The organism is Antricoccus suffuscus, assembly GCF_003003235.1.
GTDB lineage: Bacteria > Actinomycetota > Actinomycetes > Mycobacteriales > Antricoccaceae > Antricoccus > Antricoccus suffuscus.
Genome location: NZ_PVUE01000017.1, coordinates 57,672 through 111,646 on the forward strand (window position 1 = coordinate 57,672; position 53,975 = coordinate 111,646).

Consider the following 53,975-nt stretch of genomic DNA (forward strand, 5'->3'; position numbering starts at 1 on the left):
CACACGCGATCGACAGGAGGCTGACGTGGCTCAGACGACAGCGGCCGGGACGACGGTCGGCGAAGTGATGGCCGAGCTGGCCGAGCTCGAAGACCCGAGGGTCCGCGAGGTCAACGCCAGACACGGTGACGACCACGGGGTAAACCTCACCAAGCTGCGCACGGTCGGCAAACGGCTGAAAATCCAACACGACCTTGCCCGCGAGCTGTGGGAGACCGGTGATACTTCGGCACGACTGTTAGCAATTCTGATCTGTCGTCCGAAGGCGTTCGCACGTGATGAGTTAGATGCGATGCTGCGCCAAGCGCGCACTCCTAAAGTGCATGACTGGCTCGTGAACTACGTGGTGAAGAAGAGTCCGCATGCCGAGCAGTTGCGCCTGGCCTGGTCCACGGACGTCGATCCGGTCGTCGCGAGCGCCGGCTGGGCGCTGACCACCGAACGTGTCGCGAAAAGTCCCGAGGGTCTCGACCTCTCAGCTCTGCTCGACATCATCGAGGCGCAGATGAAGGACGCCCCGAGTCGCCTGCAGTGGGCGATGAACCATTGCCTGGCGCAGATCGGGATCGACCATCCAGAGCACCGCGCTCGCGCCATCGACATCGGTGAGCGCCTGGAGGTGCTCAAGGATTACCCGACGCCACCCAACTGCACCTCGCCGTTCGCTCCCATCTGGATCACAGAGATAGTGAACCGAAAGAGCGGTAAGTAGACGAGTCGACGCATTCGCTGATTGTGTGGAAGATCGACGTACGCATGCGTACGCCGATCTTCCACACAGTCGTGGTCGGGGTGACAGGATTCGAACCTGCGACCCTTCGGTCCCAAACCGAATGCGCTACCAAGCTGCGCTACACCCCGATGACCGACGCATTAGTGTAACCGGGCGTCAGACCCGCTAACGCGCAGACCCATCGCCGCGCTGCGCATCGCCTTCATAGTGGGCGAACCCGAATTACAACGCTCAAATTTGCACAAGGTAGAGTCTTGGATGCCCGACGGCCGAGACGGCTCACGCGGGCGCTGCGGATGTAGCTCAATGGTAGAGCCTCAGTTTTCCAAACTGATGACGCGGGTTCGATTCCCGTCATCCGCTCCAGTCCCGAAACCCCGCGCCGATTTGGCGCCGAAAATCCCGTCGTATTCGCGCTCAGTAGCGTTTGTAGATCGCGCCGAAAACGCCGACGATGGCGAGGCTCGAGGCGATCAGAAACACGTAGGCACCGATGCTTGTGCCCTCCACTCCACCGCGGACGAGGTTGACCACGAGACCGATCGACCGCAGACCGAGCACGGCCACTCCCAGGATCGCGAACGTATTCGCAAGTTCCGTGGACTTCGCAGATACGACGAGATACGGGTCGTTGCGCGTGACTCGTCCGCACACGACGCCGATCGCGATCGCGGCGGCCAGCAGCGGAGCCGATACGAAGAACAGCGGTGAGAACAGCAGAACCATCGGTATGTTCCAGCCGATTTCGCTGTCCCCCGGCGTCCACGGCAGGCACATCGCGACGATGGCGAGAATCGCGCCGGACATCCCCAACCAGGCCCCGAGTCGCGGGGGCCGAGGCGGCCGGGGCGCCTCACCGGCTGGATCGCTCAGGTCGTACGACGCGGCATTCGAGTCCGGCACAATGGCGCGTCTGCGGCGGGGTCTGTTCACGGCCCATCCCTTCGATATCTGGATTCCTTATCCTGATATCGATCGCGCTATACCGCGAGGGGCAACCGCCTACCTGTGGATAAGCCGCAATTCGCAGTTACCGAGGCGCGCTCACAGGCTCAGGCTTGGCCGTCGCGGCGGACTGCGGCGTACCCGGGAGAAGCCGTCGGTGATCGAACGGGTTGAAGTCGGCACCCACGGCGTTGATCGCATGCCGCGCGACGACCTGCTGTTCGGTCACGGTCCGTTCCGAACGTCCACGCCCGATGAAGCTGACAAACCAATGCAGCAACGTCGTCACTCGGTTCTTAAACCCAATGATGTAGACGAGGTGCAGCACCAGCCACATCATCCAGCCGATGAACCCAGAGAACCGAAGCTTGCCAACGCTGACGACCGCACTGAACCGAGAGATCGTCGCCATACTCCCCTTGTCGAAGTACTTGAACGGCCGGTGCGGAGTGTCGCTGAACCGGCCAGTCGCGAGCCGCGCCATGATCGTCTTCGCGGCGTGCCGACCACCCTGGATGGCAACTTGCGCGACACCAGGCAGGTTGTCGAGCGAGATCATGTCGCCGACTACAAACACCTCGGGGTGGCCGGGAAGCGTCAGGTCGTCGTTGACCGCGATCCGTCCGGCGCGGTCGAGCTTCGCGCCGGTCTGACCAGCGAGCGTCTTGGTGAGCGCGTTTGCCTGTACGCCGGCCGCCCAAATCATGCACGACGACTCGATGCGGTAGCGACTGCCGTCGGCGCGTTCCACCTCGAGACCGGAGCCGTCGACGTTTACCACCTTCGAGTTGAGCTGGACGATGACGCCCATCTTGGCCAGCCGCTTCATCGCCTTGTCACCGAGGTGATCGCCAAAAGCACCGAGTACGCCGGGTGCTCCGTCGAGCAGGACGATGTTTGCCCGGCTCGGGTCGATAGCGCGAAATTCCTTTGTCAGAGTGCGATGTGCGAGCTCCGCAATCTGCCCCGCCATCTCGACGCCGGTAGGCCCGGCACCGACGACAACAAACGTCAGGTACCGGTCGATCTCGACGGGATCGGTTGACAGCTCGGCCATCTCGAACGCACCGAAGATCTTGCCGCGAATCTCGAGTGCGTCGTCGATGCTCTTCATGCCTGGCGCGTTGTTCGCGAAATGGTCGTTACCGAAATACGACTGCCCCGAACCGGCCGCCACAATCAGCGAGTCGTACGGCGTTGTGGTCGCCCGGCCCAGCTCGAACGAGGTCACCGTCCGCCCGGTCAGGTCGACGTCGCGTACGTCGCCGAGCAAAACCCGCACGTTGCGCTGCTTACGCAGTACCTCACGTGTCGCCGGTGCTATTTCGCCCTGCGACAAGATGCCGGTCGTCACTTGGTAGAGCAGCGGCTGGAACAAGTGGTGCCCGGTGCGGCTGATGAGTGTCACGTCGACATCGGCCTTCGCGAGCTTGCGGGCCGAGAACAGCCCGCCAAAACCCGATCCGATAATCACGACGCGGTGCCGAGCGGTGGTAGTCATGACTCCAATTGTCCCCTCCTGTGCAGGCCATTCGAGGAATTCACGGTGGATGACGCGCACCTCACATGAGTACACAACGGTATTCCGCGAGTTGCGCCAAATCGCCCTCCGGCGAGTCGCGTCTCACGCGACTGCTCGACAAATGGTTTGGCAATTCGGCGTACGGACAGCACGATGGTGTTCATGCCATCTACCTATCTGCCGCCGCACCTGGCCACGCCCCAGTTCACGGAATGCACCGCGCAAGATCAGGAGACCTTCAGCGCGGCCATGTTCAAAGGGTTTCATGAAGAGCCTTCTCAGGAAGAGAAGGACGTTTTGGGCGCGGTGTGGGACGCGGACCGCCATTTCGGCTTTACGGTGGACGATCGCTGGATAGCCACCGCAGGGTCGTTCGCGCGCACAATGACGGTGCCCGGTGGGAGCGTGCCAGTGTCGGCGTTCACTGCCGTAACCGTTGCCGCGCCGTACCGCCGTCGGGGGCTGCTGACCCGAATGATGCAGCACGAACTCGACACGGCGTACGCCGACCGCGGCGAGCCCATCTCAATCCTCTGGGCGTCCGAAGCGCCGATATACGGACGATTTGGCTTTGCTCCGGCCGTCATGCGCGCCCGGCTTCTCGCCGAGACGCCCGCCATGGGATTCCTTCCACAGGTCGACTTCGGCGACGGCTCGGTCGATGAAGTCAGCCACGAGACTTTTAGTACTGCTGCCAAGGCGATCCGCACGAGACTGCTCGCTGACGAACCGGGTGCGCTCAACCGCGACGACGACTGGTGGGCATGGACGCTGTTCGACCCGCCGGCTTGGCGCAAGGGCGCGACACAGTACAAGTGGATCCTGCACTACAACCGGTCCGGTACACCGGACGGCTACGCCTACTTCCGCGTCAGAGGCAAGAACGACGTAACCGGACCGCAGAGCGAAGTGCAGATCCACGAGGTCGAAGCTGCGACCCCGCAGGGATATGCCAGCCTGATGCGCTACCTCATGCAGATCGACCTCACCCGTTCGTTCAAGATGCGCAATGCGCGGCCCGATGAGCCGCTGCGACATCTGCTCAGCAACCCGCGGGCCCTGCGCACCGAGATCTCTGACGGCATTTATGTGCGCATCGTCGACGTTGCCGCGGCGCTCGTCGCGCGGAAATACCTGAGTGATGTCGACGTCGTACTGGAGATTGAGGACGTGCAAGTTCCCAGCAATAACGGGAGATTCCGGCTCGAGGCTGGCACGGATGGCGCGAAGGTCACTAAGGCGCGTCGTAAACCAGACCTATCGTTGAGCGATCTCGAGCTTGGCGCCATCTATCTTGGCGGCGTACCGCTGAGTGACCTGCACCGAGCCGGCCGAGTGATCGAGCACAAGAAGGGCGCGGCCGCTACGGTGTCGGCGGCATTCGGCTGGCCGCGGGCCCCGTGGTGTGTGGACAACTTCTAGCGGCCTATCGCGGCCCTGACTACACGCACCTGTATCCGAGTCTGACTCCACTCGGCCGTTGAAGCAGTGCTAGTCGTGTTGCGGTGGTGGGTCGGTGTCGGCGGGATACGTGAGGTATTTACGGCCGGCGGGGCTGGTCCATTCACACGACGCGTCGTCGTGGAGTGTCACTCGCCAGTTGGTTTGGTGTTTCAGCCGGTGGTGGCGACGACAGAGAGCGATCAGGTTGCAGTCGCCGGTCGTGCCGCCGGTCCCGTCGGGTCGGTGCGGGTCGATGTGGTCGACGTCGCAACGTTCGGCTGGGCGGGTGCAGCCGGGGAACCGGCAGGTCTGGTCGCGGGCGATGATCCGGCGGCGCATCTGTGCCGGTGGCCGGTAGATTTTTGTGCCGACATCGAGAACCGCGCCGGTGTAAGGATCGGTGATGACCCGTTGCCAGCGTGCATCCTGTGCGAGGTAGCGGGCCAGGTCGGCATCGATCGGCCCAAGCCCCTCGATCGCGGCGACCGCCCAGCGGTGCGGGTCCTCCGGGCGCGTTTCAGCACCGAGCGTGTCGGTGGCTTCAGAATCGTTCGTGCCCGCATCGTTCGTGTTGGCACTGTCGGTGTCGCCGCTGTTGGTGTTGCCGCCGGGTCGACTCTGCGTTTGGCCGGCACCGCCCGCATCGCCCGCATCGTCCGAGGCGTCGGCACCATTCACGTCTCCGGTACCGCGCGTGCCGGTTTCGGTGCCTGCGAGGTCGGACCCGGCTAACAGGTGGGCGGGGATCGTGACTTTGATCGTGACCTCGGGTATGCGCGGGACGGTGAAGTTGATGGTCGCTGCCAGTCCCCGGATCGTCTCCATCACGGCGGCGGCTTCGGTGGACTCGCTCGGGTCGGTGATCAGGTACTGCCCGTCGGCGTCCCACGCCGCCGCGCCGGGTATCGCCCCGCCGTAGGCGGGGTGCCCGGCGGGGCGGATCATCGCCGCCGGCCCCAGCACACACGCCGCCAGCGCATCGAGACGCCGCTGCTCATGCGTGCGGTCGTCACCCGGCAACGCGCCGCTGCGCGCGAGGTCATCTAACGCTGTGTCCAGGGCGCGGGCGCACGCGATCGGTAGCCGCCCGAAGATCCGCGCGGTGATCGAGTCACTATCGAACGCGACGTACCGGTCCCTGTTGGCGCGGGCGCGGCGTTGTTTCTGTTTACTGGTGCCGGTGACCGCGATGACCGCTTTCTCGATACGCCGCGCGAACTGGCCGGGAGTGTCGGTGTGCGCGTGCGGCAGGACCCGTGCCGTGACTTTCTCCAGTTCGGTGTCGGTGAGGTCGGTGGTGTGCTCGGTGAACAGGTCCAGCTTGTGCGCGGTCATTCCGCGGTACGGGTCTCCGTCGGGGTCGAGACTGGCGACCGCTACGGCGTAGTGGCGGGTGTAGTAGCTGGCGGTGGCGAGCTGGTTTTTCGCCGTACCGGTACTCAGCACGTCGCGGCGGCGAGTTCGGCGGCGGCGAGGTCAATGTTCTGCAGCCATGTGTCGGACCCGATGTCGGGGCAGTCGGCCCCCGCATGGCGGCGGGGACCACCCGGCACGGCGGAGGGGTCGATGAGTTGATAGTCGGCGGTACTGAGCAGCACACTGCGCAGGGCGAGCTTCTCCCGGTGCAGGAGTGCTTCGGCGTGTTCGATGTCGACCAGTTGGGTGAGGGTCGCCGCGAACGTCTCGGCCTTCGTGACCGGGACGGGCGACTCGGGCAGGTCGAGGCGCGGTTGCTCCCGTTCCACCTGGACCTTGTTCCTCGTACGCATGTGCTATATCGTATCGCGCCGGGGTGCGTTACCGCAAGACCTGAGCGGGTCTTCTTTCCTTGTATATCAGAGTATTTTGCCGCGTACGGCCGAGACAATTGCCGCGGATCGCCGGGTTATTTGCCGCGGATGACGGGGACGTGTGGGTGTGCTGCCGCGAGCGGACCGTGGGTACGACGTCACAGACGGTCAGGCAGGCTGGCAGACCGCGCAGTAGTACAGCCGCCGGCCCGCGGCGAGCTCCACGCTCACCGGCGTACCGCAGACGCGGCACGGCAGGCCGTGACGACGGTAAACGTAGTACTGGTCCGCGGGATGCACGGTACGACTGCGCGAGTCGCGGTCCGCGGCGGCGGTCGTGATGATTCGGCCAAGCCGCACCCCCGAGCGCATCAGTGTCTCCAAGTCCATCCAGAGCGCGGTCCACTCCTCCGCGGCTATCCGGTTGCCTGGACGATGCGGCGCGATACCGTGCCGGAAGAGCACCTCGGCGCGGTAGACGTTTCCCACCCCGGACACGACGGCCTGATCCATCAGCAACTCGCCGATCGGCCGGCCACTGTTCGCGATCTTCGCGTACGCCGCCGCCCCAGACAGTTTTGTGTGTAAGGGATCTTCGCCTAGTCGTTCCGTGAGGCGCTTCAGTCCCGCACCGTTGAGCACTTCGCAGGTCGTCGGACCACGCAGTTCCGCCCAGTGCTGTTCGCCGAGCAGCCGGACCCGCACCATTCCGCGGAGCGCAGGTGCCGGAAGGTCACCGCTTGCCCACTTGCCGTAGAGCCCAAGGTGCACATGCATCCACAAGTCCCGCGCGGCCGGCGCGTTTTCATCGCGGCGGAACCGATGCAGCGTGTGCTTGCCGATCGCGGTGACGTTAACCAGACAAGCGCCGTCGAGCAGGCCGGCGCCATGCTCGAACTTTCCCTGCGGGCTGTCGATTCGCAGCCGCTGCCGGCCAAAGTACCTCTTGTGCTCGCGCGCCACCCGCTCGGCGATGTGTCCTTCCGGCATAGTGCCGCCTTCCTCGTCATATGCGTGTGCGACGTACGCCGCTATCCTCGGACTGTGAGCGACCAAGCGAACTCCGCGGCAAAACCTGGTCCGGGCGCCAACCGGCGGGTACGGCGCCGGGCCTCCACCTCGAGGCCCGCAGCGCCGTCGGACACACCTGCGCGCTCGGAGCCGCGCGATCCGGTCCGCGAGCGTCCGGAGCCACGCGACTCATATGACCACGCAGAGGGGCACAAGGACAACGAACGAGGAGTCCGCGCGTTGATCGCCAGCGGGCCCTCACAGATCCCACGGATCACCACGATGCGCACCCGCGACATCAACCGGCCCACCGACGAGGAGATCGCCGCGGCCGAGTCGGAGGTCGAGATTGTGCGGCGCAACTGGAAACCGCCGGCGCGCTAAGGCCTCTAACTACTAAGCGATCTACGCGTGTTTGGCCTCGTAGTCGGTGAGCAGGTCGATACGACGCTGGTGGCGCTCTGCCCCACTCCACGCGGTAGCCAAGAAGGTATCGATGATCTCTGCGGCTTCCTCCAACGAGTGCATCCGTGCACCAATCCCCGCCACCTGAGCGTTGTTGTGCTCGCGGGCGAGCGCGGCGGTCTCGCGGTTGTAGACGAGCGCCGCGCGGATGCCTGCGACCTTGTTGGCGGCCATCTGCTCGCCGTTGCCGGAGCCGCCGATCACGACACCGAGACTGCCCTCGTCATCACGCACCGCCTCGGCAGCCGCGATACAGAACGGCGGGTAGTCGTCCTCCGCGTCGTACTCTTGCGGACCCAGGTCGGTCACGTCGTGGCCACCGCCGCGAAGATGCTCGAGGAGGTAGTTCTTCAGTTCAAAGCCGGCGTGGTCACAGCCAAGATAAACGCGCATGCGCCAAGGGTACTGGCCGGTCGCGAGTGGTCCTAGAGGCAAGCAACCGAACAAGCGCTCGGGCAGTTACGTTAGATTGTCTGGAGTCTCACCTAAGGAGCTCCGCGAACAATGACTGATACTCCAGGCCTCGACCTCGACGTACTGACGGCCTACCTCAAAAAGCACGCCCCCGCCATGGCGGAGTCGCCGATCACGGCAGAGCTCATCGTCGGCGGCAAGTCCAACTTGACTTACATGATGCAGACCTCGGCCGGGCGGATGGTGCTACGCCGCCCACCGATGGGTCACGTGCTCGCCACCGCGCACGACATGGGCCGCGAATACAAGGTGCTCACCGCGTTCGCCGGCACGAAGGTCCCGGTGCCGCACTGCGAGTTGATCTGCGAGGACACCGACGTACTGGGCGCGCCGTTCTACATCATGCAAGCGGTCGAAGGCGATGCAATCAAACGTGCCGACGAGCTGGAAAAGCGCGGTGTCGAACGCACGAAGGCGATTGTCGAGCGGCTTATCGACACGATGGCCGACATCCACACCACGGATCCGGCCTCCATCGGCCTCGATCAGTTCGGCAAGGCAGACGGGTTCGTGCTGCGCCAGATCAAGCGCTGGACGAAGCAGCTCGAGTCGTCCAAGAGCCGCGAGCTACCCGGCCTTGAGCAGCACATCGAAAATCTGCTGGCCGCCTGCCCCGCCGATACCGGACACGGAATCGTGCACGGTGACTATCGCCTGGACAACGTGCTCGTCGACGGCAACGACCAGATCACCGCCGTGCTCGACTGGGAGATGGCGGCACTAGGCGCACCAACCTGCGACCTCGCGATGATGATTGCGTACGGCGACCGCACCAAGGCGATGACCGGCGACGCTGCCGACGCCGTCACCAATGTCAGCACCGCGGCGGGCTACCCCTCCAGCGACGAGATCGTGGCCCGCTACGAAGAGCGCACCGGCGAGAAGACGCGGCACTTCGACTTCTATCTCGCGTTCTCGTTCTTCAAGCAGGTCGGCATTCTCGAAGGCATTTACTACCGCTACCAAGCCGGTCAAACCGTCGGACCCGGTTACGACAGCATCGGCGACATGGTGCCGATCCTTCTGGAGAAGTCCAAGGAAGCGCTGGCCCGCAACTAAGCGGAGCGGCTCGGGCCAGCGCCGGGACCTAGTCGAACGACGGGTCTTCGGTGCGGGTCCGCTTCAGTTCGAAGAAGTGCGGGTACGACGCGAGCGCTACCGCACCGTCGAAGACCCGCCCGGCGTCCTCGCCGCGCGGGATGCGTGACAATACCGGGCCGAAGAAGGCCACGCCGTTGATGTGGATCGTCGGCGTACCGACGTCCTTACCAACCTTGTCCATGCCTTCGTGATGGCTCTTGCGCAGCGCCTCGTCAAAATCGGACGAAGACGACGCCTTGGCGAGTTCGGCAGGTAGATCGGCTTCTTTGAGCGCGAGTGTCACGACCTCATCGAGGTCTTTGTTGCCGTTGTTGTGGATCTGTGTGCCCATCGAGGTGTAGAGCGGCGCGAGCACCTTGTCGCCGTATTCCTGCTCGGCCGCGGTCAGCACGCGCACCGGGCCCCAGGCGCGATCCATGAGGGCTTGATAGTTCTCGGGCAGATCCTTGCCCTCGTTGAGCACCGACAGGCTCATCACGTGGAAGTTGACCTCGACGTCGCGGACCTTCTCGACCTCGAGAATCCAGCGGGAGGTAATCCAGCACCAGGGGCATACCGGATCGAACCAGAAATCCACTCGATCCTTGCCAGCGGTTTTGCCATTTGAAGTAGCGGTGTCTGTCGCCATTTAGTCTGTTCCGTCCGTATCGGGGGATGTACGGCCGGGATCGTGGCTCGTACATTCAGCCCGACCGGCCGTGGAATCAACGAACGGCGGGCTACAAGTATTCCCGTCGGCGCACCTGAACCGGAACTGGACTTCGCGGGCGACTAGACGTTAAGGCCGACGACGAGTTTGGGCGCGTACGGCGGGGCGAAGGTCGCCCGGTGGCGTGCCACCCGCCCGACCAACGCCTCCTGGTATGCGAGCTTGCGGATCAGGTAGGAGTGCGTCTCCTTGGGATCTAGGTAGAGGTTGAACATTTTGCCGTACGGAAACTTCTGCATCGTCCCACTGAATCCACCGCTGCCGTGCACGTCGCCCTGACTCACGATGTCGTCGCCCACCGCGTTGAGCACCAGTTTGTACTCACCGCAGCGCAGCGCCGAAAACGCCTGGCCAAGCCAGTAGTAGTGATACTTGCGATTCGACTGGCCATCGGGCGCGAGCAGGAACGAGGACTGGTCGATGCCGTCGATGAAGCGGTCTGACGGTACGGCGTCGGATCGGCCGGCTAGCGCCAGCACGGTGGGCAGGATGTCGTTGAAGTCGAAGATCCCGTCGGTCACTCGCCCGGCCTCGATCATCCCCGGCCACGCGATGACCATCGGGACCCGCACGCCGCCTTCCCACGTGGATCCCTTGGCGCAGCGGAACGGAGTGAACGCCGCATCCGGCCAGGTCTCCATCTCGGGCCCGTTATCCGAGGTGACGACGATGATCGTGTCCTCAAGCTGGCCGGTCTCCTCAAGCACTTTCACGAGACGGCCGACGATATCGTCGAGTTCCACAATCGTGTCCTTGTATGGGTGCTTCGCGGGTGAGACGCCGAGATACGACTCGTGCGGATAGTTGTCGAAGTGCGCGCCGCGGGTGTTGTGGTAGAGGAACCACGGCTGGTCACCGCCGGCCATCCGGCGGAGGAAATCCTCCGAGTAGGCGCACCATTTCTGGTCGAGCTCGGACAGGACCGGGATGGTCACCTCCTCGACCTCTTCGAGCTCGCCACCCCGAGTGGCGTGCACGAACGACTTGTTAAAGGGCTGGTTTTCGATCCAGTCGGTCCGGGCGCGGGAGTAGACGATCTCCGGGAAGAAGTAGGGGTCACGCCACTCGGTGTACATGTCGGACACCGACAGGAATCCGTAGAAGTCGTCGAAGCCGCAGTTCTGCGGTTGCGAGTCCCGGTTTTCCCCGAGATGCCACTTGCCGACGCCCTGGGTGACGTAACCCGCGTCCGAAAGTAGGTCTGCCAGGGTGATCTCACCTTCGAGACCGCCCGGCTCGCCGTACATCGGCGGCCGCTGAAGTCCGTGCCGCATCGGCAGCCGGCCGGTGAGCAGGGTGGCCCGCGACGGCGTACACGACGGCTCGGAGTAGGCAGAGGTGAGCTGCATGCCGCGGCGCGCGAGCGCGTCGATGTTGGGGGTGGGAGCACCGACGGCGACACCACCGCCGTAACAGCCGAAGTCTCCCCAGCCGACGTCATCCATCAACACCACCAGGACATTGGGTGCCGTGCCGCCGTGACGGTTAGCAAAGCCGCCGAGCTTGGCGCGCGCCGCGTCCAGATCAGGCTGGTGGACAAACGCCGGTTCACGGTTGTCGGCCACCGGCGTGGTCGGGCTTGCGATCGGGTCGAATTCGGTCATTAGGTCCCCCCGTGGCGTGATGTGCGGTCGGCTCTCTCCCCACCGACCACTGTAGACACTCGACTACAGTAAAGGAATGGGTTCCACCGAAAATATCCCGATTGGCCGAGAAGCCGTGGTCACAGCTCTGCTGCGGGCCGCCGCCGACGAGTTCGCCGAACGGGGTTTCGAGTCCGCCAGCATTCGCGCCATCGCCACCCGTGCCGGAGTGAACCACGGGCTGGTCCATCGTCACTTCGGATCAAAGTCTCAACTCCTGACCGCGGTCCTTGCCGACCTCTCCGACAAGGTGGCCAGCGATGTGGCGACCGGCTCGCGGCTGGACACCAGGTCGTCCGACGCCACTCAGCTTTTTCTCCGGGTGCTGGCACGGTCGCTTCTCGACGGCGCCGACGTTGCCGGCCAGGCACGCCACCCCGTCATGGACTGGGCGGTGAACCAGGCGGTCGACCGAACCGGCGCCGACCCGGCCGCCGTGCGCGTAGGGGTGGCCCAGTCAATAGCGCTCGAGCTCGGATGGCTGCTGTTCGAACCTTTTCTGATCGCGGCGGCCGACCTCGACGCGGCCGAACTGGCCTCGGCTCGCGACGGAATCCAGGAGGTCCAGCGGGCCCTGGTCGATCGCAGCCGATCGGCCTCGACTCCACCGAAGTAGTAACGGTTTTGCCGGTCGGATGGCGGCCGATACGCTGAAGCCTGATTCCGAACAATTCTGGTACGGCGTACGTACTTGCACGCATGCGACTCGAGAGAGATAAAGGACACCGACTGTGGCTCATCCCAATCTGACCCGCGACGACGCCAAGAAGCGTTCCGCAACGATTCGGACCACGACGTACGACGTCACCATTGACCTGACCGATGGCGCCGGCAATCCCGGGGACCGCACGTTTCGGTCGACAACCGTCCTCACTTTCGACGCAGAGCCAGGATCATCGACGTTTGTCGACGTCGTTGCGGATTCGTTCCATACAGTCACGCTCAATGGCGAGCCGGTCAGCACCGCCGGGTACGCGCCGGAGACCGGCATCGTGCTCGACGGGCTCACCGCACACAACGAACTTGTCGTGGACGCAGAACTGCTCTACACGAATACCGGCGAAGGGCTGCACCGGTTCGTCGACCCAACCGACGATGCGGCGTACGTCTACTCGCAGTTCGAGACGGCGTTCGCCAAGCTAATGTATGCCTGCTTCGACCAGCCGGACCTGAAGGCGGCGTTCACGTTTCATGTCACGGCGCCGGCGCACTGGGAAGTCGTCTCCAACGGCGCCGTGGACAACACGTCGGACGGCCCTGGCGGCGCCAAGGTGATCGACTTCGCCACCACTAAACCGATCTCGCCATACATCACGGCTCTGATCGCGGGCCCGCTGCACGTCGTACGTGACCACCACAAGGGCATCGATCTGGGCATCTACTGCCGCGCCTCCCTTGCCAAGCACCTCGACGCTGACGAGATCTTCGAGGTCACAAAGCAAGGCTTCGACTTCTTCCAAGAGCTGTTCGACTTCCCTTACGCGTTTGGGAAGTACGACCAGCTGTTCGTCCCGGAGTTCAACTTCGGGGCGATGGAAAACGCCGGCGCCGTCACCTTCCGCGACGACTACGTCTTCCAGTCCAAGGTGACCGAATACCGCTATGAGCGGCGCGCGGAGACAATCCTGCACGAGATGGCCCACATGTGGTTCGGCGACCTGGTCACGATGCGCTGGTGGGATGACCTGTGGCTCAACGAGTCCTTTGCGACGTACGCCAGCGTGCACTGTCAGGCGGAGGCGACGAAATACAAGAGCGCGTGGACGACATTCGCCAACGTCGAGAAAACCTGGGCCTACGACCAAGACACAAAATCTTCGACCCACCCCGTCGCCGCCGACATGGTCGACATCCAGGCGGTCGAGGTCAACTTCGACGGGATCACCTACGCCAAGGGTGCTTCGGTCCTCAAACAACTCGTGGCCTACGTCGGTCAGGATGAGTTCTTCGCCGGGATCCGCGCCTACTTCAAGGAGCACCAGTACGGCAACACCGAGCTGGCAGACCTCTTCGGCGCGCTGGAGAAGTCCAGCGGACGGGACCTGTCGTGGTGGTCGGCGCAATGGCTGGAGACCTCGCAGGTCAACACGCTGCGCCCGATCATCGAGGTCGACGAACACGAGATCGTCACGAAATTCGAGATCGAGCAGACCGCCGTACCGGAGCACCCGACACTGCGCACCCACCGGCTGGCCGTCGGCGGCTACTCGCTGATCGAGGAACGTCTGGTGCGCACCGAACGAATCGAGCTGGACATCTCCGAAGAGCGGACCGCTGTGCCAGGGTTCGTCGGACAGAAGCGCCCGTCCGTGGTGTTACTCAACGACGACGACTTGACGTATGCAAAGGTCCGTTTCGACGAGCAGTCATTGGCGTTCCTGCTGGAGCACATCGACAAGTTCACCGAGTCGCTCCCCCGCACACTCTGCTGGAGCGCCGCCTGGGACATGACCCGCGACGGCGAGATGCGGGCACGGGACTTCGTTGCGTTAGTACGCCGCGGCATCACCAGCGAGACCACGATGAGTGTTGTCCAGTCGCTCATCGGGCAAGCGCAAGGAGCCCTCGCGTCGTACGCCGACCCGACGTGGGCACCGACGGGCTGGGCGGAGTTCGCGGACACCGCACTCTACGAACTGCACAACAGTGAGCCCGGCAGCGACCTGCAAGTCACTTGGTCGCGCGCCTTCGCGAGCGCAGCGACCACCGACGAGCAGCTCGCCCGTCTCGAGGACATCGTGCGCGGCGAGGTCGTGCTTGACGGGCTGGCCATGGACCTCGACACCCGGTGGGCGCTACTGACGCCACTGATCGCGGTCGGCCGCGCCGGGGAAACCGAGATCGCCGCCGAGCTCACCACGGACAGCAGCGACGTAGCAGCGCGCCGTGCGGCCACCGCACGCGCGCTGATCCCCTCGGCTGACAACAAGGAACGGGTTTGGCGCGAGACTGTCACCGAGGACGCGCTGACGAACTACATGCACGAGGCGACCGCTCTCGGGTTCTACTCACGTCACCAGCGCGAGCTCACCAAGCCATTCGTGCCGCGCTACTTCGAGGCACTCGATACCGTCTGGCAGAAGCGGCCGGCGACCATCGCCCAGCAGGTGACCGAGCTGATGTATCCGCGGATCATCGAGCAGGCGACCGTCGATGCCACGGACGCGTGGCTGGCCGGCGATGGTCATGCCAGCTCACAAGCACGACTGGTGGGCGAGGAGCGTGACGGGATTGTCCGCGCGTTGAACTGCCGCAAGAAAGACGCGGAACCCGCCTAACACCACGGCATTCCGGTACAAATGTGCCGATGTGCGGCAGTATTTCGACGTCGCGCTGTAAAGCGGCACATTTGTGACTTTCGTGGGTTGCCCAGGATCGTGCGGAGCCTACTCGGCGGCTTGCTGACCCGCCTGGTCGCTGAGCATGCGCAGTCCGCCGACGATCCCGCCGACCAGATCGCCGCCGGTGAAGGCAGTCGTCATGGCCAGGATGGCGAGGTTGCACGAACGGTCCGACAGTCGCTTCGCCACGTCCGCGCCCACTGCGATCTCGACCGCGCGCTGGTTGGGCGACACCGCGACGAGGCAGGTTTCGGGAGCGTCGGCACCGAACGAGCCGTGCAACTGAGAAACTGAGTCCCGGCGGTCCTCACCTAGATCGCCGATATACGCCGAAAACTTGATCCCGGTCTCCCACGAGGACATCGTGAGTGCCTCGGACAGGCGGTCTAGGTCGGAGTTGGAGAATGGCCCCTTGACGCCGGTCGGGCCCTGCTGGACGTGGACCTTCTGGCCTGCGCGCTCGATATCCCCGGATGCCATGTGCGAATCTCTCTCTGCTACTTCGGTTGCCATGATGGTCACCAGCTTCCGCTTGCGCCGCCGTGGACGGTATCCACTGAGCCGGCCACGCGGGCGGCCTCGTGCGCTTCGCGGGCCCGGGAATCGGATTCAATCAGATGCGGGTGCGCAACGCTGCCCTGCTTCGGGCTCCCGACGAACCACAGCGGCGCACTCGTCCATCGCTCACCGAGGTGATAGCGACCGCCGCCAGCGCCGGACCCACCCAGCGAGAGCAGACCCCATACGATTGCCGCGATCAACAGCGGAATCCCCACAAAGACTAGTAACACTTCAACTGCGCTCATGACGCTTACGCTAACCAATCAACTCTGGACTACCGAAGTCGGGACGGACCTTGTCATTTCCGTGTCAGAGATCCCAGATGTCTGGGTGACGATCCCGCCACGGTGCTGCTGATTCTATCTGGGCGCTCAGTGAGACCAGCGTCGCTTCGTCGGCGGGCCGCCCCACGAACATCATCCCGATCGGCAGACCCTCGCTCGAGTAGTGCAACGGGAGACTGATCGCCGGCTGGCCGGTGACGTTGTACGGCGAGGTGTACGCCGAATACTGCTTCTGCAGCTCGAAGTCCGCTTCCGGAGATGGGGCGTCGGCGTACCAGTTGATCGGCCGCGGCACCTGGGTGCACACCGGCGCAACGATCACGTCGTACGGCGCGTACTGCTCGATAGCCCGACGCGCGGCCAGCCCGATCTGGGTCAGCGCGTCCATCGCTTCACGACCGGACAGCGCCAGTCCGCATTCGCGTAGCCACTGGGTCAGCGGCTGCATCTGCTTTGCCTGCTCATCGGTGACCGGGATTGTCGCGGCGCCAAGCGTCCACACCTTAACGAAGTGGGCGACCACATCCTCGTCGATCGGCGGCGGTACGTCTTCGACCGAATGCCCGAGTGTCTCCAGAAACGTGCAGGTCTTCTCCCACGCGTCGATGACCTCTGGTTCGGGCTGCGCGCCGGGCATGACCGGATCGATGTAACGGCCGATTCGCAGCTTGCCCGGCGGGCGGTCGCAGTGACCCAGAAATGTCTCCCCCGCCGGCAGCGGCGGCGCCCAATGAGGGTCGCCGATCCCCGGCCCGCTGGCGATATCGAGAAATGCCGCGGCATCACGCACTGTGCGCGCCAGCGGTCCGGCAACGCCGAGGCCCGCGGGGTCGACCCGCAGGGGGCCGCCGCTGATCCGGCCGCGACTGGTCTTGATCCCCACCAGCCCGCAGGCCGACGCCGGGCTGCGAACCGATCCACCGCCATCGGAGCCCTGCGCAAGCGGCAGCAGGCCGGAGGCAACCGCCGACGCCGCGCCGCCACTTGACCCGGAGGACAGTCGGTCGAGATCCCACGGCGTACGTGCCACCGGGGCCACCTCATTGATCGTGTAGCACGGAAACCCGAACTCGGGAGTATTAGTCTTTCCGAGGCTGATCAGACCACCAGCCCGCATCCGCTCGACCAGGAAGTCGTCGTACGGCGCGACAAAATCCTTCATAAGCACCGAGCCGAACGTCGTACGCTCGCCCTTGACGTTATTGAGGTCCTTGATCCCGGTCGGTACGCCGTGCAACAGCGGCAGGTCGGCACCGTCGAGCACTGCTTGTTCGGCCGCCCGCGCCTCATCGAGCGCGCGCGCGGCGTTGACGGTGACGAATGCGCCGACGGTCTCGTTATGCGTTTCGATCCGTTGCAGATAGTGCTCGGCCAGCTCCACGGGGGAGATCTGCTTCGCCTTGATTGCAGCGGCTTGTTCGAGTGCGGAAAGATCATGATGACGCGCCATAACAGGACGCTATCGTGCCGCCGCGCCGTACGGGCGCATTGGTGGCAGAAACGGAGTGCAGGAATGAGCGAACATGCGGCGCCACCCGAGGGCGCTGACTTCGGGCACGATTTCGCCCGGGCCCTCGATGCCGCCGATCCGCTGCGGCCGTACCGAGACTGGTTCGTGTACGCCGACGACACGATCTATCTCGATGGCAACTCGCTCGGGCGGCTCCCGAAAGGCACGCCCGCCCGGCTGCAGGAGGTCGTCGGTGACCAGTGGGGCCGCAGTCTCATCCGGTCCTGGCCGCGGTGGACGGAGTTCGCGACGGCGGTCGGTGACCGACTCGGCCGCGAGGTTCTTGGGGTGGACGACGGTCAAGTCGCAATCAGCGACTCGACCACGGTCAACCTTTACAAGCTGATCAACGCCGCCCTCGACCTGCGGCCCGATCGCCGCACGATCCTCATCGAGAAGGACAACTTCCCCACCGACTTGTACGTCGTACAAGGAATCGCGCAGGCTCGCGGCATCACCTGCGTCTATCTCGACTCGGACATCGACCGCGGCGTGGACGTTTCACTCGTCGCCGATGCGCTGAGTGACGACGTAGCGCTCGTCGTCCTTTCGCACGTCGCCTACCGTTCCGGCGCGCTCGCGGACATGGTGTCGATCACGGCCGCGGCGCACGAGGCGGGCGCATTGACGCTCTGGGACCTGTGCCATTCGGCCGGCTCGGTGCGCATCCCGCTGCGGGAGGCAACAGCCGATTTCGCCGTCGGGTGCACCTATAAATATCTCAACGCGGGACCCGGCGCACCGGCGTACCTCTATGTACGCCGCGACCTGCAATCCCAAGCACGCCAACCGATCTGGGGCTGGTTCTCCCAGCGCGACCAGTTCGGGATGGACCAGCAGTACGCCGCCGCGGACGGCATGGCGCGTTTCCTCACCGGTACGCCGAACATGCTCGGCATCGCCTCGGTCGATGAGGGCCTTAACGCGATCGCTGATGCCGGGATCGGCCAAATCCAGGAAGGCGGCCGGCTACTCACCGGCTATGCACAACTCCTCGCGGACGAATGGCTACGCCCGCTCGACTTCGCCGTCGCCAGCCCGCGCCAGCCGAGCCGACGCGGCGCGCACCTCACGTTGCATCACGAGCAGGCGTGGCAGGTTTGTCAGGCGATGATCGCGCGCGACGTCGTACCGGACTTCCGTACGCCGGACCGGCTCCGGCTCGGGTTCTCGCCGTTGACCACGTCGTACGACGAGGTGTGGCGCGGTCTGGACCAGATTCGCCAGATTGTGCAGGTCGGCGAGCATCTGGCCTTCCCCACCGAACGCGCCGCCGTCACCTAGATCCCTAATAGCGCGCCCGATACACCTTGCGCGGCCGGCCGGAGCGTCCGTCATGCACGTGATCGGTCTCGACGGCCGCGGCGCGCTCCAGCTCGGCGAACACCTGCACCAGCCGGGCGCGGGTCCATCCCACGCGTTCTTGCAGCTGACGGTCCGAGGCACTCGAAGGACCAAGCGAGCGCAGCTCGGACAGCAGCATCATCGCCGACCCCGACAACGACCGCTCCACCCGGTCCCGGTCGAGTGAGGCCTGCGTGATCGAGGCAGGGTCGCCGCCGTCGAGGACAATGGCGCGGGCGGCATTGATCAGCGCGCGCGGGTTACCGGCTCCAGCAGCGACCGCGGCGCGTAAGGCCGCGGCCGGCAGTTCGTCCTTCGACGCGCGGCGGCGCAGCAGACTGGCCGAGTCGACGTCATTGAGCGGCGGCAGGTCGACCACAACGTCGAAAAACGAGTCGGCAGGCGGCCGCAGGAAACCCGATCGATTGGTGTCGCTACACGTCACAACCCAGGTGATCGGCACCGCCCACAGCTCGTCGCGGTAGGTCCCGAACAGTTCTGCGGCCAGTCGCACCGGCAGATTGTCGACAAGTGCGACCACGCCCTGGGGCAGGTCGGCATACCGCGCAAACATCGAGTAAGCACTGCCCCCACCGACGACCGATACTGTCGGCGTGAGGTCCCCCGCCAGCTGCTGCAACAGGTCGTTGGGTGTCTCGACGCCGCCGGCATTGACAAACCGCGGGTGCCGGCCGAGCTCGCGGACGGCGGTACGGGCGAATCGATGCAACGTGGTCGTGGTCCCGCCGCCCGGTGCCGCGCTGAGCAGCACATTGAGGTCACGACCGACCGCATCGGTGATCCGGTCGAGCTCCGCTACCGCGCCGACGGCCAAGGAGCGATCGCGGCTGGTGCCTAACAGCGGCCGCCCGGAGAGTCTTGCCATATCACTAACATTACTTTCAGTAAGTTTTGTTAGCAATGCAGGTCGCATTCGGGGATCGCGCCGCGGCGTCGAGTGCGTACCGACACAACACTTCACCGGCCCGGGAACCTATCCTGGTCTGCGTGACCTACGCAGCCGCATTCGTGAACGCCGAAGATGCTCTCCACACCGGCATCAGAATCGCGATCATCATCGTGGTCGCGATCGCAACCCGGTTCCTGATGCACCGCGCCGTACGCCGACTCACCAAACGCACCGGGGACGGCAAGGTCCCAGTGATGCTGCGGCCGCTGAAGGGTAAGGCCAAGGAGGCCGCAGTTCGCGCCACCGGGCTACTTGCCGAACGTCGGCGGCAGCGCGCGGAGACGATCCGCTCGGTGCTGCAGAGCGTGATCTCGATTGTCATCGGCAGTATCGCCGTCATCCTGGTGCTCGGTGAGCTCGGGATCAACCTCGCGCCGATCATCGCGAGTGCTGGTATTGCCGGCGTGGCCCTCGGTTTCGGCGCGCAAAGTCTCGTCAAGGACTACCTCAACGGCATCTCGATGATCCTTGAGGACCAATACGGCGTCGGCGACATCGTTGACCTCGGCGCGGCGTCCGGCACCATCGAGGCGGTCGGGCTGCGCACGACGCGGGTGCGCGATGCGGAGGGTGTGATCTGGTATGTCCGCAATGGCGAGATCATCAGGGTCGGCAACAGCAGCCAGGGCACCGCGACCGTCATCGTCGACATGCCCGTCGCTCACGGCATAGACATCGAGCACGCGCAGAGCCTGATGGCGTCGGTGCTCGCCAACATGGCCAACGACCCCGAACTCGCAGACACTTATGTACAGGCACCGGAGGTACTCGGCGTACAGACCGTGACCGCCTTGGGGATGACGCTGCGTGCCGTCCTCACCACCATTCCGCGGGCCCGATACAGTGCGGCCCGGATCGCCAAACAGCGCCTTGCGAGCGCGTTTGCCGGCGCCGGCATCAAGTCGCCGGCGACGATGTTGCCGACTAGCGTGGTGAGCGATCCAACATCGCCAACAGAGGAAACCCGTAAATGACCGACCCCGCGTCACGAAGTGACGGTTCGTTCTACGCCGAGATCGGCGGCTCCCCCACGTTCGAGAAAATTGTCGCGACTTTTTATGAGGGCGTCGCAAATGATCCGATCCTGCGACCGCTGTACCCCGAGGAGGATCTCGGACCGGCGGCGATCCGCTTTCAGTTGTTCTTGGAGCAGTACTGGGGCGGACCTGGCACTTACTCCGAGGTGCGCGGGCACCCTCGACTGCGGATGCGGCACCAGCCATTCGTGATCGGCGAGGTCGAGCGTGATCGCTGGCTGCATCACATCGGGGTCGGCCTCGACTCGGTGTCCTTGACCGCCGAACAGCGCCAGACGTTCTGGGCCTATCTCGTGATGGCCGCGCACGCCATGGTCAACGCGCCGGAGAACGCGAGCCAGTAATCGCGTCGTTTCGGACCATCGCGCCGAGCCGTAGCGCCAAGTCTTAGCGTTTCTTGTCGACTGAGACTTCACCTTGTCGCGCCTAATGTGGCCTCACAAGGAACAGTCTGCTGCGACAAGGGAACGCCCACCCGGACTGCCGTCGTGAAGTAGGTCACTGGCCTGCATCACGACCCCGTTACGGTTCCGCGCCGTAGTGGTCACACCCGCCACACCGGCACTGATATTCGATAAGACTAAAGGCACCATGCCTCTCTCCTCCCCCGGGCACGATCCGCGGACCACCGCCGCGGGCGCGCAAAACGCTCACGCACCGGCTCACCAATCGGTCAGCTGGTGGGCTCTGGCGTCGTTGTTCGTGGTGTTGGTGATCGCAATGTTCATCCCGTGGAATGGCGATCATTCCGGCCCGACGGTTGACGTTCGGCCAGAGCTCGTATGGTCGACGATCCTGACTGTCGTGGTCGGCGCAATCGGCTTGGCCGCGCACAACAGGTGGGTTTCGTACGTCGCCATGCTGCCCACGCTTGGCGCGATCACCGACCTCGGCCCGGTGTTTCTGCCGGAGTCGGGGCGCTACCCGCTGTTGGTGAAGATCGTCGTCGTACTCGTCAGCGTCGTCGGCGTCATCTGGCTCGTCCGCGCGTTTGATCATCCACCGCGCGGCCAGTCCACCCGCTGGGTGATCGCGCCGGTCGCCGCCGTCCTCACCGTCGCCACCTTATGGTTGCCGTGGGTGATCGTGTCCGGCATCGGCGAGGAGTCCGGCCAGATGACCGCGTTCTCGCTTCTGTTCAGCACCAACTGGGCGTCGGCTACCGGACTGATGATCAGCAATATCGTCATCGTGATCGTCATGGTCGTCGGTGTGGGCGCGGCGCTGCTGCCGCTGGCCACCCGGCGCCCGTCGATCAACCGGATCGCCACGATCGGCACGCTGGCCGCCGCAGTTATCGTGGTGCTGTTCGTACTAGGTCTGGCAATCCGCGGCGACGAAGTGCAGGCGGCCGTGAGCGTGCCCGGACCACGGGTGGCGCTCGCTGGACTGTTGCTGCTCGCGCTCACGTGGCACGCCCACCGCGACGTCGACGGCGACTCGGAGCGTCCCCCCATGGACAAACAAATCACCACTGGATCGCATCCGGTCGTGCCGGCCACCACACTGCCGATCGACCCTAATGCCCCGGGAGACCTGGCACTATCGACGGGACCGCTGCCAGACTGAGCAACTTCAGAGCGGCACCACCCGGAACCGATCGATGAGGTACGACGTGACTGACAAGCAGTGGTGGGACGACGCGGTCTTCTACCAGATTTATATCCGCTCGTTCGCCGACGCGAGCGGCGACGGGTCCGGCGATTTAATGGGCATCAAGAGCCGTCTGCCGTACCTCAAGGGCCTCGGCATCGACGCGCTGTGGATCACGCCGTTCTATGCCTCGCCGCAGGCCGACGGCGGGTACGACGTGGCGGACCCACGCACAGTTGACCCGCTGTACGGCGATCTCGCTGCATTCGACGCGATGCTCGCCGAGGCGAAACGGCTCGGCTTGCGGGTCACTGTCGACGTCGTACCGAACCACTCGTCGGATCAGCACGAGTGGTTTCAGGCGGCCCTCAAGGCGGCACCGGGCAGCCCCGAGCGGGACCGTTACATATTCCGAGACGCGCACGATGGCGTGCTGCCCAATAACTGGCCGGCTGTATTCGGCGGTCCGGCGTGGGAGCGGACAGCCGACGGTCAGGTCTACCTGCACCTGTTTGCCCCAGAGCAGCCGGATATCAACTGGGACAACCCCGAGGCCGCCACGGACCTCGACAGGACGCTTCGGTTCTGGCTGGATCGAGGGGTCGACGGCTTCCGCATCGACGTGGCGCACGGGATGGCGAAACCGGCCGGGCTACCGGATCTGCCCACACTCGACGCGGCCGGGAATGTTCCGGATGGCGCGATCGACTTCCGCTGGGACAACGACGCCGTACACAGCATTCACCGCGGGATCCGCCGCACAATGGACGACTACCCCGACACGGTCACCGTTGGCGAGGTCTGGGTCACCGACCGCACCCGTCTTGCCCTCTACCTGCGGCCGGACGAGTTGCATATGTCCTTCAACTTCAGGCTGGCCGAGGCCGCGTGGGCGCCGGACGAGCTGCGAGTCGCGATTGACGAATCGATCAAGACTGTCGACGGCACCGGTACGCCGACCTGTTGGGTGTTGTCCAACCACGACATCTCTCGGCACGCCACGCGATACGGCGGTGGCAAGACGGGCCGGGCGCGGGCCCGCGCCGCCGCTCTTCTGCAGCTGGCGTTGCCAGGTACGCCGTTCATCTACCAGGGCGACGAGCTCGGTCTTGAGGACGTGCACGTGCCCGATGACGCGCTGCGCGACCCGACCTGGGAACGTTCGGGGCACACCGAGCGCGGCCGCGACGGTTGCCGGGTGCCGATTCCGTGGGCCGGCAGCGCGGCGCCGTACGGCTTCAGTACCACCTCGCGCACCTGGTTGCCGATGCCGGAGGGATGGGGGCAGCGGTCCGTCGAGCAGCAGGAAGCCGACCCGGCCAGCCATCTTCGGCTCTACCGTACGGCGCTGGCGATCCGACGCTCCCGCAACGCGTTTGGCGACCGGAGCCTGCGTTGGCTAGACGGCCCTGACGGGCTGATCGCGTTTGCCCGCAGCGATGGGATGGTGTGTGCGCTCAACCTGACCGGTGGGCCGGTCGACATACCGGCCGGAACAGTCTTGCTGAGCAGTACGCCGCCGCAGAACGGCAAGTTACCGAACGACGCGGCGATCTGGGTTGATCCCGGGGCCTAAGCTTCGGTCGGCTCTGCGACCGGCCAGGACGCATCGCGCTTCTGCGCAAACGACGCCAGCCCTTCCTCGGCTTCGGCGGTGCGCCGTGCCTCCGCGTGGCTGCGCACGATGCGTTCGAAACCGGCCGGTGAAAACGCGCCGTGCGAGTAGTCGAGGATGTGTTCCTTGGTGGTCGCGATAGCGCCCGGTGCGTTGCCGAGCAGCTGGACGATAACTTTCTCGCCGTACTCCTCGAGCTGGTCGGGCGGCACAATCTGGTGAACCAGGCCGATCCGCATTGCCTCGGCGGCGCTGAACCGCTCGGCGGTCAGTGCGTAGCGCCGCAGCTGCCGCACCGACATCGCGTCGGCTAGCTGCGGGATGATGATGCTCGCGTGCAGGCCCCAACGCACTTCGGTGATGGAGAAGATCGCGTCGGCCGCGGCGATTGCGACGTCGCTGGCTGCCACAATCCCGGTGCCGCCGCCAAAGCAGCCGCCCTGGATCAGGCTCACGACCGGCAGCGGAACGCGGTTGAGCCGGTCCACTACAGCGGCGGTCATCCGCGAGACGTCGAGGTTTTCATCTATGTCCTCGCCGCGCACGGCATTGATCCACTTTAGATCGGCGCCGGCCTGGAAGAACCGGCCGTTGCCCTTGACGACCACGACCCGCACATCCTCGGCCGCCTCCAGCTGGTCGAGCGCGGCGGCGAGGCCTTCGATCAGCTCGCGGTTATAGGCGTTGTTGGCTTCTGGTCGATTGAGAGTGACCGTGGCAACGCCCCTGTCATCGACCTCGGTGATTACCGGTTCGGTGTGCACGGATCCAGCTCCTCTATGTCATTTTGCGTATGTCATTTTGCGCGGGGCCGTTGCGCCAGCTGTAGTCCTACGACAGGCCCAGCAGGTCGATCGTGCCGGTACGGCGGTACACCGCACCTTGCATGGTCGCGATGATGACCCATGGACCGTTTACGGCGACTCGAGCCACGTTACCTGGGTCGGCCCGCTCACCTGCGAGGAAGCCCATGCGGGTCAAGCACAGCAGTATGCGTAGCGACAACTCGATCGGCGTCTCCCCCGGCGCGTCGACAGTAAGCACCGGCTGGGACAGCATTGAGTCGGCGGCCGCGTTAAGGGCATGATCCTCGAGGTCGGTCAGCGATGCGCCGGCCGCCTCGACAGCATCGATGAGCGCGCGCGCCGGGATGTCCTCGATAAGTCGCCAGCCGGCGGCAGGCGGGATCGTGCCACGCCACTTGGTGTCCGCGGACGCGGGCAGCTCGACGTACGCCGAGGTCGATACCGACACGTCCAGATTCGTGGCGAGGTCCGTCGCGCTGACGGCGATGTCGGCTGCTCCGTCGAGTCGTCCGTGAAACTCGCGCCGTACGAGGGTGCCCAGGACGATCGCCCAGATCACCGAACGCTCGCCGGCGGTCTGGATCCGCACGGTCGCGTCCGAAGACAATCGTCGTACGCGACCAAGGAAGGTCGCGAGGTCCTGACGGTCGTTCGCGCTGTCGGGGTACCACGCAGTGCTAATGGGAGGACTCCTCAGGACCGAACCTGCCGAGGAATGTCCGTTCCTCGGGGGTGAGCCGCCGTGGCCGGCCCGTGGCGAAGTCGACCGGCGCCAGCAACGTCTTGGCCGTCGCGACGAGCTCCGGCTCCTCACCCGCGTCATTCCAGAGCTTGTACGCCGTGGTGTAGGTCGCGCTCTTGATCTCGTCGGTCCAGCACACGATGCGCAGCGGCACGCTGGAATACGGAAGCTGGCGCCTATAGCGGATCGTGTGCTCGACGACCACGACGCCCTCTTTGAGCAGGGCCGCGCCGCTGCGGTCGTCCGGCGTCGAGTGAAAGGCGTTGACGCGGGCCTGTTCGAGATAGCTGAGGAACACGACGTTGTTGACGTGTCCGTAGGCATCCATGTCACCCCACCGCAACGGGATAAGCGTCGAGAAAGCCATCTCTCAGGCCTTTCCGGCGCTCACGGTGTCGCCGACGGCCGGAGTCGCGTGGGCGAACTTCGTCAGCCAGGCGCGCTGGGTGTCACTCCAGGGCAACGACGAGTTGTTGTCGTAGTCGAAGTTGACCTGGGTCGCGATCACCCGATTGACGACCTCGCCGTTCATCCGCTGAATCTCCTGCTGCAGGCGTACCGACGAGCGACCGATACCGACAACGGTGTTGACGACCTTCAGCCAGTCGTTGTCTGCGGTGCGAACCTGCCGAATGTAGTCGACCTCCATCCGGGCCACGATCGAGCTCGCGTGAGTCTTGCCGTCATACGCCGGGACCATCGCGAACCACCGGGTCCGGGCGTCCTCGGCAAATGTCAGGTAGCGCGTGTTGTTGAGGTGCCCCATCCGGTCCTCGTCCGACCACCGCAACTGCACCTCGTATACGTATGACTCGCCCACAGGTAGTTCCCTCTCCTGGATTGCTATCTAAACCGCTGCCGCGTCGCCGACGCCCTCTACATATTTACCTAGCCATGCCCGTTGCTCGTCGCCCCACGGCGCCGCGCGACCGGCGTCGTAGTCAAAGCTGACCAGCACCGTGATGAGGTCGGCGACGACCTCGGCTCCGGGCACCTGGACCGTCTGGTGCAGCTCCACCGACGACGACCCGATCCGGCGCACCGTATTTAGGACCTCAAGCTCCTTCGTGTGCGCGAAGTGGACCTGCGCCTTGTATTCGCAATGCAGGCTGGCGAGGATGACTCCTTCACTGCCCGGGCCGGCACCGGTCTGCGCGCGCATCACCCCGAGCCAGGCGATGCGGGCGTCCTCGGTGTATGTCATGAACTTGCTGTTGTTGACGTGCCCATTGCGATCCTCGTCGGACCACCGAAGGTGTACCGGATGGATGTAGGTCTCGCGCACGGACGACTCCTCCACGACTGCCTCACCCACCACTAACCGCGCGTCAGCTTGCGGTACGTCGCACGGCTTGGCCGCGCGGCCTCGGCGCCAAGCCGGTCGATCTTGTTCTTCTCGTAGGACTCGAAGTTGCCCTCAAACCAGAACCACTGCGAGTCGCCTTCATAGGCAAGGATGTGGGTCGCGATGCGATCTAGGAACCACCGGTCGTGGGACGTGACCACGACGCAGCCCGGGAACTCCAGCAGCGCGTTTTCCAGGCTCGAAAGCGTCTCCACGTCAAGATCGTTCGTCGGCTCGTCGAGCAGGATCATGTTGCCGCCCTGCTTGAGCGTCAGAGCGAGGTTGAGCCGGTTGCGCTCGCCGCCGGACAGAACGCCGGCCGGCTTCTGCTGGTCTGGACCCTTGAAACCGAAGGCACCGATGTAGGCGCGGGACGGCATCTCGACCTGCCCGACCTTCATGTAGTCCAGCCCGTCGGACACAACCTCCCAGACACTCTTCTTGTCATCGATACCCGAGCGGCTCTGGTCGACGAAGGAGATCTTGACCGTCTCGCCGATCTTGAGCTTGCCGGAGTCCGGCTGCTCTTCGCCGACAATCATCTTAAATAGCGTCGTCTTGCCTGCGCCGTTCGGACCAATGACACCGACGATGCCGTTCGGCGGCAAGGTGAAGGACAGGTTGTCCATGAGCAGACGGTCGTCGAAACCCTTGGTCAGGCCGTCGGACTCGACCACGATCGAGCCGAGTCGCGGACCTGGCGGGATCTGAATCTCCTCGAAGTCGAGCTTGCGGGTCTTCTCGGCCTCGGTCGCCATCTCCTCGTAACGGGCCAGTCGCGCCTTGCTCTTGGCTTGCCGACCCTTGGCGTTGGAGCGGACCCACTCGAGCTCTTCGTCGAGGCGCTTTTTACGCTTGGCGTCCTTCTTGCCCTCGACAGCCAGTCGCGCCGACTTCTTCTCCAGGTACGTCGAGTAGTTGCCTTCGTAGGCGATCGCCCGCCCGCGGTCCAGCTCCAGGATCCACTGCGCGACGTTATCGAGGAAGTACCGGTCGTGAGTGACCGCGACAACGGTGCCGGCGTACTTCTCGAGATGCTGCTCGAGCCACTGCACGGACTCGGCGTCGAGGTGGTTGGTCGGTTCATCGAGCAGCAGCAGGTCGGGAGCTTCCAGCAGCAACTTGCACAGCGCGACCCGGCGCTTCTCGCCACCGGACAGCAGCCTCACGTCGGCATCCGGCGGCGGGCAGCGCAACGCATCCATCGCCTGCTCGATGTGCGAGTCGAGCTCCCACGCGTCGGCGTGCTCGATCTTCTCCATCAGGTCGCCCTGCTCGGCCATCAGCGCGTCGAAGTCCGCGTCCGGCTCGCCCATCTTCGCGCTGACCTCTTCGAACTTCTGCAGTAGTTCGCGGGTGGCCTTGACCGCCTCTTCAACATTGCCGCGTACGTCGAGGTCCTCGTTGAGCCTGGGCTCCTGCATCAGTATCCCGACGGTGTAGCCGGGGCTCAGGTCCGCGTCGCCATTTGACGGCGTATCGAGGCCGGCCATGATTTTCAGAACGCTGGACTTGCCGGCGCCATTAGGCCCGACAACGCCGATCTTCGCGCCCGGCAAAAACGCCAGCGTCACATCATCGAGAATGACCTTGTCGCCGTGCGCCTTGCGCGCCTTACGCATGGTGTATATGTACTGAGCCACTGGGGCTGACCTTTCGTGTGCCTTGTCCGTCGTACGCCGATACCCGGCCCGGTTGCCAAGATGAGTTCGACTGCGCCGCGCTCTGCGCGGCAAAACACTGTCTATTCTCTCAGCACGCGGTCCGCAAGTTCGAGCAGCCCGTTACCCGGCTGCGAGCGCCGCGATCCAACCGTATGATCGCGGAGAAGTCCTGCGGCAGGTGCGGACGATCGAGAAGGTGTGGGTTTGTGGCGACGAGCTTTCGGACACGATCGCGCTCGCCAGAAAACATCTACGTTCCGGCCGTCACGATCTTCTCCAATGTCCTGAGCTACCTGCTGTTTCTGGTCGCGGCACGGCTGCTGGACCGCTCGACGTACGGCGAGACGCTCGCGCTGCTGAATCTGGTGCTGATCGCGACGATCCCGTCGTTCGCCATCCAGACCGCGATCGCCCGGCGTACCGCCACCGGCACGGTCCCGGCCGGTGCCGTGCGCGCGAGCCTTGCGGTCGCGACCGGGTGCGGAGTCGTGATGGCCCTGTGCGCGCCACTGATTGCCGGGTTCCTGCATATCGACTCGTACGTCGGGGTGTACGGCGCGGCGCTCGCGGTGCCTGCGCTCGGCGTACTCGGGTTAGCCCAGGGCGCGGCACAGGGACGTCAGCGGTGGTTCTGGTTGTGTCTCGCGCTCGGGCTCATGGGAGTCGGCCGGGTCGGCGGCGGCATCGCCGGGCTGATGCTCACCCACAACTCCAGCGGAGCACTGGTTGGTACCGGAATCGGGCTGTGTCTCGCGGCGGCGGTCTGCCTACGGCCCGCGGTCCGCACGTCGTACGACAGACCGATCGACCCGCGAGCGCGGATCGGTCGATACCTTCACGAGATCGCGCACGCGTCCCATGCCCACGGGGCGTTTCTACTGCTGAGCAGTCTCGACCTGGTCCTGGCACGTAACGTCCTGTCCCCCAACGACGCCGGCCTGTACGCCGCCGGCGCGGTGATCTTCAAGGCCGCGCTGTGGCTTCCGCAGCCGGTCAGCCTGATGCTCTTTGCCGACCTGTCGATCATCGACAAGCACCGCGCGACGGTCCGGCGAGGCCTGATGCTGGTCGGTGGGCTCGCCGCACTGACCATCCTTGCCTGCGCCGTTCTTGGTGGCGTGGCCGCCTTTATCGTCGGCGGCGAGCACTATCCCGACCTCGGATCCGAGGCATGGCTATTCGCGGTGGCCGGCTCAGGGTTGGCGTTGGCTCAGTTCGGCCTGTACGGCGGGCTGTCGATGCTGCGTCGCCGACGACTCATCTTCATTTGGGCGTGTGTCGTTGGCGAGGTCGTCATCTCACAGGCACTCGGTGCCGGCACTACACCGCGCGCGTTCATCACCGCCATCGCCGCGCTCTGCGCACTGACGGCGACCGCGATGATGATCGCTGCGCTACGTTATGACCCGGTACGAAATCCGCCGAAGCTCGGCGAGCTCGCTCAGGCCGGGACGGGCGTGAAGATTACCGATCCGTTGTGACCACCGAAGGCGAAGCTGTTGCTGATCGCCGGACCGGGCTCCCAGTCGCGCCACTCACGCACGATGTCGACTTCTATCTTCGGGTCCACGTTTTCGGTGTGCATCGTCGGCGGGATCTTCTTGTTATGGAAGCTGAGCGCCAACGCGACGCCCTCGACCGCGCCGGCCGCGCCAAGTGAGTGCCCGGTGACGCCCTTGATCGACGTCATCGCCGGTCCCGGATCGGTGCCAAACAGCTTGGCGACAGCCCCGCTCTCGGCCGCGTCGTTGAGCGGCGTCGACGTACCGTGCGCATTGATGTGGGTGATCTGGCCCGCCTCGAGCCCGGCATCCTCGAGCGCGGCGCGCATGCACATTACGGCGCCGGCACCTTCTGGATCGGGCGCGGTGATGTGGTGAGCGTCTGCGGTCGACCCGGAGCCGGCAACTTCGGCGTAGATCCGGGCGCCGCGCTTGCGTGCGTGCGCCAACTCTTCGAGCACGAGTACGCCGCCGGCCTCGGCCGAGCAGAACCCGTCACGCTCGGTGTCGAACGGCCGTGAGATCCCGCTGCTCGACAACGCCTTCATGTTCGTGAACCCACCATTCATGACGCCCGTCTGGCAGGCGTCACTGCCGCCGACAAGCATGACGTCGCAGCGTCCGGACGCGATCAGCTTCGCGCCGTTGGCGATCGCATGGGTACCCGACGCGCATGCCGTGGTCACCGTCTCGACCGGTCCGCGGAATCCGAGCCGCATCGACAGGGCCGCCGATCCGGCGTTGGGCATCACCATCGGCACGGTCAACGGCGACACCGCCCGCTCACCCTTGGTCATGAGCGCCTCGGCATTGGCCTCCCACGAAAAGGCTCCGCCAATGCCGGTGCCCATGATGATTCCGCGTTTCCATTCGCTGTATTCGGACACGTCGCCGTCTTCGAACGCATCCTCCAGCGCCATTTTGCCCGCGGCGTACGCAATCTGTGCGAATCTGTCCAGGCGCCGGGCATCAACGTGCTTAAGACCGTAGGCCTTGGGGTCGAAGTCCTGGACCGTGCGCATAACGCTGGGCGCCACCGGCGCGCCGAGACCATTCCAGAATGCGTCAAGGCCAGTCCCGCAGGGGGCTACGACCCCGAGGCCGGTGATGACGACTCGGCGGCCGTCGCGTGTTTCATGCACTGTTACTTCTCTCCAGTCTTGCTCAGAACGAGTTTTTCGAGGTCGCCGTACGTCGATACGTCGGCGAGCTCCTCGTCGGAAATGTCGATGTCATAGCGGCCCTCGAGCTGGATGGACATCTCGATTGCGGTCAACGAGTCGACGCCGAGATCTTCGGTCAGCAGCGCATACTGGGACAGTCGCGACGGGTCAAGCTGCAGGTATTCGGCTACGTCGGACTTGACCTGATCAGCAGTAATTGCAGACATTGACTGCCCTTCCTCGGCGTGGTGGCAATGCGGTACCGCGGATGCGGTGCATGCCTATCTTGGCGTATCGCGCGCCGCGGCGCACAACGACGGGCGCAATCGGACACCGATCGTTGTGATTATGCGCGCGTTGCCGGCCGGGCGCGACCTAGACTAGCCGGTCGGTCTCGGTGGTCTGCGAGCGCTAGTTACCGGCGTGACCATGAGCTTTCGCTGCGGCCTTGCGGGCCGCGATGCGGGCATCGCGGTCACGTTTGCGCTCACCCTTTGTGGCGCCGCGAAGAGCAGTGACGACGGTCGCGAATGCCATTGCGATCGGCGCTATCGCCCACAGGATGAAACCCGCGTTGCCGGTCGCCAGGGAGAGGACGCCAAAGATCACCAACAGTGCAGCGAGCGCGACGGCGACCCAGATGAACGTTTTGCGGCTATCCATCCGGCCATCGTATCGGGCTGGTTTGGTCATGTTGCGGCGTTCACCGCTCGCAAATGGGCCACCGCGACGTCTCGGGTACGTGCCGATAGAATTTTGAGCGTTTCCACGCGCCCGTAGCTCAGCGGATAGAGCAACCGCCTTCTAAGCGGCAGGCCGCAGGTTCGATCCCTGCCGGGCGCGCCCGTGACGCGACAGCGTCGTAATTTCCCGGCATTGTCATGATCTTAGGGCCTGTCGCGCTTTGGGGCCGCGGCCCGCCGGAAACGGCGAAAGGGCCTGCGTGATAAACCTGAACGCCGCCCGCGACGACAACTCCCCCGAGACCCCTACCGCGGGCGACTGGGAGATAACTACATGCGATTGATCAACCGCGCCCTTATTTGCGGCTCGCTCGTCCTGGGCCTGGCGCTCACCGGGTGCAGCACAAAGGGCGGCACCTCCGGCGCCAACCAAACCGGTAAGGACGGTGTCAAATACGACTACGGGGTCACCGACGACTCAATCACCTTAGGCGCCATGACCGACCAGTCTGGCGCGTTTAAGGTCATCGGACTCGGAATCACGCAAGGGCAGCAAATCTGGGTGGACGACGTCAATAAGGCCGGTGGCATCTGCGGGCGCGACATCAAGCTCGACATTCAGGACAACGGATACCACGCCGACAAGGCCCTGACGCTGTATGCCTCGATGAAGGACAAGGTTGCCGGCATGGTGCAGGTGCTTGGCTCGCCGATCGCCGCCGCCCTCAAGCCGCAGCTCGAGAGCGACGACATGCTGTCGATTCCGGCATCCTGGGCGTCCGGCAATCTCGAGAGCAAGGCTCTGCTGCAGGTGGGTGCGACGTACGCGATCGAGATGGTCAACGGGATGGCGTACGCCCAGAAGAGCGGTCTGATCGCCGACGGCGACAAGATTGGGCACATCTACGTCGACGGGGAATACGGCGGCGACGGGCTGTCCGGCTCCAAGGCGTATGCCAAGCAGCACAACCAGACGATCGTGCCCGCGAAGGTGACCGGCGAGGACTCAGATCTGACACCGGCAGTAACGAGTCTCAAGTCGGCAGGCGTGAAGGCCGTCCTCATCACGACGACCCCCACCCAGACCGGCTCGATCCTCACCGCAATGTCGGCGCAGGGCATGAGTGATGTTCCGGTAGTCGGGAACGGCCCATCATTTGCCCCTACTTTGCTTGATACACCTGCCAAGGACTCGTTCGCGAACTACTACCGGGTGGTGCCTTACCTTCCGTTCAATGCGCCTCAGCCGATTACCCAACACATCGCTGAGAGCTACCACGCGAAGTTCACCGATAAGCCGCAGGACGCGGTCGAGCAGGGCTACTCCTTCGCGATGGCGTACGAAGCGGTGCTGACCAAAGCGTGCAAGAACAAAGACCTCACGCGCAAGGGGATCTTGGACGCCGCGCGCCAGGTGAAGGTCGACACCAAGGGGCTCACCGCACCGCTCGACTACTCCAAGCCAGGCCAGCCGCCGACACGCGCAACGTACATCGAGCAAGTCGATACCTCCGTCGAAGGCGGGCTCAAGATAGTCGACGATATTAGTGCCTCGCAGGAGGCAAAAGACCTCAAGGTCGGCAAGTAGCCTGACCGAAGCGACCGCGGGCGCGCCGCTGAGAACGAGTGGACATAGTAGGCAAATCGAAGCTATGGAACTTGGCCTCAGCGGTCGCGCCTCAATCGTGACCGGTGCAAATCGCTCGATCGGTCGCGTGTGTCTTCACCGGAAGTATCAATGCGGGGTTCCTGCGCTCAAGCGCGACACATAGCCTGAGAAGGATCCGACACTTCTTGAGTTAGGGAATGCGTGCACCTGATGAGTAACTCGATCGACTTCAGCGATGTCTCGGCCACCGTCCGGTACGGCGTAAAGGACGGCGTCGCCGTCGTCATCCTCGCCAACCCGCCGGTCAACGGCCTAGGAGACACAATCCGCGCCGGCCTCGACGCCGGCATCACCAAGGCCGCGGCCGACGACGCAGTTACCGCCGTGGTTATCGCCGGCGACGGCCGCGCATTCTGCGGCGGCGCGGACATCCGCCAGTTCAACACCGCAGCGTCCAACGCCGAGCCATCATTGGGCAACATCATCGTGAAGATGCAGGGGCTGCCGAAGCCTGTGATCGCGGCGATCCACGGGTTCGCGCTCGGTGGCGGCCTTGAGCTCGCACTTGCCTGCCATTATCGAATTGCGGAGAACAACGCCCAGATCGGTCTCCCCGAGGTCAACCTCGGTCTCATCCCGGGTGGCGGTGGCACTCAGCGCCTGCCACGCATCATCGGCGCGAAGAAGGCGCTGGACATGATCCAGCAAGGCACGCCCGTCACCGGCGCGAAGGCCGCCGAACTCGGCGTCGTCGATGGGAACTTCGAGGGAGATCCAGTCGAAGCCGGGATCGCCTTCGCTAAAGAGGTCGCAGCACGCAGCAAACAACTACCAGTTGTCGACAAGCGTCCGCCGGCCGACGCCGACGGCGTCGACTTCGAGGCCGCACGCAAAGCAGTACGCCGCAACGCCCGTAACGGCCTGGCCCAGCACGCCGCCATCAACAGCGTCGAAGCGGCGACCAAGCTCGATACCGAAGCGGGCCTCGTGGCCGAGCGCGACGAGTTCGTCAAGCTCATCGCCGGACCCGAGTCCGCCGCCCTGCGGCATATCTTCTTCGCCGACCGAGAAGCAGCGAAGGTCGCCGACGTACCCAAGGACACGCCACTGCGCAAGGTGGAGAAGGTCGCGATCATCGGCGCCGGCACGATGGGTGGCGGGATCACCATGGTGTTCGTCAACGCGGGCATCCCGGTCACCCTGATCGAACAGGAACAAGCCGGCCTCGACCGCGGGCTGGGCAATATCCAGCGCAACTACGACGTGACCGCGTCGAAGGGCAAGCTCACCGCCGAGCAGGTCACGACGCGGATGGGGCTGATCACGCCCACCTTGAAACTCGAAGACGCGGCCGACGCGGACCTGGTCATCGAGGCAGTGTTCGAGGAGATGGACGTCAAGAAGGACATCTTCACCAAGCTCGACGCGATCTGCAAACCCGGCGCGATCCTGGCCTCGAACACCTCCCGGCTGGACATCAACGAGATCGCGTCGGTCACCAAGCGGCCCGCCGACGTGATCGGGCTGCACTTCTTCAGCCCCGCCAACGTGATGAAACTGCTGGAGGTGGTGCGCGGTGATGCGACCGCGGCGGACGTGATCGCGACGAGCATGAAGACCGCGCAGAAGGTCGGCAAGATCCCCGTTCTGGCGAAGGTGTGCGAAGGGTTCATCGGCAACCGCATGCTCTCGCCGTACAAGCGCGAAGCGGACTTCCTACTCGAGGATGGAGCGTCCCCGCAGCAGGTCGACGGCGCGCTGATGGACTTCGGGCTGGCGATGGGCCCAATCGCGATGTCCGACCTCGCCGGCCTAGATATCAGCTGGGCCACGCGGAAGCGGCTCGAACCAACCCGGCGTAAAGACCTGCGCTACTCCGCCGTCGCGGACCGGTTGTGTGAGGCGGGCCGGTTTGGGCAGAAGACCGGCGCCGGGTTCTACCGCTACGAAGACGGCAACCGGACACCGATCCCAGATCCCGCGGTCGATGAGATCATCGCGCAGTGCGCGAAAGACGCCGGCATCGAGCGGCGTACCGTCACCGACGAGGAGATCGTCGAGCGGTGCATCCTCGCGCTGGTGAACGAAGGCGCGAAAATCCTCGAAGAAGGCATCGCGCAGCGCGCGTCGGATATCGATGTCGTGTATGTCAATGGTTACGGTTTCCCGGCGTACCGGGGTGGCCCGATGTACTACGCGCAGTCGCTCGGACTCGATGTGACGCTGGCGAAGATCCAGACCCTGCATAAGCAGCACGGCGAGTTCTGGACGCCCGCACCGCTGTTGGAGAAACTCGTCGCCGAAGGCAAAACCGAGTTCTAAAGAACCAGTATCAGAGCGTGAGCTCAGCATCCGGCGCCGAGACCCGGCGCACAGCGTGGTCGGGTCTCGGTGTCGTCACCGGCGGACTGTTCATGACAGTCATGTCGGTGACGCTGGTGAGCGTCGCCCTGCCCGATATAGGGCGGGACCTCCCAGCAAACGCGACCGACCTGCAATGGATCGTCGATGGCTACATCATCGTCTACGCCAGCCTGCTGGTCGCTTGTGGAGTGGCCGGCGATCGCTTTGGGCGCAAGGGCGTATTCATTGTCGGTATCGCACTGTTCGCGACCGGTTCGCTCGTGGCCGGCCTGGCACCATCAATCGCGCCACTCCTCATCGGACGTGTCATCCAGGGACTCGGCCCGGCCATCGTGATACCGGGGAGCGTCACGATCATCCGCGCGCTGTTCGACGACCCGCGCCAACGCGCGCTAGCGCTGGGCCTGTGGTCCACCGGATCGGGAGTCGCGATGGCCGTCGGGCCGGCCGTCGGCGGCGCCATCGTGGACGCAGTCGGATGGCGCTGGGTATTCCTAATAAACGTGCCGCTTGGAATCGTGATGCTCCTCGTCAGCATCCGCTACATCCCGAAATTGGGCCGGTCGTCTGTCCGTGCACGCTTCGACTGGACCGGCGTGGCACTGACCACGGTCGGCATCGCGTGCCTCGCCTTCGCCATCATCGAAGGCCAGGACCACGGCTGGACCTCCCCGCTCATCCTGACCGCATTCGTCGTCGGCGCGGCGGCGATGGCCGCCTTCATCCTCGTCGAACGGCAGATCACCGAACCACTGATCAATCTCGACCTCTTCCGCCGGCCGAGCTTCACCGCATCCAACGTCGCCGGGTTCGTCGTCTTCTTCGTATATATAGGCATCATTGTCTACTTCAGCGTCTTCCTCCAGCAAGTCGCCGGCTACTCCGCCATCGCGGCCGGACTCGGCGTATCGAGCCTCGGCCTGGCATTCGCGGTCGTCGGGCCGCTGGCCGGATTCCTCGTTGGGCGCCTCGGCGCACACTGGCCGCTCACTATCGGCCTGGTGATAATCGGCTGCGCCACCTTGACCCTGCTGCGGCTCACTCCCGATACCGGGATCGCCGGGCTGTGGTGGATGCTCGCCATCTTCGGCTTCGGTATCGGGCTGAGCCTCACGCCGATGACCGCGATCAGTATCTCGGCGGTCGACGCAGAGCATGCCGGCATGGCCTCGGCCGTGCTCAACGCGGTCCGGCAGATCGGCCAGGTCCTCGGCGTCGCGGTATTCGGCGTCTTCGCCTACGGCCACTTGTCGACGACGACCACCACCGGACACGTGTTTTCGCACGCCGACGGCGCCGCGTTCGTCAGCGGGCTGCGAGTCGCGCTCCTCATCTCGGGCATCGCCGTACTCGTCACTGCCGCGCTCGGCGTCGTACTCTTCCGGCGTGATCGGCCCGACCGAGCCAACGAGAGCACACCGGACCTCGCCCACCAGGAACAGCGTCATGGCTAGACCCGCTACTAGTACCGGAGCATGGCTCACCCTGCTCGTCGCCGCTGCCGGACAGTTCCTCTCGGTCGTGTCCACCACGGTGGTCAGCGTGGCACTACCGACCATGGGCGAGCACCTCGACGCCAGTGCGACCGACCTGCAGTGGATCGTCGACAGCTACGTACTCGTCCTCGCGAGCCTGCTGATGACCGGCGGCGTACTCGGCGATCGCCTGGGGCGCAAGGGAGTCTTTATGGTCGGCATCGCGATCTTCGCGACCGGCTCCCTAATGACCGGCCTCGCCCCAACTATCGAAATGGTCCTGATCGGGCGAGTAATCCAGGCAATCGGGCCGGCCCTGCTCGTGCCCGGCAGCCTCAACATCGTCCGGGCGGCGTTCGACGACCCCGCAAGACGGGCATTCGCGCTCGGACTGTGGTCGACCAGCTCGGGGCTCGCGATGGCCGTCGGCCCAATTGTCGGCGGCGTGATCGTCGATGGCTGGGGCTGGCGGTGGGTCTTCCTGATCAACGTGCCGTTGAGCCTGCTGCTGATCGCAATCGCCGCACGCTACGTGCCACGGCTGGCGAAACTGACGAACAAGGCGCGGTTCGACCTTTCGGGTGCTGTGCTAACTATTGTCGGCGTTGGTGCGCTGGCATTTGCGATCATCGAGGGACAAAACCACGGCTGGGGATCGCCGCTCATCCTCGGCATGTTCGCACTCAGCCTCGTCACGCTGACGATCTTCGTGCTAGTCGAACGACGCCTGGCCGATCCGCTTATCGACGTACGGTTATATCTGCTGCCTAGGTTCGCGGCGGCCAATATCGCCGGACTGGTGGTCTTTTTCGCATTCACCGGAAGCATCGTCTACTTCAGCGCCTACTTCCAGCAGGTGCAAGGCCTGGACGCGCTGCACGCCGGTATCAACGTCGCCGCACTTGGGATCGCGTTCGCGGTCGCCTCGACGGTGTCCGGGCATCTGGTCGGCCGGATCGGCGCGAAATGGCCACTACTCATCGGCCTGGTGGTCTGCGCGGCGGGCACACTCGGCCTTCTACGGCTCGACACCACGACGCCGGGTTCGCTCATCTGGTGGAACTTTGCCATCTTCGGCTTCGGGATCGGCCTCAGCATGTCACCGATGGCCGCGATCGCGATGGCCGCCGTCGACGCCTCCCACGCGGGCATGGCCTCGGCCATTCTCAACTCAGTGCGTCAGGTTGGCCAGTTGCTCGGCGTAGCGGTGCTCGGAGCGCTGGTGTACGCCAACATCCCCGGACGAAGCGGCGGTGGCGCGCGGCTGAACCCGCGCGACCAGGAGTCTTTCGTCAGCGGTTTGCACGCCGCGATGTGGACCTCGGCCGTGGCACTGCTCATCGGCGCCGTACTCAGCGCATTGCTGTTTCGAGTCGAAGCCAAGCGGGAACGGACCGTCACTCCCGTCGCGTGACCACACGGCCTGCTCACCGATATCTAAACGCGGATCACACATGCGCGGCGCTACGTTTCTTCGGCACCCTGTGGAGCACGCACGGATGATGCATCGCAGTACGACAACTAAATGGGCACACCTCCAAGGTGTGCGCGGGGGCCGCTCGGAACGCACGTCGAGGAGCAAACTATGTCACTCGAATCAGACACAACGGCCATAGACTGCTGGCACCAGCGGATCGCCTCACCGATCGAGGCCTGCGCATGAGCACCACGTCCGCGACGCCGGACCCAGTCGTCGTTCGAAGTACTGTTCCGGCGCGGATGGACCGGCTGCCGTGGACTCGATTCCACTGGATCGTCGTCGTCGGGCTCGGGGTGTCGTGGATCCTTGACGGACTCGAGATCCAGATCGTCTCCCTTAATGGGCCATCGTTGACCGACGCCGCGGGCTCGATGCACTTGAGCGCGGCGGAGTTCGGCGCACTCGGATCGATCTACCTCGCCGGCGAGGTCGTCGGCGCGCTGGTATTCGGGCGGATCACCGACAAGCTAGGGCGTCGCAAACTATTCATCATCACGCTCGCGATTTACCTCGTTGGCAGCGGCCTCGGCGGATTCGCCTGGGACTTCTGGTCATTGGCGCTGTTCCGCTTCGTCGCGGGCACGGGCATCGGCGGCGAATATACGGCTATCAACTCCGCGATCGACGAGTTGATCCCCGCAAAGTACCGCGGCAGGGTGGATATCGCCGTCAACGGGACGTATTGGGGTGGCGCGCTGCTCGGCAACCTCGTCGGGCTGTACCTGTTCTCCAACAACGTATCGATCGACTGGGGCTGGCGTATCGGGTTCTTTATCGGTCCCGTCCTGGGCCTGGTCATCATCTTCCTACGTCGGACCATCCCTGAGAGCCCGCGCTGGCTAATGACGCATGGGCGCGAGGAGGAGGCGAAACGCACCGTCGACGACATCGAGAAACGAATCGAGGCGCGCGGCGTCGAGCTTGAGCCGGTCCCGGACTCAAAGGCGATCACGCTCAAAGAGACGCCGCCCCTCGGCTTCGCCGAACTGACGAAGATCTTCTTCGGCAAGTACCCGAAGCGGTCGGTGCTCGGCTTCACCATGATGGTCACCCAGGCGTTCCTCTACAACGCGATCTTCTTCAGCTATGCCTTGGTTCTGAAGACGTTCTACGGAATCCCGGCGGGTTCGATCCCGCTGTACTTCCTGCCGTTCGCGCTGGGCAACCTGCTGGGCCCGTTGTTACTAGGACACCTCTTCGACACCATCGGGCGTCGCAAGATGATTCTCGCGACGTACGGAGGATCCGGGATCTTGCTGTTCATCACCGCGTTCATGTTCAACGCGGGGATCTTGACCGCGACGACACAGACGATCCTGTGGTGCGTCATCTTCTTCTTCGCCTCGGCCGGTGCGTCCTCGGCGTACCTCACCGTCAGCGAGATCTTTCCACTTGAGCTTCGCGGACAGGCGATCTCGTACTTCTTCGCGATCTCCCAAGGGGCCGGCGGGGTGGTCGCGCCGTGGCTGTTCGGCAAGCTCATCGGGAATCCGGACGCTCTCGCGTCAACCGGACACGCACCGCCGACCGGCCCATTGACGTGGGGCTACGTCATCGGCGCCAGCATCATGGTCATCGGCGGCTTGGTGGCCTGGTTCATCGGCATAGACGCCGAACGGAAGTCCTTGGAAGACATCGCCACGCCGCTGTCCGCAGCCGAACAACCACCCGGCCAAGGTGAGATGAGCGAGGCACGATCATGACAATTCCGGAGATGGGCGGGGTCGTCGTCGGCGTGAGCACCCGCAGCGGATCGCCAACAGCGCTGCAGTGGGCAGCCGACTTCGCCCATGAGCGTGGCCTTTCACTGCACGCAGTGATGGCCTGGCGACCGTCTCGCGCACCCGCTGCACCGGCCATGCGGCCACCAATACCTACCGTCCACGGGCCGGCGGACCCGAAGGCCACCGCCGATGAGAAGTTGCGCAAATACGTCGCTGCTGCCCTTGGCGAGGACAATGAGGTCGACTGCGAGACGCTCCGTGGCTCACCCGGACCAGTCCTGCGCAGAATGAGCAAAAATGCCACCCTCATCGTGCTCGGCTCGCCGCGCGACACGAATGTCTCGGCACATCGGATCGCCGCCGAGCTGGTGGTGCAGGCGGACTGTCCGGTCGTTGTCATGCCCCGACTGCCACGCCCGGCGCCGTCGAAAGCCAAGGTCGCGGGAAAGAAGATCGCCAGTGCCGCGGCGAAAGCGGCCGCTGGAGCCGGTCGCCCTGGGCGGCCGCCGCGACCCCCTGGCAAATAGCCGGCGACCGACAGCGGGCCGTGTGCTTATATGCATGGAGGCAGACATCGAAAAGGGGCGAGACGTTGACTGACGAAAAACTCAAGCTGGCAGGCAAAGTTGCCCTCGTGTTTGGCGCCGGGCAGACACCAGGCGAATCCGTCGGCAACGGCCGCGCGACCGCGGTACTGTTCGCGCGCGAAGGTGCGCGAGTAGTCGCGGCCGATCGCGATCTCGCCGCGGCACAGGCAACCGTCGAGCAGATCGTCAAAGAGGGCGGTCACGCGATTGCCGTTGCGGCCGACGTCACCAGCGAGGCGGACATCGTCCGCGCCGTCGACACTTGCGTGCGACAGTACGGCGGGCGGATCGACGTACTGCACAACAACGTCGGCGTCAGCCTGTCCGCGGGCGACGCACCAGTCACCGAGACCGACGCCGACTCATTCGAGCTCATCACCAACATCAACCTGCGCGGTATGGTCCTCGCCTGCAAACACGTGCTACCGATCATGCGCACCCAGCAAAGTGGCGCGATTGTGTGCATATCTTCGGTCGCGGCGATTACCAACTATCCCAATATCGCTTATCGCACCTCCAAAGCCGGCGTCAACGCGTTGGTCAACAATGTCGCCGCCACCAACGCCGAGTTCGGGATCCGCGTCAACTCGATCCTGCCTGGCCTGATGAACACGCCCATGGCAGTCGAAAACAGGGTGGGCCGCGGCGGTGCGACGCGTGAGGAGGTGATCGCCGCGAGAGACGTCAAAGTCCCACTCGGCGGCAAGATGGGAACAGCTTGGGACGTCGCAAAAGCCGCGCTGTTTCTCGCCAGCGACGACGCGGCATTCATCACTGGGGTGGAGCTCCCGGTCGACGGTGGCCAGTCACTCATGCGTGGGTAGGTCAAGGCCGTCATCGGCGATACGGCAAAATTGACGGCAATGACTCAACCAACCGGCACCTCCGTTCATCCCAATTCCGACCTTCCCGACGGTTGGGCCTCGCGCCCCGCGGTCTCGTCGGACGTCGCGTCGATGACGGCCCTGCGCCGTAAGTACGAAGAGCAAATCCGGGGATGGGCCTCGGCTAGCGAGGCGCAGATCGCCGTAGCCGTCGACGATTCGGGTCGGGTACGCCGCGAGCACCTGGTCATTTTCGATGCCGCTGGCCAACTGCGCGGATGGTGCGAGGCGCATGATCGGGCTCCGGGCCGGGTGGTCATCCTCATCGTTGTCGACCCGGACCTGACCGCCGAGACTGCCGAAGTTGTGGGCGATGTGCTCGTGCAATTCGCACGTGGAATGGCTGTCGCGATGGCGACCGATAACGACGTGGCCAAGACACAGCTCGACGTCGACGTCTACTCCGCCGACAAACGGCAAACCCGCTGGCTCACTCTCGCCGGCCTACGGTGTGTCCGGACCTGGTGGCACATGTCGCGACCGGTACGCCCCGATGAGTCGGCGAGCGATCGCCCGCCACGCGACGGCGTACAGATCCGCGCCGTGGGGCGCGGCGAGGACGGCATGCCCGACGTGGGCGACCTGCGTTCAATCCATGGCGTCCTCGAAGAGGCATTCTCCGACCACTTCAACTCGCACGAGGAGACATTCGAGGCATTCGTGTCACGACTGCGCGAAGATCCCAACCACCATTGGGATCATTGGTGGATCGCCGAGATCAATGACGGTGCTGCACCCCGTCCGGCCGGCGCGCTGGTCGGCTCGGTGATTCCAGGACCGGACCCTGCTGAGGACACCCCAGCGGCCGGTACCTACATCGAGTACATCGGCGTACTGCGTTCGGCACGCGGACACGGCGTCGCCACGTCGTTGATCGACACGGTGATCGCCGACGCCGCTCAGCGCGACCGCAAAGAGGTTGCCCTCGAGGTCGACGCGGACTCCCCCACTGGCGCGCAGGGACTCTACGAGTCGCTCGGCTTCGTCACGAAGTACACAACCGAGTCGTGGCAGCTCTACCTCGACTCGGCTGTCTGACCCAAACCAACACCTCTCAAACCCACACCTCGCAAACCGCTACCCGGTGGTGATTCCGGGGCCAGTTTCACTACAGATCGCGAGGGCGAGATTCCTGCCCTGCAGAGAGATTAGGATATGTGTCTGGTGTGATCGCGGATCGTGCCTGAGAAAACTCATGTTGGAGGTACGTCGCTATGGTTAAACCGTCCCCCGCTACCGCCATCCCACTCGAATCGACTTTGACGGCAAAAGGGCATCGCACCCGCCAGAGCCTGCTCGACGCGGCTCGCTCTGTCTTCGAGCGCGACGGCTTCCTCGAGGCACGCGTGTCGGACATCACCACCGAGGCCGGCGTAGCCAACGGCACCTTCTACAAATACTTCGATTCCAAAACCGACATCTTCCGAGCCGTGATGGCAACCGTCACACCGCATATCTACGACCGGCGCCGGCCGTCGAACCCCAACACCCGACTCACTCGGATCCAACGCATCGAGCGTGGCATCCGGCAGTACGTCACCTTCTACCAGAGCTCCGCGATGCTGATGATGCTGTACGACCAAGCCGCGACCTACGACCCGGAAATCCGTCAGCTTCGCAATACCGGCCGGAAACAGGCGCACGAGAAGATCCGCGAAAGCATCCAGTCGTGGCAGGCCGAGGGTGCGGTCGATCCCGAGATCGACGCAGACGGTGTCGCGAGTGCGTTGGTGTCGATGATCTCCCAACAGCTCCACTACAACTACTTCATGAAGTATCCGAAGTACGGCGAAGAGCGGTTAGTCAAAAACCTCAAGCATGTCTGGGTTTCCGCGCTCGGTCTGAAGCCTGAGCCTGGAGATCTTAACGGTACGACGGTGAAGAAGCGCGCTGCTCCGCGAAAGAAGCGAACGAACTAGCACTACTTCGGCGGTGTGAGCCCGTCGGTCATTGCACGCACTGCCTGCCGCTGCAGCAGGGCGCGTTTGGCCGGATCGCTCGCACCGGCCGGCGGATCGGCCGGTTCGACGATCGCGCTGGGGTCGGCGATGATCGCGCCAGTAACTTGGACCTTGACGTGCGTCGCCGCGGTCACCGACAGCCAAAGCTTGTCGTCGGCGTCCAAGGCGGTAACGGCGCCGGTACTGGATACGATCGCGTACGGCTTGCCATTGGCCGTTACCGCCGCTGGCAGGACACTGAACTGAGTGATGGCGAAATCGCCCGCAGAAGTCTGGTCGAGGTGTACGACGACGCTTCCGTCCGTGTCGCCACCGCTCGCGGTGACAATCGTGCTCAGCGCCGCGCGACCCGGCAGCGAATTGGTGTTGATCAAGGTGCGGGCGTCGATCCCGATCCGCTGCCCCGGCACCAGGCGACCGGCCGTGTCGAAGGCGCCAAGCGTGTACGACGCGCGTTCGTCGGCCGTCAGCGTGGCTGAGTCGAACAGGACGCTCTTGGCAGGGTCAATCGACTGAAAGTAGTTGCTGAACGCGGCGGAGTGCACCTGCACCGGGGTAACGGCATCCGGCACGATGTCAGCGCCGTAGAAGAGCATTCCGCCGGAGGCAGCCATATCACCCGAACGCATTCCCGTGACGTCGGGAACCTGGGGTCGGCTACCGCTGGGAACGGGGCTGGCCAGCTGGATTTGAGGAGCAATGATGTCAACGGCGTCGTTGGCCGGGCCGGATCGCGACTTCGAGTTTTCGATCCGCAGTGTTGATGCGTTGCTGGCCGACTTCAAAGCGGTCTGCGCGTCCAGCGCATCGGTGGTCCCGCCAACCTTCAGCCCGTCACCCGGCTTAGCCTCCGCCGTACCCACCATCGTTGGCACGACCAGCGCGCCGGCGGTCAGGCCCAGCGCGGTCGCGACACGTCGTACGGCGGTGCGCCTGCCGACGGTCTCGTCGTCGGCGGACGCATCGATACGCTCGCGGTCGTTCGACTCAGTCACATGACTTCTTTCTACGACGTTTATTACTGACGTCCGATGTTGCCGCCCCTGGGGTCGCCACACCGTCGCCGTCAACCAAATTCACCCATCAGCCGTCCGCCGCGGTGCGCCGCAGGCGAATCAGCAAAGCCTAGTGTAAACGGTCGGCACGGCGCTTAGACAGTATGTCTGTCAATCGACCCAGTTCAGACTATAGAAAATTGACTTATCCACAGGGCTACCTGCGGCGCCGGCTCGTGCCGAACAGGCTCCGCGCGACGGCGCTGGCCGCGGTACGCATGAACTGCTTAACCGCGCCGTTGTCGAGGAACTTCTCGATCCCACTCTCTTCGTCCTTCTGCTTCGTCGTACGCGGCGTCGGCGTCGACTTGGTCGCCTTCTCAGGCGCGGGCGCCGAACTTTCCTCTCCGGCCCCTTGAGTGCGTTTTGCGAGCCGTTCGTACGCCGAGTCCCGGTCGATGCTGTCGGCGTACTTCGCGTGCAACGCGGATGACCCGATGAGCTGCTGAACGACGGACGGGCCGCAGGGCGACATCATCGAGCGTGGCGCGGGCAGCCGAGTCCAGGCAACCGGTGTCGGAGCGCCGCGTTCGCTCATTACCGTCACGATCGCCTCGCCGGTGCCAAGCTGAGTGAGCACCTGCTCAAGGTCATAATGCTCGGTCTTCGGGTAGGTCCTGACCGTCTTCGACAGCGCGGTCGCGTCCTCGGGCGTGAAGGCGCGCAGCGCGTGCTGGACACGGTTACCCATCTGCGCGAGCACGTCGCTCGGGACGTCGGTCGGACGCTGCGTCACGAAGAACACGCCCACGCCCTTGGAACGCACAAGACGTACCGTCTGCGTCACCGCGTCGAGGAATGCCTTCGACGCGCCGTTGAACAGCAGGTGTGCCTCGTCGAAGAAGAACACCAGCTTCGGTTTGTCCGCATCTCCGACCTCGGGTAGATCGTGGTAAAGGTCGGCGAGGAGCCACATCAGGAACGTCGAGAACAGCGCGGGGCGGTCCTGCACCTTGGACAACTCGATGAGGCTCACGATCCCGCGACCGTCGTCGGTCACGCGCATCAAGTCATGAGTGTCGAACTCAGGCTCGCCGAAGAACTCATCCATGCCCTGCGCCTGCAGTCCGGTCACCTCGCGCAGGATCACACCCGCGGTCGCCTTTGACACACCGCCGATCTGGTCAAGTTCACCCTTGCCGTCATCCGAGGTGAGGTAGCTGATTACGGCTCGCAGATCCTTCAGGTCCAACAGTGGCAGGCCTTTGGTATCGGCCCAGTGGAACATCAGCTGCAACGAGGATTCCTGGGTCTCGTTGAGGCCCATCACCTTCGACAGCAGCAGCGGGCCGAACGCCGTAACTGTCGCGCGCAGCGGCGTACCGGACTCCTTGTCCCCTCCGAGCGAGAAGAACTCGACCGGGTACGCAGTCGCCGCCCAGTCGTCGTGCACCTGCTTGCTGCGCTCATCAACCTTCGCGTTAGCTTCCCCTGCGGCCGCAAGGCCCGACAGGTCCGACTTGATGTCCGCGGCGAAGACCGGTACGCCGTTCGCGGACAGCTGCTCTGCTATTAGTTGCAGCGTCTTGGTTTTTCCGGTGCCGGTGGCACCCGCGATCAGCCCGTGCCGATTCATCATCGACAGCGGGATCGTGATCTGGGCATCGCCGAAGACCGTGCCGTCGTGGATGACCGCGCCGAGTTTCAGCGCCGCGCCATCGGACTTGTAGCCGGCCGCGATCTCGGTTGCCGCGGCGTCGGCCGACGGGGCCGCGCTCGGTGCGGACTGTGTTTCAGGGGTAGGTTCGGCTGGTGTCGTCGGCTCTGTCATTGCATGGCTCCCAGGGTGCGATCAGACGTCGCCGGGTGGGGCGACACAGCCTTAGCCTAACGACTTAGGCTTCAGCCCATGACTGATCGCGAAAAAACCGACGTGCTGGTGTGGATCGACTGCGAAATGACGGGCCTGTCGCTGGCCACGGACGCGCTCATTGAGGTGGCGGCGGTCGTAACCGACGGCGATCTCAACGTACTCGATGAAGGCATCGACATCGTCATTCACGCCACCGACGAACAGCTTGCGAAGATGCCCGAGGTCGTCGTCGAGATGCACAAGTCCAGCGGCCTGACCGAAGAGGTGCGAGCGTCGACGATCTCGATGGCCGATGCGCAGCAGCAGGTCGTGGACTACCTCTCCAGGTGGATCACGACACCTGGTACATCTCCGCTGTGCGGTAACTCGATCGCGGTCGATCGAGGTTTCATCGCTCGTGACATGCCCGACGTCGACGCGCTGCTGCACTACCGGATGATCGACGTGTCGTCGATCAAGGAGTTGACCCGCCGCTGGTTCCCACGCGCGTACTACAACCAGCCGGAGAAAGGCCTCGCGCACCGCGCGCTTGCCGACATCCTCGAGTCGATCACCGAGCTGCGCTACTACCGGGCAAGCGTCTTTGTGGCGGACCCTGGACCAACCTCCGATGAGGCGAAGGCGGCCTCCGATGCGACTCCCCGAGCGGTGACGCCGGGCGCCTAGCGTGATCGGTCGATCCCCTTGTACGCCGCGGGGTACCGATCGGCTATCCTTTGTCGTCGTCGTATGGCCTAGCCGTTCGACACGATGGTGGGTGTAGCTCAGTTGGTAGAGCGCTGCGTTGTGGTCGCAGATGTCGCGGGTTCGAATCCCGTCACTCACCCCAAGTCTTCATGCGTAACGTCATAGGCATCGGTTGTTATGACGCTCAGTCCCGATGACGTTATCCAGCCGGGGTCTGGAGAAGAGAATGTTGCGCTGTGTGGTTCTCGATGACTATCAAACTGTGGCGACCGGCTATCCCGAGTGGGCGGCGTACGCCGATGCACTGTCCGTCGATGCGCTAAGTGATCACATCAGCGATACGGACGAACTCGTCGCCCGCATCGGTGAGTACGACGTAGTCGTGGCAATGCGCGAGCGCACCGAAATCAACCGCTCGCTTCTCGAGCGCCTGCCGCGGCTAAAACTCATCGTCACGACCGGCATGCGTAACGCCTCCATCGATGTCACTGCGGCGGCAGAGCTCGGGATCACGGTGTGCGGCACCGAGTCGGCAACCGCGCCCACGGTCGAGCTCACCTGGGCGCTGATCCTCGGGCTGGCCCGCCGCATCGTGGCCGAGAACAACGCTCTGCGCTCCGGCGGCCCGTGGCAATCGACTCTCGGCGTAGATCTGCACGGCCGCACTCTAGGCGTAATAGGGCTCGGGCGACTCGGATCACGAGTCGCACGGGTCGGTACGGCGTTCGGAATGCAGACTGTTGCCTGGAGCCAGAACCTCACCGCGGACGCCGCCGCCGCGAGCGGTGCCCGTCTGGCCAGTTCACTCGACGAACTACTCGCAGTGAGCGACGTCGCGACGATCCATCTGAAGCTGAGTGACCGGACCCGCGGTCTACTTGGCGCGCAGCAGCTTGGCGCCATGAAACCGTCGGCGCTACTGGTCAATACGTCTCGAGCACCCATCATCGACCAGGCGGCCCTGCGCGATACTTTGGCTCACGAGCGGCTAGGCGGCGTTGCCCTCGACGTATTCGACGTCGAGCCACTACCCGCAGACGACTATCTGCGGACCGCACCGCGACTGCTCGCGACGCCACATCTCGGATACGTCACCGAAGAGAACTACGGAACGTACTTCTTCCCGCAGGCCGTGGAGGACATCGCCGCATTCGCTGCCGGCAAGGCGATCCGCGTCATCGGTTAGCGTCCGAGGTGCCTCACACCGTCAACACGCCAGTTCGTCCTCAACCCGGCTAGAGTTTCGACCATGATCCGCAGATCCATCTTGACCGCGTTAGCAGCCCTTTCCGTGCTATTCGTCCTGCTCGCTGTGCTTGTCGGAGTGTGGTGGTGGATTGCCGCCGGAATCTTGCTTGCGCTTCTGCTGCTCGGTATTTGGGATGTGCTTCAACACCATCACTCGGTGTTGCGCAACTACCCGGTGCTCGGCCATCTGCGATACATGCTCGAGAAAATCCGCCCCGAGATGCAGCAGTATTTCATCGAACGCAACGTCGACGGGCGCCCGTTCGACCGCGACACCCGCACGCTGATCTACGAAAGAGCGAAAGGCATCGCCGGAGAGAAAGCGTTCGGCACCGAGCGCGACGTCAACGAGGTCGGCTACGAATATCTCATCCACTCCACCACACCGATTCGCAAACCAAGTGAACCGGCACGGGTGCGCATCGGAAGTGACCAATGCGCGCGTCCCTATGACATGGCGATGCTCAACGTCTCAGCGATGAGCTTCGGTGCGCTGTCGGCGAACGCGGTTCGCGCGATGAACAAAGGTGCGGCGATCGGCGGCTTCGCGCAGGACACTGGAGAAGGCGGGCTGACGAAGTACCACCTCGAGCACGGTGGCGACCTGGTGTGGGAGATCGGCAGCGGCTACTTCGGCACACGCACCAAGGACGGCCACTTCGACCCCGGAATTTTTGCCGACAAGTCCGCACACGACTCCATCAAATGCGTATCGCTCAAACTCAGCCAGGGCGCCAAGCCTGGGATCGGTGGTGTCCTTCCGGCCGGGAAGGTCAGTCCCGAAATCGCCGACGCGCGAGGAGTGCCGGTCGGCGAAAAATGCGTCAGCCCGGCCAATCACTCGGTGTTCTCTACCCCGCGGGAGCTCGTACAGTTCCTCGCCCGAATGCGCGAGCTTTCCGGCGGTAAGCCAGTGGGATTCAAACTGTGTGTAGGCAGCCGAGTCGAGTTCCTCGCCATCTGCAAGGCCATCCGTACCGAGGGAATCACGCCCGATTTCATCCTTATCGACGGCTCCGAAGGCGGCACTGGAGCGGCGCCTCTGGAGTTCGAGGACCATGTCGGCACACCGCTCACTGAGGGCCTCATGACCGCACACAACGCGCTCGTCGGATGCGGTCTGCGCGACCAAATCAAAATCGGCGCGGCAGGCAAAATCGCGTCCGGTTCGGACATCGTCAAGCGCCTGATCCAAGGCGCCGACTACACCAATGCGGCACGAGCCATGATGATGGCAACTGGCTGCATCCAGTCACAGCGGTGTCACACCAACCATTGCCCAGTCGGGGTCGCGACCCAGGACCCCAAGCGTGCTGCCGCGCTCAACGTCGAGGACAAGAGTGCCCGAGTGGCCAGGTTCCAGGACTCGACCGTCGACGAAGCCATGCGACTCATGGCGTCAATGGGCGCTCATCAATCCGCCCAACTGTCACCGGACATGCTCCGGCGCCGGGTCACGCACACCGATACACGCGCATATAGCGAGCTTTACGAATGGCTACGCCCGGGCCAGCTGCTCGCAGAACCACCCGAGTCGTGGGCCCGCGACTGGCACAACGCGAGCCCGGACACCTTCGTCGTACCGCATTTCTCGGTGCGCTCGGACGCGTCTCGATAACTCGGCAAGTACGGCCCACCGGAAAAGACGTCACCAAGGAGGCAACGCATATGACCACAGTCGCAGAGCACATCATCGATTCCCTGGCGGATCTCGGCGTCACGTCGGTGTGGGGTGTTGTCGGCGACGCGCTCAACCCCGTCACAGACGCAATCCGCAAAGAGGATCGCATCGACTGGATTGGCGTGCGTCACGAAGAGGTCGCTGCGTTCGCGGCCGGATCGCAGGCGCAGCTGTCCGGCAATATCGGGGTATGCATGGGTACCGTCGGGCCCGGATCGATTCACCTGCTCAACGGCTTGTACGACGCGAAGAAGTCACACGCGCCGGTCCTCGCGATCTGCGGACAAGTGCCCTCCGCCGAGATCGGCACCGACTTCTTCCAAGAGGTCAACAATGACGCGCTTTTCGCCGACGTGTCGGTTTTCGCTCGCACCCTGACCAGCCCAGAACAGCTTCCGTACGTGCTGGAGCAGGCGGTCAACGCGGCAATCCAGCTAGGTGGGGTCGCGGTGCTTACCTTGCCCGGCGACATCGGCGGGCTCGACGTACCCAGCGACACCCGAGCCCGATTCATCGAAAGATCGCGAGCCGGCGTACCGGCGACCGAACAACTCGACCAGGCCGCGGAGCTGCTGAACGACGCCAAGCGGGTGACGCTGCTAGCCGGAATGGGCGCCCGCGAGTCACGCGCCGAACTGCTGCAGCTCGCCGCAAGTCTGCAGGCGCCGATGGTCCTGACTATCAAAGGCAAAGAGGGTCTGGAAGGCGACAATGAGTTCCAGGTCGGCCAGTCCGGACTGATCGGCAACCCGGCGGCACAGCATGCCTTCGACGAGTGCGATGTGCTTTTCATGATCGGTACCGACTTCCCCTACCGCGAGTGGTACCCAGAAGGAAAGACGGTTATCCAGCTCGACGCGCGTGGTGAGCACATCGGACGGCGCACCCACGTGGATCTGTCGCTCGTTGGCGACGCCGGGAGCACACTTCGCGCCCTGCTCCCGCGACTGACCGCGAAACCCTCGGATAAGCATCTCGCGAAGTCCAGAGAGAAGTACGTCGAGTGGCTGGATCGGCAAAAGGCGCTCGCCGACCCGGAGTTCGACCGCAAAGGGCTCGGCGTCATTCGTCGGCACTTCGATAACACCAGCAACGCGATCCGCCCCGAACTCGTGGCGGCCGTCGTCGATCGACACGCCGCAAACGACGCGATATTCACATCTGACACCGGAATGTCGACCGTCTGGCTTTCACGCCTTTTAGAACTGCGCGGATCACGCAAGTTGGTTGGCTCGTTCAACCTCGGCTCGATGGCCAACGCCATGCCGCAGGCGCTCGGCGCCGCCCAGCTATACGGGGACCGCCAAGTGATCGCCTTCTGCGGTGACGGCGGACTGACCATGCTGCTCGGCGACCTGATCACGGCCGTGACCTACAAACTGCCGGTCAAGCTGATCGTGTTCAACAACGGCCGGCTCGGTATGGTCAAACTCGAACAGGAGCAAGGCGGGCTTGCCGAGTTTGGCACGATCCTGCACAACCCGGTCATCGCGGACGTCGCCACCGCGTGTGGTCTGCACGGCATCCGAGTCGAGGATCCGGAGAAGGTCGAGGCAGCAATCACCGAGGCGCTCGCTCACGACGGACCCGTGCTGGTTGACATCGTCACGAATCCCGAGGAGATCTCCCTGCCGCCGAAGGTAAAACTTAGCCAGGGCTGGGGTTTCGCGATCGCAAAGTCCAAGGAGATCCTGCAGAGCAGAGGCGCCGACTAGGCCCAATGCCCTGAGGCCCCGGGAAACACTAACCGACCTGGCGTATTCGGGTGTCGAAGCGCGTATGCACGTCCAGCCGAGAAATCAGCCAGTTGCCGTCCTCGCAGCGGTACTCGTGGCGATAGACCGCGGCAATCATCATTGCCTCGTCGTCGCGTTCACTGAGAGGATCGGCCGCCAGTTTCATGAACACAATCGTGTTCCAGCGTCCGGTCGCCTCCTTACCGGGTACGACGATGTCTATCTGCGGCGACATAGCAATGTGGTGCGACAACGGTATTCGCGCAGAGGCTCCGCTGAAGTGTCTTATGATTGCCGCGCGGCCCTCGTACACACCAAAGTCTGACGTGCCGCTCTCAGAGCTCGCCGCCCACACGGCGTCCTCGGTGAACAGCGGGCCGAGCAGCTCGGGGTTGTAGCCTTCGTCGCACGCGTCTGCGTACGTCCGAAAAAGCCGCTCGATCCTCGCCTTGTCTTCGAACTCCCGCACAATGCGCTCGTAGTCGTGTCGTTCAGGTCCGTCCATTGGCTGGCTCCTTTCGGTACAGAACCGGGTTACTGCTTGTCCACCGGATGACTGCTGATGACGATCTTGCCGATCGTTCGGCCGGTCTCGATGCGACGGTGCGCCTCGCGAAGCGTCTGCGCGTTCATCGGACCGAGCGTCGCGGTGAGAGTGCCACGAATCGATCCGGAGTCGATGAGGTCGGCCACCCGGTCAAGGAGGTTATGCTGCTCGATCATGTCCGGCGTGCCGAAGATCGGCCGGGTGAACATTGACTCCCAATGCCACGAGATCGCTTTTCCTTTCAGAAGCATGATGTCAAGGTCGGGTGCCTCGTCGATCGCGACGATGTGACCGAACGGCTTCACCACACGCGCGAACGTCTGCATCAGCCCGGGGCTCTGTGGGGTAAGGACGTATTCGATGCCATCCGGCACGATCTGCCGAAGCTGCTTCGCCAGATCGCCTGAATGATCGACGACATGGTCCGCTCCGAGCTGCCGCACCCACTCACGCGATTCGGGGCGCGATGCGGTCGCGATCACGGTGAGCTTGGTAAGCGCCTTGACCAGTTGAATCGCCATCGACCCGACACCGCCCGCGCCGCCCAGCACCAGAATGGTCCCGGTCTCGTCGGCCGTGACCCCGAGGCGGTCGAAGAGGCATTCCCACGCGGTGATCGCGGTCAACGGTATGGCGGCGGCCTGAGCATGTGTCAGGTTGGCCGGTTTACGACCGACGATGCGTTCGTCGACCACGTGCACGGCGCTATTAGTGCCGGGACGGTCGACGCTGCCCGCGTAGTAGACCTGGTCACCGGGCGCAAACAACGTGACCTCAGAACCGACCTCGAGCACGACGCCCGACGCGTCGTATCCGAGCACGCGGCCCTCGGGCGGCGGCTCGACCCGCGTGCGCTGCTTCACATCGACCGGGTTGACCGAGACGGCCTCGACCTGCACCAGCAAATCGCGCGGACGCGGTTCGGGCCGGGCGATCTCGACGTCGACCAGCGACGCCGGATCATCAGTGGACAGGCATTCGCGATAGACAACGGCGGAAACTGTCTGTGTCATCGTTGACTCCGGCCTCTCTGTGTGCTGTCTAGGTTGATGGGGGACACCGGTGTCTAGGTAGATATGGGACACGGTAACTGATGTAGTCGGCGGGTCAAGCGGCGATCAGCCGTGA

50 protein-coding genes and 4 tRNA genes are annotated in these 53,975 nt (G+C 64.2%); 28 read left to right on the forward strand and 26 right to left on the reverse strand.

Annotated elements, in window-relative coordinates; all coding sequences use genetic code 11:
* Positions 1 to 25: 25 nt before the first annotated feature.
* Positions 26 to 712: a DNA alkylation repair protein gene (locus CLV47_RS16995; protein ID WP_106350271.1), complete on the forward strand. Its 687-nt coding sequence runs from the start codon at positions 26 to 28 to the stop codon at positions 710 to 712.
* Positions 713 to 784: 72 nt separating this feature from the next.
* Here the strand turns inward: CLV47_RS16995 and CLV47_RS17000 are convergent.
* Positions 785 to 861: transfer RNA gene (locus CLV47_RS17000), tRNA-Pro, on the reverse strand.
* Positions 862 to 1,025: 164 nt separating this feature from the next.
* Between CLV47_RS17000 and CLV47_RS17005 the strand changes: the two genes are divergently transcribed.
* Positions 1,026 to 1,099: transfer RNA gene (locus CLV47_RS17005), tRNA-Gly, on the forward strand.
* A 51-nt stretch (positions 1,100 to 1,150) separates the two neighbouring features.
* Here CLV47_RS17005 and CLV47_RS17010 read toward each other — a convergent pair.
* Both CLV47_RS17010 and CLV47_RS17015 read right to left on the reverse strand, forming a co-directional pair.
* Complete coding sequence (locus CLV47_RS17010; RefSeq protein ID WP_146135416.1) at positions 1,151 to 1,666, reverse strand: hypothetical protein; 516 nt, start codon at positions 1,664 to 1,666, stop codon at positions 1,151 to 1,153.
* Between the two features lie 97 nt (positions 1,667 to 1,763).
* Positions 1,764 to 3,179 carry an NAD(P)/FAD-dependent oxidoreductase gene (locus CLV47_RS17015; protein ID WP_106350274.1) on the reverse strand — a complete coding sequence of 472 codons (1,416 nt, stop codon included), beginning with the start codon at positions 3,177 to 3,179 and terminating at the stop codon, positions 1,764 to 1,766.
* 183 nt (positions 3,180 to 3,362) lie between these two features.
* On the opposite strand from CLV47_RS17015, the gene CLV47_RS17020 reads away from it, so the two are divergent.
* On the forward strand, positions 3,363 to 4,622 hold the full coding sequence (locus CLV47_RS17020; RefSeq protein ID WP_170111126.1) for a GNAT family N-acetyltransferase: 1,260 nt from the start codon (positions 3,363 to 3,365) through the stop codon (positions 4,620 to 4,622).
* Positions 4,623 to 4,691: 69 nt separating this feature from the next.
* Here CLV47_RS17020 and CLV47_RS17025 read toward each other — a convergent pair whose 3' ends face one another.
* The 3 genes from CLV47_RS17025 to CLV47_RS17035 form a co-directional block, all read right to left on the reverse strand.
* A complete protein-coding gene (locus CLV47_RS17025; protein WP_106350277.1) occupies positions 4,692 to 6,089 on the reverse strand; it encodes an HNH endonuclease signature motif containing protein in 1,398 nt (465 codons plus the stop codon).
* Complete coding sequence (locus CLV47_RS17030) at positions 6,083 to 6,412, reverse strand: hypothetical protein (RefSeq protein ID WP_106350278.1); 330 nt, start codon at positions 6,410 to 6,412, stop codon at positions 6,083 to 6,085. The genes CLV47_RS17025 and CLV47_RS17030 overlap by 7 nt, the downstream gene beginning before the upstream one ends.
* Positions 6,413 to 6,601: 189 nt before the next feature.
* Positions 6,602 to 7,423, reverse strand: coding sequence for an Fpg/Nei family DNA glycosylase (locus CLV47_RS17035; RefSeq protein WP_106350280.1), 822 nt, complete (start codon positions 7,421 to 7,423; stop codon positions 6,602 to 6,604).
* 54 nt (positions 7,424 to 7,477) lie between these two features.
* On the opposite strand from CLV47_RS17035, the gene CLV47_RS17040 reads away from it, so the two are divergent.
* Positions 7,478 to 7,828 (forward strand): hypothetical protein, encoded by a 351-nt coding sequence (locus CLV47_RS17040; protein WP_106350281.1) that lies wholly within the window; start codon positions 7,478 to 7,480, stop codon positions 7,826 to 7,828.
* A 21-nt stretch (positions 7,829 to 7,849) separates the two neighbouring features.
* On the opposite strand, the gene CLV47_RS17045 is transcribed toward CLV47_RS17040, so the two are convergent.
* On the reverse strand, positions 7,850 to 8,302 hold the full coding sequence (locus CLV47_RS17045; RefSeq protein WP_106350283.1) for a ribose-5-phosphate isomerase: 453 nt from the start codon (positions 8,300 to 8,302) through the stop codon (positions 7,850 to 7,852).
* A gap of 111 nt (positions 8,303 to 8,413) precedes the next feature.
* Between CLV47_RS17045 and CLV47_RS17050 the strand changes: the two genes are divergently transcribed.
* Positions 8,414 to 9,442 carry a phosphotransferase family protein gene (locus CLV47_RS17050; protein ID WP_106350284.1) on the forward strand — a complete coding sequence of 343 codons (1,029 nt, stop codon included), beginning with the start codon at positions 8,414 to 8,416 and terminating at the stop codon, positions 9,440 to 9,442.
* 28 nt (positions 9,443 to 9,470) lie between these two features.
* On the opposite strand, the gene CLV47_RS17055 is transcribed toward CLV47_RS17050, so the two are convergent.
* Together CLV47_RS17055 and CLV47_RS17060 are read right to left on the reverse strand one after the other, a co-directional pair.
* A complete protein-coding gene (locus CLV47_RS17055) occupies positions 9,471 to 10,112 on the reverse strand; it encodes a mycothiol-dependent nitroreductase Rv2466c family protein (RefSeq protein ID WP_106350285.1) in 642 nt (213 codons plus the stop codon).
* A gap of 143 nt (positions 10,113 to 10,255) precedes the next feature.
* Positions 10,256 to 11,797: an arylsulfatase gene (locus CLV47_RS17060; RefSeq protein ID WP_106350287.1), complete on the reverse strand. Its 1,542-nt coding sequence runs from the start codon at positions 11,795 to 11,797 to the stop codon at positions 10,256 to 10,258.
* A gap of 76 nt (positions 11,798 to 11,873) precedes the next feature.
* Here CLV47_RS17060 and CLV47_RS17065 point away from each other — a divergent pair, with 76 nt between their 5' ends.
* Together CLV47_RS17065 and pepN are read left to right on the forward strand one after the other, a co-directional pair.
* On the forward strand, positions 11,874 to 12,452 hold the full coding sequence (locus CLV47_RS17065) for a TetR/AcrR family transcriptional regulator (RefSeq protein ID WP_106350288.1): 579 nt from the start codon (positions 11,874 to 11,876) through the stop codon (positions 12,450 to 12,452).
* Between the two features lie 115 nt (positions 12,453 to 12,567).
* Positions 12,568 to 15,114: an aminopeptidase N gene (gene pepN / locus CLV47_RS17070; RefSeq protein WP_106350289.1), complete on the forward strand. Its 2,547-nt coding sequence runs from the start codon at positions 12,568 to 12,570 to the stop codon at positions 15,112 to 15,114.
* Positions 15,115 to 15,222: 108 nt separating this feature from the next.
* Here the strand turns inward: pepN and CLV47_RS17075 are convergent, their stop codons facing one another.
* The 3 genes from CLV47_RS17075 to CLV47_RS17085 all read right to left on the reverse strand — a co-directional run bounded on the left by CLV47_RS17075 (position 15,223) and on the right by CLV47_RS17085 (position 17,472).
* Complete coding sequence (locus CLV47_RS17075; RefSeq protein ID WP_238145485.1) at positions 15,223 to 15,690, reverse strand: DUF5130 family protein; 468 nt, start codon at positions 15,688 to 15,690, stop codon at positions 15,223 to 15,225.
* A gap of 5 nt (positions 15,691 to 15,695) precedes the next feature.
* Positions 15,696 to 15,983, reverse strand: coding sequence for an aa3-type cytochrome oxidase subunit CtaJ (gene ctaJ / locus CLV47_RS17080; protein WP_146135417.1), 288 nt, complete (start codon positions 15,981 to 15,983; stop codon positions 15,696 to 15,698).
* Between the two features lie 64 nt (positions 15,984 to 16,047).
* A complete protein-coding gene (locus CLV47_RS17085) occupies positions 16,048 to 17,472 on the reverse strand; it encodes an amidase (RefSeq protein ID WP_106350294.1) in 1,425 nt (474 codons plus the stop codon).
* A gap of 63 nt (positions 17,473 to 17,535) precedes the next feature.
* Between CLV47_RS17085 and kynU the strand changes: the two genes are divergently transcribed.
* Positions 17,536 to 18,816, forward strand: coding sequence for a kynureninase (kynU, locus tag CLV47_RS17090; protein WP_106350296.1), 1,281 nt, complete (start codon positions 17,536 to 17,538; stop codon positions 18,814 to 18,816).
* Positions 18,817 to 18,820: 4 nt separating this feature from the next.
* Here the strand turns inward: kynU and CLV47_RS17095 are convergent, their stop codons facing one another.
* The gene (locus CLV47_RS17095; protein WP_106350297.1) at positions 18,821 to 19,762 is read right to left on the reverse strand and encodes a hypothetical protein; all 942 of its coding nucleotides are present in this window, start codon (positions 19,760 to 19,762) and stop codon (positions 18,821 to 18,823) included.
* 122 nt (positions 19,763 to 19,884) lie between these two features.
* Here CLV47_RS17095 and CLV47_RS17100 point away from each other — a divergent pair, with 122 nt between their 5' ends.
* From CLV47_RS17100 to CLV47_RS17115, 4 genes are all read left to right on the forward strand, one after another.
* Positions 19,885 to 20,820, forward strand: coding sequence for a mechanosensitive ion channel family protein (locus CLV47_RS17100; RefSeq protein ID WP_170111127.1), 936 nt, complete (start codon positions 19,885 to 19,887; stop codon positions 20,818 to 20,820).
* Positions 20,817 to 21,227 (forward strand): globin, encoded by a 411-nt coding sequence (locus CLV47_RS17105; protein ID WP_106350300.1) that lies wholly within the window; start codon positions 20,817 to 20,819, stop codon positions 21,225 to 21,227. The genes CLV47_RS17100 and CLV47_RS17105 overlap by 4 nt, the downstream gene beginning before the upstream one ends.
* Positions 21,228 to 21,474: 247 nt before the next feature.
* Positions 21,475 to 22,452 (forward strand): hypothetical protein, encoded by a 978-nt coding sequence (locus CLV47_RS17110; RefSeq protein ID WP_106350301.1) that lies wholly within the window; start codon positions 21,475 to 21,477, stop codon positions 22,450 to 22,452.
* A 46-nt stretch (positions 22,453 to 22,498) separates the two neighbouring features.
* Positions 22,499 to 24,052 carry a glycoside hydrolase family 13 protein gene (locus CLV47_RS17115; protein ID WP_238145486.1) on the forward strand — a complete coding sequence of 518 codons (1,554 nt, stop codon included), beginning with the start codon at positions 22,499 to 22,501 and terminating at the stop codon, positions 24,050 to 24,052.
* Here CLV47_RS17115 and CLV47_RS17120 read toward each other — a convergent pair.
* The 6 genes from CLV47_RS17120 to ettA form a co-directional block, all read right to left on the reverse strand.
* The gene (locus tag CLV47_RS17120) at positions 24,049 to 24,855 is read right to left on the reverse strand and encodes an enoyl-CoA hydratase-related protein (RefSeq protein ID WP_106350304.1); all 807 of its coding nucleotides are present in this window, start codon (positions 24,853 to 24,855) and stop codon (positions 24,049 to 24,051) included. The two genes, CLV47_RS17115 and CLV47_RS17120, sit on opposite strands and share 4 nt — an antisense overlap.
* 67 nt (positions 24,856 to 24,922) lie before the next feature.
* On the reverse strand, positions 24,923 to 25,594 hold the full coding sequence (locus tag CLV47_RS17125; protein WP_474863665.1) for a DUF8185 domain-containing protein: 672 nt from the start codon (positions 25,592 to 25,594) through the stop codon (positions 24,923 to 24,925).
* Positions 25,575 to 26,006: an acyl-CoA thioesterase gene (locus tag CLV47_RS17130; protein ID WP_106350307.1), complete on the reverse strand. Its 432-nt coding sequence runs from the start codon at positions 26,004 to 26,006 to the stop codon at positions 25,575 to 25,577. The genes CLV47_RS17125 and CLV47_RS17130 overlap by 20 nt, the downstream gene beginning before the upstream one ends.
* Before the next feature lie 3 nt (positions 26,007 to 26,009).
* Positions 26,010 to 26,459, reverse strand: coding sequence for an acyl-CoA thioesterase (locus CLV47_RS17135; protein ID WP_106350309.1), 450 nt, complete (start codon positions 26,457 to 26,459; stop codon positions 26,010 to 26,012).
* Between the two features lie 27 nt (positions 26,460 to 26,486).
* Positions 26,487 to 26,924, reverse strand: coding sequence for a thioesterase family protein (locus tag CLV47_RS17140; RefSeq protein WP_170111128.1), 438 nt, complete (start codon positions 26,922 to 26,924; stop codon positions 26,487 to 26,489).
* 32 nt (positions 26,925 to 26,956) lie between these two features.
* Positions 26,957 to 28,627, reverse strand: coding sequence for an energy-dependent translational throttle protein EttA (ettA, locus tag CLV47_RS17145; RefSeq protein ID WP_106350312.1), 1,671 nt, complete (start codon positions 28,625 to 28,627; stop codon positions 26,957 to 26,959).
* A gap of 227 nt (positions 28,628 to 28,854) precedes the next feature.
* On the opposite strand from ettA, the gene CLV47_RS17150 reads away from it, so the two are divergent.
* On the forward strand, positions 28,855 to 30,129 hold the full coding sequence (locus tag CLV47_RS17150) for a lipopolysaccharide biosynthesis protein (protein WP_106350313.1): 1,275 nt from the start codon (positions 28,855 to 28,857) through the stop codon (positions 30,127 to 30,129).
* Here CLV47_RS17150 and CLV47_RS17155 read toward each other — a convergent pair.
* From CLV47_RS17155 to CLV47_RS17165, 3 genes are all read right to left on the reverse strand, one after another.
* Positions 30,090 to 31,292, reverse strand: a complete 1,203-nt coding sequence (locus CLV47_RS17155; RefSeq protein ID WP_106350315.1) for a beta-ketoacyl-[acyl-carrier-protein] synthase family protein — start codon at positions 31,290 to 31,292, stop codon at positions 30,090 to 30,092. The genes CLV47_RS17150 and CLV47_RS17155 overlap by 40 nt on opposite strands.
* Positions 31,293 to 31,294: 2 nt before the next feature.
* Positions 31,295 to 31,540, reverse strand: a complete 246-nt coding sequence (locus CLV47_RS17160; protein WP_106350317.1) for an acyl carrier protein — start codon at positions 31,538 to 31,540, stop codon at positions 31,295 to 31,297.
* Between the two features lie 184 nt (positions 31,541 to 31,724).
* Positions 31,725 to 31,976: a hypothetical protein gene (locus CLV47_RS17165; RefSeq protein WP_106350318.1), complete on the reverse strand. Its 252-nt coding sequence runs from the start codon at positions 31,974 to 31,976 to the stop codon at positions 31,725 to 31,727.
* Positions 31,977 to 32,083: 107 nt separating this feature from the next.
* Between CLV47_RS17165 and CLV47_RS17170 the strand changes: the two genes are divergently transcribed.
* From CLV47_RS17170 to CLV47_RS17215, 10 genes are all read left to right on the forward strand, one after another.
* A tRNA-Arg gene (locus tag CLV47_RS17170) sits at positions 32,084 to 32,156 on the forward strand.
* Positions 32,157 to 32,330: 174 nt separating this feature from the next.
* Positions 32,331 to 33,584: an ABC transporter substrate-binding protein gene (locus tag CLV47_RS17175; protein ID WP_106350319.1), complete on the forward strand. Its 1,254-nt coding sequence runs from the start codon at positions 32,331 to 32,333 to the stop codon at positions 33,582 to 33,584.
* Positions 33,585 to 33,815: 231 nt separating this feature from the next.
* Complete coding sequence (locus CLV47_RS17180) at positions 33,816 to 35,927, forward strand: 3-hydroxyacyl-CoA dehydrogenase NAD-binding domain-containing protein (RefSeq protein WP_106350321.1); 2,112 nt, start codon at positions 33,816 to 33,818, stop codon at positions 35,925 to 35,927.
* A gap of 17 nt (positions 35,928 to 35,944) precedes the next feature.
* On the forward strand, positions 35,945 to 37,423 hold the full coding sequence (locus CLV47_RS17185; RefSeq protein ID WP_106350322.1) for an MFS transporter: 1,479 nt from the start codon (positions 35,945 to 35,947) through the stop codon (positions 37,421 to 37,423).
* Positions 37,416 to 38,858, forward strand: coding sequence for an MFS transporter (locus CLV47_RS17190; protein WP_170111129.1), 1,443 nt, complete (start codon positions 37,416 to 37,418; stop codon positions 38,856 to 38,858). The genes CLV47_RS17185 and CLV47_RS17190 overlap by 8 nt, the downstream gene beginning before the upstream one ends.
* A gap of 245 nt (positions 38,859 to 39,103) precedes the next feature.
* On the forward strand, positions 39,104 to 40,627 hold the full coding sequence (locus tag CLV47_RS17195) for an MFS transporter (RefSeq protein WP_238145487.1): 1,524 nt from the start codon (positions 39,104 to 39,106) through the stop codon (positions 40,625 to 40,627).
* Entirely contained in the window at positions 40,624 to 41,175 is a 552-nt protein-coding gene (locus CLV47_RS17200) for a universal stress protein (protein WP_106350326.1), read from the forward strand. The genes CLV47_RS17195 and CLV47_RS17200 overlap by 4 nt, the downstream gene beginning before the upstream one ends.
* Positions 41,176 to 41,240: 65 nt before the next feature.
* Entirely contained in the window at positions 41,241 to 42,059 is an 819-nt protein-coding gene (locus CLV47_RS17205) for an SDR family NAD(P)-dependent oxidoreductase (RefSeq protein WP_106350328.1), read from the forward strand.
* A gap of 39 nt (positions 42,060 to 42,098) precedes the next feature.
* A complete protein-coding gene (locus tag CLV47_RS17210) occupies positions 42,099 to 43,157 on the forward strand; it encodes a GNAT family N-acetyltransferase (protein WP_106350329.1) in 1,059 nt (352 codons plus the stop codon).
* 176 nt (positions 43,158 to 43,333) lie between these two features.
* Positions 43,334 to 44,038, forward strand: a complete 705-nt coding sequence (locus CLV47_RS17215; RefSeq protein WP_106350331.1) for a TetR/AcrR family transcriptional regulator — start codon at positions 43,334 to 43,336, stop codon at positions 44,036 to 44,038.
* Between the two features lie 2 nt (positions 44,039 to 44,040).
* Here CLV47_RS17215 and CLV47_RS17220 read toward each other — a convergent pair whose 3' ends face one another.
* Together CLV47_RS17220 and CLV47_RS17225 are read right to left on the reverse strand one after the other, a co-directional pair.
* A complete protein-coding gene (locus tag CLV47_RS17220) occupies positions 44,041 to 45,075 on the reverse strand; it encodes a hypothetical protein (RefSeq protein WP_106350333.1) in 1,035 nt (344 codons plus the stop codon).
* Between the two features lie 217 nt (positions 45,076 to 45,292).
* The gene (locus tag CLV47_RS17225) at positions 45,293 to 46,906 is read right to left on the reverse strand and encodes a helicase HerA-like domain-containing protein (RefSeq protein ID WP_106350334.1); all 1,614 of its coding nucleotides are present in this window, start codon (positions 46,904 to 46,906) and stop codon (positions 45,293 to 45,295) included.
* A 78-nt stretch (positions 46,907 to 46,984) separates the two neighbouring features.
* Here CLV47_RS17225 and orn point away from each other — a divergent pair, with 78 nt between their 5' ends.
* The 5 genes from orn (at position 46,985) to CLV47_RS17250 (ending at position 52,279) form a co-directional block, all read left to right on the forward strand.
* Entirely contained in the window at positions 46,985 to 47,614 is a 630-nt protein-coding gene (gene orn, locus CLV47_RS17230; RefSeq protein ID WP_106350335.1) for an oligoribonuclease, read from the forward strand.
* Positions 47,615 to 47,701: 87 nt separating this feature from the next.
* Positions 47,702 to 47,777: transfer RNA gene (locus tag CLV47_RS17235), tRNA-His, on the forward strand.
* Between the two features lie 51 nt (positions 47,778 to 47,828).
* Entirely contained in the window at positions 47,829 to 48,821 is a 993-nt protein-coding gene (locus CLV47_RS17240) for a D-2-hydroxyacid dehydrogenase family protein (RefSeq protein WP_238145488.1), read from the forward strand.
* A 63-nt stretch (positions 48,822 to 48,884) separates the two neighbouring features.
* Positions 48,885 to 50,501 carry an FMN-binding glutamate synthase family protein gene (locus CLV47_RS17245; RefSeq protein WP_106350337.1) on the forward strand — a complete coding sequence of 539 codons (1,617 nt, stop codon included), beginning with the start codon at positions 48,885 to 48,887 and terminating at the stop codon, positions 50,499 to 50,501.
* Positions 50,502 to 50,551: 50 nt separating this feature from the next.
* Positions 50,552 to 52,279: a thiamine pyrophosphate-dependent enzyme gene (locus CLV47_RS17250; protein ID WP_106350338.1), complete on the forward strand. Its 1,728-nt coding sequence runs from the start codon at positions 50,552 to 50,554 to the stop codon at positions 52,277 to 52,279.
* Positions 52,280 to 52,307: 28 nt separating this feature from the next.
* Here CLV47_RS17250 and CLV47_RS17255 read toward each other — a convergent pair whose 3' ends face one another.
* Positions 52,308 to 52,805 carry a nuclear transport factor 2 family protein gene (locus CLV47_RS17255; protein ID WP_106350340.1) on the reverse strand — a complete coding sequence of 166 codons (498 nt, stop codon included), beginning with the start codon at positions 52,803 to 52,805 and terminating at the stop codon, positions 52,308 to 52,310.
* Positions 52,806 to 52,834: 29 nt separating this feature from the next.
* Positions 52,835 to 53,860, reverse strand: a complete 1,026-nt coding sequence (locus CLV47_RS17260) for a zinc-binding alcohol dehydrogenase family protein (protein WP_106350341.1) — start codon at positions 53,858 to 53,860, stop codon at positions 52,835 to 52,837.
* Positions 53,861 to 53,975 lie beyond the last annotated feature (115 nt).

What these genes read in the sequence shown, in the direction of transcription:
- CLV47_RS17015 (WP_106350274.1), bottom strand. Translation starts at nt 3,179, where the DNA reads ATGACTACCACCGCTCGGCACCGCGTCGTGATTATCGGATCGGGTTTT.
- CLV47_RS17020 (WP_170111126.1), top strand. Translation starts at nt 3,363, where the DNA reads ATGCCATCTACCTATCTGCCGCCGCACCTGGCCACGCCCCAGTTCACG.
- CLV47_RS17030 (WP_106350278.1), bottom strand. Translation starts at nt 6,412, where the DNA reads ATGCGTACGAGGAACAAGGTCCAGGTGGAACGGGAGCAACCGCGCCTC.
- CLV47_RS17035 (WP_106350280.1), bottom strand. Translation starts at nt 7,423, where the DNA reads ATGCCGGAAGGACACATCGCCGAGCGGGTGGCGCGCGAGCACAAGAGG.
- CLV47_RS17045 (WP_106350283.1), bottom strand. Translation starts at nt 8,302, where the DNA reads ATGCGCGTTTATCTTGGCTGTGACCACGCCGGCTTTGAACTGAAGAAC.
- CLV47_RS17050 (WP_106350284.1), top strand. Translation starts at nt 8,414, where the DNA reads ATGACTGATACTCCAGGCCTCGACCTCGACGTACTGACGGCCTACCTC.
- CLV47_RS17055 (WP_106350285.1), bottom strand. Translation starts at nt 10,112, where the DNA reads ATGGCGACAGACACCGCTACTTCAAATGGCAAAACCGCTGGCAAGGAT.
- CLV47_RS17060 (WP_106350287.1), bottom strand. Translation starts at nt 11,797, where the DNA reads ATGACCGAATTCGACCCGATCGCAAGCCCGACCACGCCGGTGGCCGAC.
- CLV47_RS17065 (WP_106350288.1), top strand. Translation starts at nt 11,874, where the DNA reads ATGGGTTCCACCGAAAATATCCCGATTGGCCGAGAAGCCGTGGTCACA.
- CLV47_RS17075 (WP_238145485.1), bottom strand. Translation starts at nt 15,690, where the DNA reads ATGGCAACCGAAGTAGCAGAGAGAGATTCGCACATGGCATCCGGGGAT.
- ctaJ (WP_146135417.1), bottom strand. Translation starts at nt 15,983, where the DNA reads ATGAGCGCAGTTGAAGTGTTACTAGTCTTTGTGGGGATTCCGCTGTTG.
- CLV47_RS17085 (WP_106350294.1), bottom strand. Translation starts at nt 17,472, where the DNA reads ATGGCGCGTCATCATGATCTTTCCGCACTCGAACAAGCCGCTGCAATC.
- kynU (WP_106350296.1), top strand. Translation starts at nt 17,536, where the DNA reads ATGAGCGAACATGCGGCGCCACCCGAGGGCGCTGACTTCGGGCACGAT.
- CLV47_RS17095 (WP_106350297.1), bottom strand. Translation starts at nt 19,762, where the DNA reads ATGGCAAGACTCTCCGGGCGGCCGCTGTTAGGCACCAGCCGCGATCGC.
- CLV47_RS17105 (WP_106350300.1), top strand. Translation starts at nt 20,817, where the DNA reads ATGACCGACCCCGCGTCACGAAGTGACGGTTCGTTCTACGCCGAGATC.
- CLV47_RS17110 (WP_106350301.1), top strand. Translation starts at nt 21,475, where the DNA reads ATGCCTCTCTCCTCCCCCGGGCACGATCCGCGGACCACCGCCGCGGGC.
- CLV47_RS17130 (WP_106350307.1), bottom strand. Translation starts at nt 26,006, where the DNA reads ATGGCTTTCTCGACGCTTATCCCGTTGCGGTGGGGTGACATGGATGCC.
- CLV47_RS17160 (WP_106350317.1), bottom strand. Translation starts at nt 31,540, where the DNA reads ATGTCTGCAATTACTGCTGATCAGGTCAAGTCCGACGTAGCCGAATAC.
- CLV47_RS17165 (WP_106350318.1), bottom strand. Translation starts at nt 31,976, where the DNA reads ATGGATAGCCGCAAAACGTTCATCTGGGTCGCCGTCGCGCTCGCTGCA.
- CLV47_RS17175 (WP_106350319.1), top strand. Translation starts at nt 32,331, where the DNA reads ATGCGATTGATCAACCGCGCCCTTATTTGCGGCTCGCTCGTCCTGGGC.
- CLV47_RS17180 (WP_106350321.1), top strand. Translation starts at nt 33,816, where the DNA reads ATGAGTAACTCGATCGACTTCAGCGATGTCTCGGCCACCGTCCGGTAC.
- CLV47_RS17190 (WP_170111129.1), top strand. Translation starts at nt 37,416, where the DNA reads ATGGCTAGACCCGCTACTAGTACCGGAGCATGGCTCACCCTGCTCGTC.
- CLV47_RS17195 (WP_238145487.1), top strand. Translation starts at nt 39,104, where the DNA reads ATGAGCACCACGTCCGCGACGCCGGACCCAGTCGTCGTTCGAAGTACT.
- CLV47_RS17200 (WP_106350326.1), top strand. Translation starts at nt 40,624, where the DNA reads ATGACAATTCCGGAGATGGGCGGGGTCGTCGTCGGCGTGAGCACCCGC.
- CLV47_RS17210 (WP_106350329.1), top strand. Translation starts at nt 42,099, where the DNA reads ATGACTCAACCAACCGGCACCTCCGTTCATCCCAATTCCGACCTTCCC.
- CLV47_RS17215 (WP_106350331.1), top strand. Translation starts at nt 43,334, where the DNA reads ATGGTTAAACCGTCCCCCGCTACCGCCATCCCACTCGAATCGACTTTG.
- CLV47_RS17225 (WP_106350334.1), bottom strand. Translation starts at nt 46,906, where the DNA reads ATGACAGAGCCGACGACACCAGCCGAACCTACCCCTGAAACACAGTCC.
- orn (WP_106350335.1), top strand. Translation starts at nt 46,985, where the DNA reads ATGACTGATCGCGAAAAAACCGACGTGCTGGTGTGGATCGACTGCGAA.
- CLV47_RS17240 (WP_238145488.1), top strand. Translation starts at nt 47,829, where the DNA reads ATGACGTTATCCAGCCGGGGTCTGGAGAAGAGAATGTTGCGCTGTGTG.
- CLV47_RS17245 (WP_106350337.1), top strand. Translation starts at nt 48,885, where the DNA reads ATGATCCGCAGATCCATCTTGACCGCGTTAGCAGCCCTTTCCGTGCTA.
- CLV47_RS17250 (WP_106350338.1), top strand. Translation starts at nt 50,552, where the DNA reads ATGACCACAGTCGCAGAGCACATCATCGATTCCCTGGCGGATCTCGGC.
- CLV47_RS17255 (WP_106350340.1), bottom strand. Translation starts at nt 52,805, where the DNA reads ATGGACGGACCTGAACGACACGACTACGAGCGCATTGTGCGGGAGTTC.
- CLV47_RS17260 (WP_106350341.1), bottom strand. Translation starts at nt 53,860, where the DNA reads ATGACACAGACAGTTTCCGCCGTTGTCTATCGCGAATGCCTGTCCACT.